The following is a 56,862-nucleotide window of genomic DNA, read 5'->3' as shown; positions in this document are numbered from 1 at the left end:
AGCGGTATGCCCACCTTGAGGAAGTCGGTGAAGCGATAGCCGCCGGCGTTGTAGACGAAGGTGTTGGTCTGATAGCCGATCGGCGTGGCAAAGCTGGCGCTGGCGGCGAACATCACGGCGACCACGAACGGGCGTGGGTCGACCCCCAGGTGCTGGGCTAGGCCAATGGCGATCGGAGTGATCAGTACGGCCACCGCGTTGTTCGACAGTATCTCGGTGAGGATCGAGGTCAGCAGGTAGATGAACGAAAGCATGAACAGTGGGCCGGCCCAGGGGGTAATGGCCGTCACGTTCTGCACGACCAGCTGCACCAGCCCCACCTTGTCCATGGCGATGCTGATCGCCAGCATGCCGAAGATCAGGCTGAGGATCTTCCAGTCGACTGCTTTGTAGGCGTCCTCGACATCCAGGCAGCGCGTCGCCAGCACTGCGGCTGCACCGATGATCGCCAGGCCTTCGATCGGCATCACGCCAAAGGCCGCCAACACCATGACCGAGAGTGTGGCGATGATCGCGATCGGCGCCTTGTCGCGGCGGAACGCACGTTCCTGCACCGCGTTGAGGCTGATCAGCTCGCCGTTGTCGGCGAAGCGCTTGATCTGCGCCGGCGTGCCCTCGACCAGCATCACATCACCGAACTGCAGCTGGAAATCGTCGAAGTTGCCCTGGATGTTCTCGTCTTGGCGGTGCACGGCCAGCACACTGATGCCATAGCGTGCGGACAGGTCGAGGTCGCGCATCGGGCGGTGGCTGTAGCGCGAGCCGCGGCCGACGATGGCTTCGGCGAGAATCACATCTTCACTGCTGATGGTCTCGAAGGCGTCGCCACGGTTGAAGGTCAGGTGGCCGCTTTCGCGCAGCTCGACCACGTCCTTGACTTGGCCGTGGATCATCAGCAGATCGCCGGCGTTCAGCGTGAAGTCGTGCTCCGGGCGGCTGAAAAGCTGGCTGTCGCGATTCACCTGCAGCACCTGCAAGCCGCTGCCGCCATTGAGGTTGGCCTCGGCGATGGTCTTGCCGATCACCGGCGAACTCAGCGGAACGCGCAGCTCGGTCATGAAGTTGCGGTCCAGGCGTGGGCCGAGCAGCTTGGACAGTGTGTCGCGTTCCGGCAACAGGTGCTTGCCGATGGTCAGCAGATAGACCATGCCGGCGGCGGCCATGATCAGCCCCGCTGCGGTGATCTCGAACATGCCGAAAGGGGCGAGGCCGGCTTTGCGCGCCACGCCGTCGACGAGGATGTTGGTCGAGGTGCCGATCATCGTCAGCGTGCCACCGAGGATCGTCGCGTACGACAGAGGAATCAGCAGTTTCGAGGGTGTGGTGCCGGCACGCTTGGCCAAGGAAATCGCCACGGGCGTGAGGATCGCCACCACCGGCGTGTTGTTAAGGCCGGCGGAAATGACCAGCGCGGTGATCGTCAGGCCGAATAGGACCCGTGTAGGGCTGGTGCCCACCAGATTGCCGAGCCAGTTGCCCAGCGCATCGATGCATCCGGTGCGCTCCAGCGCCGCCGAGATGATGAACATGCAAGCGATGGTGACCGGCGCCGAGTTGGACAGCACGCCGAGCACCTCGCCGGGCGTCAGCAGCTGCGTCGCCAGTAGCACCGCCACGGCAATCGCCACGACGATGTCGGGGCTCCAGCTCTCCCTCACGAACGCCACCAATACCCAGATCAGCAAGGCGCAGACGAACAACAGCGGCAGCGATTCTGGAAGCATGGACGTCCTTAAGGATGGCGACTGAGGCGCGTCGAAACAACGGGCCCGCGGCGCAAGATAGAGACGTCAGCTTAGAGAGTCCAGAAACCTTTCCTGCTGTTTATATGCGATCTGGTTATTAACGGAGAATGGGCGCGGCTGGCGAGCGCGGGGCCGGAAATGGCGGCGTCGCTGAGTCGTCCGTCGACAGCGGATAAACGAAAAAGCCGCGCAATGCGCGGCTTTGAAGGTGGTGGGCCCACACGGACTCGAACCGTGGACCAAAGGATTATGAGTCCTCTGCTCTAACCAACTGAGCTATAGGCCCCCAGAAGGCCGGCGGATTATACCGGCGGTATGGCGGCTGCGCCAATCGAAGCTAGCTGCTCCGAGGCATACGGCTGAAAAAACAACCCCCGGCATGCCGGGGGTTCTGGTCTTACTCGTCGAGGAAGGAGCGCAGATGCTCGCTTCGCGTCGGGTGGCGCAGCTTGCGCAGCGCCTTGGCTTCGATCTGACGAATGCGCTCGCGGGTGACATCGAACTGCTTGCCGACTTCCTCGAGGGTGTGGTCGGTATTCATGTCGATGCCGAAGCGCATGCGCAGCACTTTGGCTTCACGGGCGGTGAGGCCGGAGAGCACTTCGCGGGTGGCCTCCTTGAGGCTTTCCACGGTAGCGACGTCGATCGGCGACTGCATGGCCGAGTCCTCGATAAAATCGCCCAGGTGCGAGTCTTCGTCGTCACCGATCGGCGTTTCCATGGAGATCGGCTCCTTGGCGATCTTCAGTACCTTGCGGATCTTGTCCTCGGGCATTTCCATGCGCTCGCCAAGCTCCTCGGGCGTGGGCTCGCGGCCCATTTCCTGCAGCATCTGGCGGGAGATGCGGTTGAGCTTGTTGATCGTCTCGATCATGTGCACCGGGATGCGGATGGTCCGCGCCTGGTCGGCAATGGAGCGAGTGATCGCCTGGCGAATCCACCAGGTGGCGTAGGTCGAGAACTTGTAGCCGCGGCGGTATTCGAACTTGTCCACCGCCTTCATCAGGCCGATGTTGCCTTCCTGGATCAGGTCGAGGAATTGCAGGCCGCGGTTGGTGTACTTCTTGGCGATGGAGATCACCAGGCGCAGGTTGGCCTCGACCATCTCCTTCTTCGCCCGACGGGCCTTGGCCTCGCCAATGGACATGCGACGGTTGATGTCCTTGATGTCGGCGATGGCGAGCTCGCACTGCTGTTCCAGCTCGATCAGCTTCTGCTGGCAGCGCTGGATGTCTTCCTTGCGGTTGCCGATGGCCTCGGCGTACTTGCTCTTGCCGGCAGCCAGTTGCTCGGCCCAGTCGAGATTGGTCTCGTTGTTCGGGAACTGGCGCAGGAAGTCGGCGCGTGGCATGCGGGCATCACGCACGCACAGCTGCATGATGGCTCGCTCCTGGGCGCGGATCTGGCTCAGTGCGTCACGCACGCGCTCGACCAGGGCATCGTACTGCTTGGGCACGAGCTTGATCGGCATGAACAGGATGGCGAGGGCTTCGAGTTCCTCGGTAGCCTGCTGGCTGGCGCGGCCATGCTTCTTGAGGGCCTTGTTGGCTTTTTCAAGCTGTTCGGCGACCGCGCCGAAGCGTAGGCGCGCGACTTCCGGATCGGGCCCGCCGTCGCCTTCTTCTTCTTCGCTCTCGGACTCTTCTTCGTCCTCGTCGTCCTTGTCATCGTCCACCGGCTTGCTGGTGGACTGCGGCGTCTGCGGCTCGACTTCCTGAGGCGCGGCGGCGCCGTCGTCGTCGGGGTCGATGTAGCCGCTGAGGATGTCGGACAGGCGGCCGCCTTCGTTCGTCACGCGCTCGTAGTCAGCGAGAATGCTGTCGACGGTGCCGGGGAAGTGGGCGATCGCGCTCATGACTTCGCGAATGCCTTCCTCGATGCGTTTGGCGATTTCGATCTCGCCTTCGCGGGTCAGCAGTTCGACGGTGCCCATTTCGCGCATGTACATGCGCACCGGGTCGGTGGTGCGGCCGATGTCGGTCTCGACCGCGGCGAGTGCAGCGGCGGCCTCTTCGGCGGCAGCTTCATCGGTATCGGCTTCGGCCAACAACAGGGCATCGGCATCCGGAGCGGTCTCGAATACGTTGATGCCCATGTCGTTGATCATGCGAATGATGTCTTCCACCTGTTCCGGATCGGAAATATCCTCCGGCAGGTGGTCGTTGACCTCGGCGTAAGTCAGGTAACCCTGCTCACGGCCACGCTGGATCAACTCTTTGAGGCGGGACTGCTGTTGCGCTTTTCCGGACATATAACCCTATCCACTGAAGGTTCTGGCGGGCTGAAAACAAGCTGAGCATTATAGCCGAGCTAGGACCTCACGCGCCAGTTGAGGTCGGTGTAGTGGGTATTGCGTTGCGGCTCAATAGGTTACGCAGTTGGTCTTTTTCCTCTGCGCTGAGTTCACCTTGGCGAGCCTTGCGCAGCAGGTTTTCGAGGCGCCGTTCCCGCTGTCTGGCGGCAAGGCTATTAATGGTGTCGAAAAACTGCTGTTCAAGGTTATCGGCAGAGATCAGCCATTCTTTCTCTGCCAGTGCGCGTAAAAGTCGACCCTGATCCGTGCCGTGCCAGCGGGCGATCAACTGCAGGCTGCGCAGCCTTGGGTTTTTCTGCAGGGTGCCGAGCAGCGCCACTAGCAATTGGGCGTAGGTATCGTCTTCTGCGGCGAAATGACTGACATCTTCCACCTTCTGCGCCAGCTCCGGATGGTGCAGCAGGGTGCGCAGGGTGGTCAGTGCCGGGGGCTCGACCGTGGCGGGCGTGCGCGGCCCGCGTGGCATTAAGTCTGGACCCTGGCCGTTTTTTTTCCAGTCCTTTTTCCACTCTTTCTTGCCGGGCTTGCCGCTGCGCGGTTGCGGCTGCACGGGTTCCGGTGGCTCGAAGTGGTCGGGCTCGCCGTAGGCCGGGCTGGCGTCGTAGTAGGTGTAGTCGTCGTAGGTCGGCGTGCTGCTGGGTGCGGCTACGGGCGCAGCGGCCATGTGCTGCAGTGCTTCGCCGTTCAGTCCGGTGATCTCGGCGAGGCGCTGGCGCATCAGCGCGCGCAAGTTGTTGCCTGGAATCTTTTCGATGAGCGGTGCGGCGAGCGTGGCCAGGTGAGCCTTGCCTTCCAGGGAGCGTGGATCGGCTTCTTCGCTCAGTTGCTGGAAGAAGTAGTCGGCCAGTGGCTGCGAGTGCTGCTGGATGCGGGCGCGAAAGGCGTCGGTGCCCTCGGCGCGGACCAGGGTGTCCGGATCTTCGCCGTCCGGCAGGAACAGGAAGCGTGCGCGGCGCCCGTCCTGCAGGTTCGGCAATGTTGCCTCCAGTGCGCGCCAGGCGGCCTTGCGACCGGCGGCGTCGCCGTCGAAGCAGAACAGCACGCTGGGAACGATGCGAAACAGGCGCTTGAGGTGTTCCTCGCTGGTGGCGGTGCCCAGAGTGGCGACGGCGTTGCGCAGACCTTGCTGGGCCAGAGCGATGACGTCCATGTAGCCCTCGACCACCATGATCTCGTCGAGGTCGCGGTTTGCCTGGCGCGCTTCGTAGAGGCCGTAGAGCTCCTGGCCCTTGTGGAAGACCGGCGTTTCAGGCGAGTTCAGGTACTTGGGTTTGTCGTCGCCCAGTACCCGGCCGCCAAAGGCGATCACCCGGCCGCGACTGTCGCGGATGGGGAACATCACGCGGTCGCGAAAGCGGTCGTAGCGCTTGCCGTTCTCGGCGTTCTCGATCAGCAGGCCGGCATCGATCAGCGCCTTCTGCTGCAGGGTATCGCCGCCGAGATGCTTCATCAGGTTGTCCCAGCCCGGCGGTGCGAAGCCCAGGCCGAAGTCCCGGGCGATGACACCGGACAGTCCGCGGCCCTTGAGATATTCCACCGCGGCCTTGCGCGTCGGGTGACTCTTCAGCGCCTGGCGGTAATAGTCGGCGGCGGCAGCGAGCAGCGGATAGAGCGGCGAATCGACCGGCTGGCGGGGCTTGTGCTTGCGCCCGCTGTCCTCGCGTGGGACTTCCATGCCGGCGCGCTTTGCCAGCTCCTCGACCGCCTGGGGGAAGTCCAGCTGGTCGTGGTCCATGACGAAGCCGAGAGCGTTGCCGCCGGCGCCGCAGCCAAAGCAGTAGTAGAACTGTTTGTCCGGGCTGACGCTGAAGGACGGCGTCTTTTCCTTGTGGAAAGGGCAGAGGGCGCTGTAGTTCTTGCCGGTCTTCTTCAGCTGGATGCGCGAACCGACCACCTCGACGATGTCGGAGCGGTTGAGCAGGTCATCGATGAAGGATTGGGGGATCAGTCCGGCCATAGGGGTATCAGATTACGCTCGCAAAGCATGCGCCGGAAATGAAAAAACTCCGGCCTTTCGCCGGCTGGCGAAGCGGAGTCTGCATGCAATGCAAAACCCGGCCGAAGCCGGGTTTGATGCGACGTCAGCTGTACTGGATCAGTACAGGCGGACGCTACGGCGCTGCTCGCGCTGCACTTTCTTGGCGTGACGCTTGACTGCGGCAGCAGCCTTGCGCTTGCGCTCGGCAGTCGGCTTCTCGTAGAACTCGCGCGAACGGACTTCGGCCAGAACGCCGGCTTTTTCGCAGGAGCGCTTGAAGCGACGCAGTGCTACGTCGAAGGGTTCATTCTCTTTAACTTTGACAGCGGGCATCCAGGACTTACCTTCACTTGATTACCGGTGGCAACGCGCTTCGGCAATGACTCGCAAGCACGCTGGTTTTAAGGGTTGCGGATGTTACCCGCTCCAATGGTGGAATGCAAAGCCCCTGATCGAAAAGCGCTGGTCGGTCGACCGGCCCGACGATTAATATGCACGGCTTCATTCGCCTTCCGGAAGATTGAACCCATGCTGGTGCTGGGGTTGGAAACGTCCTGCGACGAAACGGGTGTCGCGCTTTACGACAGCGAACAGGGCCTGCTGGCCGACGCGCTATTCAGCCAGATCGACCTGCATCGCGTCTATGGCGGCGTGGTGCCGGAGCTGGCTTCCCGTGATCACGTGAAACGCATGCTGCCGCTGATCCGTCAGGTACTGGCCGAGGCCGGCCGCGAGGCAGGGCAGATCGACGCGGTGGCCTATACGGCCGGCCCGGGTCTGGTCGGTGCCCTGCTGGTCGGTGCGTCCTGTGCTCAGGCGCTGGCGCTGGCCTGGGGGGTGCCGGCGGTCGGCGTGCACCATATGGAAGGCCATCTATTGGCGCCGATGCTCGAAGCGCAGCCTCCGGCGTTTCCGTTCGTCGCCTTGCTGGTGTCTGGCGGGCATACGCAGCTGGTGCGTGTGGATGGCATCGGCTGCTACGAGCTGCTCGGCGAGTCGGTGGACGATGCTGCGGGCGAGGCGTTCGACAAGACCGCCAAGCTGATGGGCCTGCGCTACCCGGGCGGGCCGGAGATCGCACGGCTGGCCGAGCAGGGCACACCGGGGCGCTTCGTCTTTCCGCGCCCGATGACTGATCGGCCGGGGCTGGATTTCAGCTTCAGCGGGTTGAAGACCTTCACACTCAATACCTGGCAGCAGTGCCGCGATGCCGGTGACGACAGCGAGCAGACCCGCTGCGACATCGCGCTGGCCTTCCAGCAGGCGGTGGTGGAGACGCTGACCATCAAATGCCGGCGGGCCCTGAAGCAGACCGGGCTGAAATCGCTGGTCATCGCCGGAGGGGTCAGTGCCAACCAGTCGCTGCGCCAGGCGCTGGAAGCGATGCTTGCCGAACTCAAGGGGCAGGTGTTCTATGCGCGGCCACGTTTCTGTACCGACAACGGCGCGATGATCGCCTACGCTGGCTGTCAACGCCTGCTGGCGGGCCAGCATGATGGGCCGGCGATCGCCGTGCAGCCACGCTGGTCGATGGAGACGCTGCCGGCGATCTGAACCGCATCGACCTAGAAGTGCCTTTCCCGGCCAGCGAACAGATCGCGCACATTGCTGCGGTGACGCCAGACAATCAGCGTTGCCAGCAGGCTCATCGGCAGCAACGCACCGGGCTGTTGCCAAGCCAGCAGCGGCAGGCAGAGCGGCAGGGCGATCAGGGCTGCCAGCGAGCTGGTGCGGGTCAGGCGGAATACCAGCAGCCAGGCGCCGATGGCCAGCAATGCGGCCGGTGGGTAGAGCGCAAGCAGGGCGCCAGCGGCGGTCGCTACGCCCTTGCCGCCGCGAAAACGGAAGTACAACGGATAGAGATGGCCGCATACCGCCGCCAGACCGATCCAGGCCTGCTGCTGAACGCTCATGTCCAGCGAGGCGGCCAGTAGGACGGGCAGCAGGCCTTTGAGCAGATCGCCGAACAGCGTGCAGATCGCCAGGCGCTTGCCGGCCAGACGAAGCATATTGGTAGCGCCGGGGTTGCCGGAGCCACCGGCGCGCGGGTCGGGTATCCCGGCCAGGCGGCTGAGCAGTATGGCGAATGACAGCGAACCGATCAGGTACGCGAGCAAGGTCAGCAGCCAGAACATGGAATCCATCCGGGGCAGGGAGTCCCTGAGTCTAACGGCGCGTTTCGAGCTTGTCGTGCCGCAGGAGAACGTTGCGTGGATACAGTTTTCATCGAAGGCCTGGAAGTGGATACGGTGATCGGCGCCTATGATTGGGAGCGCGGCATACGGCAGTGCCTGCAGTTGGACCTGACGCTGGGCTGGGACATCCGTCCGTCGGCGCAGAACGATGAGCTGGACAAGGCCCTGGACTACGCCAAGGTCGCTGCGGCCATCGACCTGTTCGCTGCCGAGGCGCGCTTCGAGTTGGTAGAGACCTTCGCCGAGCGCCTGGCGCAGCGTCTGATGAGCGAGTTCGGCATTCTCTGGCTGCGCCTGCGGGTCACCAAGCCCGGCGTCAATGCGCGCGCCCGTGCGCTGGGCGTGGAGATCGAACGCGGATGTCGCTAACTCCGGTGCTGCTCGGCCTGGGCAGCAATGTCCAGCGTGAGCCCCATCTGCATGCCGGCCTCGATGCGCTGGCCGAGCTGCTGGTGAACATGCGTTGTTCGCCGGTGTTCGAGAGCCTGGCGGTGGGCTACAAGGGCGACAACTTCTACAACCTCGTGGTCGCCGGCGATACCGAGCTGCCGCTGACCGAACTGGACCGGCGGCTCAAGTTCATCGAGGCGGACAACGGGCGTTACGCGCCGGATCGCAAGGGGTTGCCGCTGGACATCGACGTGCTGCTCTATGGCGAGCTGGTCGGCAATTTCCACGGTTTGCTGCTGCCGCGTGCTGAGATTCTCAAGAACGCCTTCGTGCTCTGGCCGCTGGCGCTGCTGGCCCCGACCGTACGGCACCCGGCCGCGGATGCCAGCTTTGCCGAGCTGTGGGCGCAATCGACCATCGACCAACAGCTCTGGCCGGTGCCCTTCCAGTGGCGCGGCGCGGAGCTCACCCCGCCCGAGCTGATCCGCGCCCACCCGCCGCGTTGTGCCTGACTAGCCGTTATTCGCATTCTGCTGGCAATGCCGCCGCAGCGCCTCGAGTCGGGCAGCGGCGAGTGCCTTGCCCAGCTCGGCGCCCTGGTGGCCTTGTTCCAGCAGCGGTTTGATCGCGACGTCACGAGCTGTTTTCGCCGCCGCCCGCAGGTAGTCAACCTGGGGTAAGGGTTGCGCGGCGCGGTCTGCCGGGGCGGTCATTTCGCAGGCCGCGATGAAGTGCTCGAAGCGCTCCGGACGGCGATAGATATCGAAGTGCTGCAGCATGTCGAGCAAGGCATCGGCGGGCAGGGCCCGCGCATCGAGCGCGTCCTGATGGTAGCGGCCGAGCAGCATCGCCAGTTCCTGGCAATCCCGCGGCGCCTTGCAGCGCTGGTTCAGCGTGGCGATGGCGTGGAGACGCTCCTCCTGGCTAGCGGTTGGGCCTGCGCAGCCGAGCAGCAGGCAGGCCCAGCGTACCGGCAATGGCTGGGCGTGCTTCGCACAGCGCCGCAGTGCGCCGAGCAGACTTTCGCCATGTGCGCCTTGCTCCTCGAAACTGGCAGCCAGTTCGGGGAACAGCTCCGGCAGGGCGTGACAGGCCTTAAGTACCTGAATGAAGACATCCGGGCGCGGCTCCATCAATGCGCGGGAAATCTCCTTCCAGCTGCGTTCGGCGGTGAGTGCCGACAGCTCGCCGGAGCGCGCCAGCTGACGCATCAGCTCAAGGGTTTCGTCGGCGATACGGAAGCCGAGCTCGGCGTAACGCGCGGCGAAGCGCGCCACGCGCAGAACGCGCAGCGGGTCTTCGGCGAAGGCCGGCGACACGTGGCGCAACAGTCGGACCTGCAGATCGCGCTGGCCACCGTAGGGGTCGATCAATCGCCCCTGCTCGTCTTCGGCAATGGCATTGATGGTGAGGTCGCGTCGCTGCAGATCCTCCTCGAGGGTGACCTCAGGGCTGGCATGGAAGGTAAAGCCGCCATAACCGCGGCCGCTCTTGCGCTCGGTACGCGCCAGGGCGTACTCCTCGCCGCTCTGCGGATGCAGGAACACCGGAAAGTCCGCGCCCACCGGGCGGAAGCCCTGGGCCTGCATTTCCTCTGGAGTGGCGCCGACCACCACCCAGTCCACTTCACTGACCGCACGCCCCAGCAGGCGATCACGCACCGCGCCGCCGACTTTGTAGATATGCATAACCACCTCCGTAGGCGCGGAGGATAAAGGATATCGGTCGTACGGCCACAGATTGGTGCCGAGGAAGGCGCCGCGGGCACTGCCCGCGGTGTCGGTCAGGCGAAGTTCATGCCGGGGAAGCGGCTGTCGGTTTCCGTCTCGTTGCTGGCGCGCGGCGGCATGTGATGGGTGTTGACCAGCTTGTCGTCCTGCATCGATTGCAGATGCACGTCGAACCCCCACAGCCGGTGCAGATGCTTGAGTACCTCGTCGGTGGATGCGCCCAGCGGCTTGCGGTCATGCTGCATGTGACGCAGGGTGAGCGAGCGGTCGCCACGGCGATCGACATTCCACACCTGCACGTTGGGCTCACGGTTGCCGAGGTTGTACTGCGCCGCGAGCAGTTCGCGAATGATGTGGTAGCCACTTTCGTCGTGGATGGCCGGGACCAGCAGCTCGTCCTTGCGGTCGTCGTCGAGAATGCTGAACAGCTTCAGGTCGCGGATTACCTTGGGCGAGAGGAACTGCAGGATGAAGCTCTCGTCCTTGAAGTTGTTCATGGCGAATTTCACAGTGGTCAGCCAGTCGCTGCCAGCGATGTCCGGGAACCAGCGCTTGTCCTCCTCGGTCGGGTTCTCGCAGATCCGGCGGATGTCCTGATACATGGCGAAGCCCAGGGTGTAAGGGTTGATGCCGCTGTAGTAGGGGCTGTCGAAGCCGGGCTGGTAGATGACGCTGGTGTGCGACTGCAGGAACTCCATCATGAAGCCGTCGGTGACCAGTCCTTCATCGTAGAGGTCATTGAGCAGGGTGTAGTGCCAGAAGGTGGCCCAGCCTTCGTTCATCACCTGGGTCTGGCGCTGCGGGTAGAAGTACTGTGCGATCTTGCGAACGATGCGTACGATCTCCCGCTGCCAGGGTTCCAGCAGCGGCGCGTGCTTCTCGATGAAGTAGAGAATGTTCTCCTGCGGCTCGGCCGGGAAGCGCTGGTTCCCGGCCTGCCCGTCGCCCTTGTCGGCGCCCTTGGGAATGGTCCGCCAGAGATCGTTGATCTGCCGCTGCAGATGTTCCTCGCGGTCCTTCTGCCGCCGCCGTTCTTCCTCTGCCGAGATGGGGTAGGGGCGCTTGTAGCGGTCGACGCCGTAGTTCATCAGCGCGTGGCAAGAGTCGAGCAGGTCTTCCACCGCATCGATGCCGTGGCGTTCCTCGCATTGCATGATGTACTGCTTGGCGAAGACCAGGTAGTCGATGATCGAGCTGGCGTCGGTCCAGGTGCGGAACAGGTAGTTGCCCTTGAAGAAGCTGTTATGGCCGTAGCTCGCATGGGCGATCACCAGCGCCTGCATGCACATGGTGTTCTCTTCCATGAGGTAGGCGATGCAGGGGTCGGAGTTGATCACGATCTCGTAGGCAAGGCCCATCTGACCACGCTTGTAGTGCTTTTCGGTATGCAGGAACTGCTTGCCGTAGGACCAGTGGTGATAGCCCAGCGGCATGCCCACCGAGGCATAGGCGTCCATCATCTGCTCGGCGGTGATCACCTCGATCTGGTTCGGATAGGTGTCCAGCGCGTAGCGCTCGGCAATGCGGCCGATCTCGCGGTCGTATTGGCGAATCAGGTCGAAGGTCCATTCCGAGCCGGTGGAAATGGGCTGTCGCTTCATGCTGCACACCTCAGCTGGTCATGCGCCGCTGGAAGAGTTCGCGGAACACTGGGTAGATGTCTCCGGCGCTGACCAACTGCTGTTGGGCGAACGCGTCGGAAAAGGCTTCTGCCACCTGGTTGTACTCGTACCAGAGCGCCTGGTGTTCGCGCGGGGTGATTTCGACGTAGGTGAAGTACTGTACGAACGGCATGATCTGGTTGATCAGAATGTCACGGCACAGCGGCGAATCGTCGTTCCAGTTGTCGCCGTCGGAGGCCTGTGCGGCATAGATGTTCCACTCGTTGGCCGGATAACGCTCGGCCATGATCTCCTGCATCATCTTCAGCGCGCTGGAAACGATGGTGCCGCCGGTTTCGCGCGAGTAGAAGAACTCTTCCTCGTCCACTTCCTTGGCGCTGGTGTGGTGGCGGATGAACACCACGTCGATCTTGTCGTAGTTCCGCTTGAGGAACAGGTACAGCAGGATAAAGAAACGCTTGGCGATGTCCTTGGTGGACTGGGTCATCGACCCGGAAACGTCCATCAGGCAGAACATCACCGCCTTGGAGCTGGGGTTGGGATGCTTGACCAGCAGGTTGTACTTGAGGTCGAAGGTGTCCAGGAACGGCACGCGGTTGATGCGCGCCTTGAGCCGCTCGATCTCTTCTTCGGCTGCCTTGATGTCGCCGAAATTGTGCGGCTCCTCCAGGCGCAGCCGCTCCAGCTCGGCCTTCCGGGCCCTGAGCTGGGCACGGCTGCTGCCCGACAGCGCGATGCGGCGGGCGTGCGCCGAGCGCAGGGTGCGGACGATGTTGATGCGCGAGGGGTTGCCCTCGTTGGCGATGCCGGCGCGCACCGTCTTGAAGGTATCCGTACCGGTGAGGTGACGCTTGACCAGGTTGGGCAGCTCAAGATCCTCGAACATGAAGTCGAGAAACTCCTCCTGGGTGATCTGGAAGACGAAGTCGTCCATGCCTTCGCCGCTGTTGCTGGCCTGGCCAGCGCCTTGTCCACCACCGCCGCCCTGCGGGCGCGGGATGCGTTCGCCGGCGACGAACTCCTTGTTGCCGGGGTGGACGATGGTCTGGCGTCCGCCGCGGCCGTGGTGAAGCACCGGCTCGTCGATGTCGCGTCCGGGAATGCTGATCTGTTCGCCATGTTCCATGTCGGTGATGGAACGGCGGCCAACGGCTTCCTCTACCGCTTTCTTGATATGCCCACGGTACCGCTGCAGGAAGCGCTGGCGGTTCACCGTGCTCTTGTTCTTGCCATTCAGGCGACGGTCGATCACGTAGCTCATAGGCCCTCCGGGCTAGGCTGAAAAGCATAGACCCGAAGCCGAAAGCGGAGCGTTCCGTTCCCGGCTTCAGGCTTCCAGCCGCTTACTGCGATTTACGCACCCGCAGATACCACTCGGAGAGCAGGCGAACCTGCTTCTCGGTATAGCCGCGCTCGACCATGCGCACGACGAAATCGTTGTGCTTCTTCTGGTCTTCCTTGCTGGCCTTGGCGTTGAAGCTGATGACTGGCAGCAAATCCTCGGTGTTGGAGAACATCTTTTTCTCGATCACCACGCGCAGCTTCTCGTAGGACAGCCACGACGGATTCTTGCCGTTGTTGTTGGCGCGGGCGCGCAGCACGAAGTTGACGATCTCGTTGCGGAAATCCTTCGGGTTGCTGATGCCGGCCGGCTTCTCAATCTTCTCCAGCTCCTCGTTGAGCGCCACGCGGTTGAGGATTTCGCCGGTTTCCGGGTCGCGGTATTCCTGATCCTGGATCCAGAAGTCGGCGTAGAGCACGTAGCGATCGAAGATGTTCTGCCCGTACTCGCTGTAGGACTCGAGGTAGGCGGTCTGGATCTCCTTGCCGATGAACTCGATGTAGCGCGGCGCCAGGTATTCCTTGATGAAGCGCAGGTAGCGCTCGCGCACCTCGGCGGGGAACTGTTCCTGCTCGATCTGCTGCTCCAGCACGTAGAGCAGGTGCACCGGGTTGGCGGCGATTTCGTGCGGGTCGAAGTTGAACACCTTGGAAAGAATCTTGAAGGCGAAGCGGGTGGAAAGCCCGTTCATGCCCTCATCGACGCCGGCGGTGTCGCGGTATTCCTGGATCGACTTGGCCTTGGGATCGGTGTCCTTGAGGTTCTCGCCGTCATAGACGCGCATCTTTGAATAGATGTTGGAGTTCTCTGGCTCCTTCAGGCGCGACAGCACCGAGAACTGCGCCAGCATCTTCAGCGTGTCTGGCGCGCAATGAGCCCTGGACAGCGAGCTGTTGGCCAGCAGCTTGTCGTAGATCTTGATTTCATCCGACACGCGCAGGCAGTACGGCACCTTGACGATGTAGATGCGGTCGATGAAGGCCTCGTTGTTCTTGTTGTTGCGGAAGCTGTGCCACTCCGACTCGTTCGAGTGCGCCAGCAGGATGCCGCTGTAGGGAATCGCGCCCAGGCCCTCGGTGCTGTTGTAGTTGCCTTCCTGAGTCGCAGTCAGCAGCGGGTGCAAAACCTTGATCGGCGCCTTGAACATCTCGACGAATTCCATCAGGCCCTGGTTGGCCCGGCACAACGCGCCCGAGTAGCTGTAGGCGTCGGCATCGTTCTGCGGGAATTCCTCGAGCTTGCGGATATCAACCTTGCCCACCAGCGAGGAAATGTCCTGGTTGTTCTCGTCACCCGGCTCGGTCTTGGCCACGGCGATCTGGTTGAGGATCGACGGATAGAGCTTGACCACGCGGAACTTGGAAATGTCGCCGCCGAATTCCTGCAGGCGCTTGGTGGCCCAGGGTGACATGATCGAGTTCAGGTAGCGTGGCGGAATACCGTAGTCCTCTTCGAGGATCTGCGCGTCCTCCACCGGGTTGAACAGCCCCAGCGGCGACTCGAAGACCGGCGAGCCCTTGATCGCGTAGAAGGGCACCCGCTCCATCAGCTGCTTGAGCTTCTCGGCCAGCGACGACTTGCCGCCGCCCACCGGGCCGAGGAGATAGAGGATCTGCTTCTTCTCCTCCAGGCCCTGTGCGGCGTGGCGGAAGTAGGACACGATCTGGTCGATGCATTCCTCCATGCCATGGAAATCCTCGAAGGCCGGATAACGGCGGATCACCTTGTTGGAGAAGATGCGCGACAGTCGGGGATCGGTCGACGTGTCCACCAGCTCGGGCTCGCCGATCGCCATCAGCAGACGCTCGGCTGCACTGGCATAGGTCCTTGGATCCGCCTTACAGAGATCAAGGTACTCCTGGAGCGAATATTCTTCCTGGCGGGTCGCTTCGAAACGTTGTTGGAAGTGGCTGAAAATGCTCATGACTTCACCTCGATCGATGCACGAATAGGCGCGTCATCAGGCACTCTGGAGCCCGGCCGAAGTGGCGGCCAGTGGAGTTCCCCCGAACACCTAATGGTCGAAACCCTGAATTCCGTCAGCCGTTTCCCGGCTTCGTTTATTTGGATGGCCTGAACTCAAGGATAGTTCGGATTCGGCAAGATCAAGGGCGGAGAGGGGATTTCCGCGCTGCCGTTCGGCTGTTGATAGCGCCTAGCCCGCGGATGGCGGGCGATCGGAGGGAAATAAATTTTTACGCTTGTTCGTCGCGCGCGACATCGGCCGGGTAGGTATGCCGCCAGAGTTCGAAACCGCCGTCGAGGCTGTAGACGTCAGAAAAACCCTGATTGACCAGATAGGCCGCGGCGCTCTGGCTGGAATGGCCGTGATAGCAGGTGACTATCAGCGGGTGATCGAGATCGGCTGCGGCGATGAAGTCCGGCAGCGAATGGTTGTCCAGATGCAGTGAGCCACTGATGTGACCATTGGCATAGCTCTGCGGGTCGCGAATATCCACGATCACCGCGCCATTGCTGCGCATGGTCTGGGCTTGTTCCGGCGGGATGCGTTTGAAGTCTGTCATGCGGGCTTACCGTGTTCACATTCGCAGCGATGTATTTCGCCACTGTCGAGGTTCATCAGCGTCATGGCGTTGCCCCAGACGCAGCCAGTATCCAGCGCGAAAACGTTCGGCTCGTCGCACTGGCCTTCCAGCGCCGCCCAGTGGCCGAAGATCAGCTTGACGTTGCGGGTCTTGCGGTTGCTGTGGCTGAACCAGGGCGCGTAGCCGGCGGGTGCGCTGTCGGCGCCTTCCTTGGCGTCCAGTTCAAGGGTGCCGTCCGCCTTGCAGAAGCGCATGCGGGTGAAGTAATTGGTGATCAGGCGCAGGCGCGGGACGCCGTGCAGCTCCTTGTTCCACTTCGCCGGCTGGTTACCGTACATGCCATCGAGAAAGGGCAGCAGCAGGGCATCGTCCTGCAGCGCCTGCTCAACCTCGGCGGCGCGACGCAGGGCCTTTTCCAGCGACCATTGCGGCGGGATGCCGGCGTGCACCATGGCGGTGTGCCGCTCGGCATCATAATGAATGAGCTTCTGCTGGCGCAGCCAGTCGATCAGGTCTGCGCGATCCGGTGCGTCGAGGATCGCCTGCAAGGTATCGGACTTGCGCATGCGCTCGATGTTATGCGCCACCGCCAGCAGATGCAGGTCGTGGTTGCCCAGCACGGTGATCGCCGAAGACTCGAGATCGCGCACGAAGCGCAGTGCTTCCAGCGATTGCGGGCCGCGGTTGACCAGATCACCGGCCAGCCACAGGCAGTCGCGCGAGGGGCTGAAGTCGACGCGCTCCAGCAGGCACTTCAGGGGCTCCAGGCAACCTTGCAGGTCACCAACGGCATAGGTCGTCAATGCAATGCTCCGGGTACGGCCAGGCGGAACGGTGCAATGACGGCATCGAAGCTGTGCCCGTCCTCGGCCACCATCCGATAACTGCCCTGCATGCTGCCGACACAGGTCGGCAACAGCGTTCCACTGGTGTAGACGTGGTGCTCGCCAGGCGCAATCAGTGGCTGCTCGCCGACGACGCCGGCGCCACGCACTTCCTGCACCTGGCCGTCGCCGTCGGTGATGATCCAGTGTCGCGACAGCAGCTGCGCCGCCACCTCGCCTTTATTCTCGATAGTTACGGTGTAGGCAAAGGCGTAGCGGTTTTGTTCCGGCTCGGATTGCTCGGCCAGATAGCGGGGCGTGACGCTGACGTCGATGCGGTAGCGTTGTTCTTCGGGCATGGACGGCTCGCTGGTCGGCAGAGGGGGCTGACCCCTAGCTGCGCTCGGTCAGTTGATCGGAAAGGCGGACAAAGGCCGCCAGGTCCAGTTGCTCGGGTCGCAGACTGCCGTCCACGCCCGCGGCCTCGATGGCCTCGGCATCCAGAAGGCCCTTCAAGGTGTTGCGCAGGGTCTTGCGTCGCTGATTGAACGCCTCGCGCACGACGCGCTCCAGCTGGCGGTGATCGCGCGCCGGATGCGGCAGGGTTTCGTGTGGTACTAGGCGCACGATCGCCGAGTCGACTTTCGGCGCCGGGTTGAAAGCTCCCGGGCCGACATTGAACAGGTGCTCCACCCGGCAGTGGTATTGCACCATGATTGACAGCCGACCCCAGTCACCGCCGCCGGGCTGCGCGGCCAGCCGCTCGACCACTTCCTTCTGCAGCATGAAATGCATGTCACGGATCAGCTGGGCGTGCTCGAGCAGGTGGAAGATCAGCGGGGTCGAGATGTTGTAGGGCAGGTTGCCGACGATGCGCAGGCTCGCCGGCTCCTGGCTGAGACGGCTGAAGTCGAACTTCAGGGCATCGCCCTGATTCAGGTTGAAGTTCTCGCGCCCGGCGAACTTGGCTTGCAGGATGGGAATCAGGTCGAGGTCGAGCTCGACTACATCCAGATGTGCACCGCTGTCGAGCAGTCCTTCGGTGAGCGCTCCCTGCCCGGGGCCGATCTCCACCAACCGTTCACCGGGCTTGGCGTGGATCGCCCGCAGAATGCGGTGGATCACCCCCGCGTCGTGCAGGAAGTTCTGGCCGAAGCGTTTGCGCGCGCGGTGTTGGTAATCGGACATGAAGGCAGCTCCAGGCTTCAAGCCGCAAGCGTCAAGCAAGAGCGTAAAGCGAAAAATGAAAGGTGCGAAGCTTACCAGCTGAGTCGCCGGGCCGGCACCCATTGCGAAACGGATGCCGGGGCGGACCGGCTTCCTAAGCGGTGCCTGACATCTGATAGGCCGTTTCCAGGGCGACCTGCAGGCTGCCGATGTCGACACGGCCGGTTCCGGCCAGGTCCAGCGCGGTGCCGTGGTCCACGGAAGTGCGTACGATCGGCAGGCCGAGGGTAACGTTGACCGCTGCCCCGAAACCCTTGTACTTGAGCACCGGCAGGCCCTGATCGTGATACATCGCCAGCACCGCATCGCAGTGTTCGAGGTGCTTGGGGGTGAACAGCGTGTCGGCGGGCAGTGGGCCGATCAGCTCGATGCCCTCCTCGCGCAGACCCGCCAGCGTCGGCTCGATGACTTCGATTTCCTCGCGCCCCAGGTGGCCGCCTTCCCCGGCATGGGGATTCAGGCCACAGACCAGAATGCGTGGGCGGGCGATACCGAACTTGCTCACCAGGTCCGCGTGCAGGATGCGCGTGACCCGCTGCAGACGCTCGGCGGTGATCGCATCGGCGACATCCCTGAGCGGCAGGTGGGTGGTTACCAGCGCCACACGCAGGCCGCGCGTGGCAAGCATCATCACCACCTGTTCGGTGTGGGTCAGCTCGGCGAGAAATTCGGTGTGTCCCGAGAAGGGAATGCCGGCTTCGTTGATCACGCCCTTATGCACCGGGGCGGTAATCATGCCCGCGAAACTGCCGTCCAGGCAGCCGCGTCCGGCGCGGGTCAACGTCTCCAGCACATAGTGGGCATTGCGCGGGTCGAGCTGGCCGGCCGTCACCGTGGCGGCGAGCGGTGTGTCCCAGACGTACAGACAGTTGGCAGGCGCTGGCTCGCCGGGCCAGTTCTGCGGTCCGGCATCGCGCAGTTCGATGTGCAGTCCCAGCTGTACAGCGCGCTCGGCCAGCAGCGCGCGGCTGGCGATGGCCGCCAGTGGCTGCGGTTGCGCCTGGCGTGCCAGCAACAGGCACAGATCCGGGCCGATGCCGGCCGGTTCGCCGGGCGTCAGAACGAAGGGGCGGGACGTGGACATCGAATTTCTCCGCTAGGCATCTGACGGTGATCCGCCGGAAATGAAAACGGGGTGGCGACCCTTCGGTCATCACCCCGCCTTCCTGTTGCTCTTAGGTGCAGCGTGCAGCTTAGAGCTTGATCTCGACGTAGGCCTCGTCGCGGATCTGGCGCAGCCAGGCCTGCAGCTCTTCATCGTACTTGCGGTTGCGCAGCAAGCTCAGCGCCTGTTGCTCGCGGAACTGCTCGCTGGTGTCGGTCGCGCGGCGGCCGAGCACTTCCAAGACGTGCCAGCCATAGGGCGACTTGAACACCGGGGACAGTTCGCCGCTCGCCGTATTGGCCATGACTTCACGGAACTCGGGCACCAGAGAAGCCGGGTCGATCCAGTTCAGGTCGCCGCCGTTGAGCGCCGAGCCCGGGTCTTCGGAGAAGCTCTTGGCCAGCTCGGCGAAATCCTCGCCAGCCTCGATGCGATCACGCAGGCGCTGTACCAGCAGGCGTGCTTCTTCTTCGCTACGGATCGCGCTCGGCTTGATCAGGATGTGGCGGACATGCACTTCGTCGCGTACCTGGGTTTCGCCACCACGCTTGTCCAGCAGCTTGACCATGATGAAGCCTGGCGGCGTGCGCACCGGTTGGGTCACTTCGCCGACCGCCAGCTCCTGAACCGCAGTATCGAACGGCGGTGGCAGCTGAGCCGCTTTGCGCCAGCCCATGTCGCCGCCCTCGAGAGCGTTCTCGCTGGCCGAGCGGGATACGGCCAGGCGAGCGAAGTCGGCGCCCTGCTGCAGCTGCTGATAGGTATCCATTGCAGTGCGTTCGGCTGCCTGGATGGTGGCAGCATCAGCAGATTCCGGAACCGGAATCAAGATGTTGGCGAGGTGGTATTCCTCGGACAGCTGCAGCTTGCCGAGGTCCGAGGCGAGGAAGTTCTGCACTTCCTGGTTGGACACCTGGATGCGTTCGGCGACGCGGCGCTGGCGCACGCGGCTGATGATCATCTCGCGGCGGATCTGCTCGCGGGCGGTTTCCAGGCTCAGGCCATCACGGGTCAGGGCCTCGCGGAACTGCTCCAGTGACATGTTGTTGCGCTGGGCGATGGTGCCCATGGCCTGGTTGAGTTCTTCGTCGGAGATGCGGATGCCGGAGCGCTCGCCGATCTGCAGCTGCAGGTTCTCGGTGATCAGGCGCTCAAGCACCTGCTGTTGCAGGACGTCGGTCGGCGGCGCATCGGCGCCGCGCTTCTCGATGGTCTGCTGGACTTCGCGCATACGCTGGTCCAGTTGGCTTTGCATGATGACGTCGTTATCGACGATCGCCACCACGCGATCCAGTGGTTGAACCTGGGCGAGGGCCGCAGGCGCGAGGGTCGCACCGCTCAGCAGCAGTGCGCCGAGCGCGAGCGGGCGCAGTACTTCAGAAAGCTTGGTCTTCACGTTCACGGTAGCCTTGGATGCCTTCGTCGAGGAAAGTTTCGGTCGCATTGCCGACTACGCCGCCGAGTCCCTTGAGGACGATCTGCAGGAAAATGCCGCGGTCGGGCTCGTCGTTGCGTTCGGGGTTGAGGCTGGTCTCGTCGTAGTCGATCCAGTAGCGATTGATCAGGCGCAGCTTCCAGCAGCAGCTGTCGTACTCGAAGCCACCGAAGGCTTCCAGTGTGCGGCTGCGGCTGTAGTCATGCTGCCAGCGGGCAATGACGCTCCATTGCGGGACCACCGGCCAGATGACCGAGAAGTCGTGCTGGTTGATCTTGTAGTAGTCCTTGATGCAGGTGTCCGGATTGGTATCGCAATTCCCATAATCACCGCTGTACGTCCAGCGGCCGGTGGCCTGATCAAAGCGCATTGCATCGTTGCGATAGCGATAGCCTAGGTTGACGATCTTGCCAGGGTTGTCAGCCGGCTGGTAATGCCACATGGCACTGCCGGAACGGGTGCTGTGGCTGTCCGGATCCCAGTTGAAGGTCGAGGTGAAGCGCCAGTCGCGGTTGTAGCGGTACATGTACTCCAGCGCGTACGGCGATACGTCGGAGGTGGCACTGGAGCGCGTGCGGTAATCGATGCCGCGCAGTTGAACCTTGCGGTCTTCGAAGTAGAACGCCTGGCCAATGCTGAAGCGCTGGCGCTCGAAGCCATTGGGCTCTACCCAGCGGCTGGTGACGCCGAGCGAAACCTGATTGGCGTCGCCGATGCGATCCTTGCCGGAGAAGCGATTCTCGCGCCACAGAGAGGAGTAACTGAAGCTGCTCTCGCCGGTATCGAAGATCGGGATATCGTCCTGATCTTCCTCCGGTACGTAAAGATAGAACAGGCGCGGCTCGAGGGTCTGGCGATAGTCTTTGCCGAACCACTGGGTGTCGCGGTCGAAGTACAGGCCGCTGTCGACACTCAGGATCGGCACGCTGCGGTCGGGTGTGTCGTTAAAGTTCGCTCCAACGCCGCCAACACCAAACTTACCCTTGTTGTCGAGCGTCACGTCGTACTTGGTATATGCGTATTTCAGCGAAGGCTTGATGAAGCCCCACGACCAGTTCAGGGGTAAGCTCACTCCGGGCTCTAAGTGAAGGCGTTCGCCTTCCGCGCGGTTGAGACCTCTTAGGTTCTCGTCGTACCAAGTTTCTTCGCCCCCATCCTCATTGATGTAGTTGCCGCTGCGCAGGCTGCGTTGGAAGCTGACGAACTCGGTCTTGTAGGCGAAGTTCAAGCCGCCCGGCTGGAAGGGCAGGCGTCCGTCCAGGGTCAGCTGCGGCAGGCGCTCGTACGGCGTGATGTCGGCCACCGTGGCACGCTCATAGGCGTGCATGTTCAAACGCGCGGTATAGGTGTCGCCGCGGTAGGAGAGTGTGCCGCGCTGATCGAGATGATCAGGTTGGTCGATGTTGAGGTTGGTATCCAGATCCTGGAAGTAGTAAGGATCGCTGATATCGGTGTAGTCCACCTCGGCGAGCCAGCGCGAATCCAGACCAGTACGGTTCTGCCAGCTGTACATCCAGCGCTGGTCCTCGTACTCGGACTGCAGCTTGCGATCGTCGTTGCTGTCGTCCAGGTAGGCGGCGCCGAACTGTCCCTCGCTGCTGCGCGTCAGGTAGCGGAACTCGCCTTCCATCAGCAGGCCGCGGTCGGTCATCAAGTGCGGATACAGCGTGGCGTCGAAATTCGGCGCCAGGTTGAAGTAATAGGGCGTCTGCAGCGAGAAGCCGTTGTCGCTGGACGAGCCGATGCTCGGTGCGAGGAAGCCGGACTGGCGACGATCATCGATGGGGAAGTGGATATAAGGGGTGTAGAACACCGGAATATCCTTGACCCGCAGCGTCACGTTGGTCGCCGAACCGAAGCCGGTGGCCGGGTTCAAGGTGACGTTGTTGCCCTTCAGGTGCCAGCTGTTCTCGCCCGGCTCGCAGCTGGTGTAGGTGCCGTCCTTCAGGCGGATGATTGCGGTTTCCTCGCGCTTGGCGTACTGCGCGCTGCCGCGGACCTTGCCGGAATGCACGACGTACTCAGCGTTCTCCACCTTGGCTTCGCCGCTGTCGAGGAAGATCTCGGCGCGGTCGCCGACCAGCAGTGCGTCGCGGTCGCGAAAGCGCACGTTGCCGGTCAGCTCGCCGCGGTTCTCCAACTGGTGCAGGCTGGCTTCGTCCGCCTCGACCTGAATGCTGCCCTGGCGCAGGACCACATCGCCAGCGAGGGTGGCGATCTCCTGCTCCTGCTCGTAGCGGGTGGCCTTGGCCGACACGTAGGTGGGCGCTTCGCTCATCGGCGTGGTGTCGAATTTGCCTGGGCGGTCCGGCTCGACATAGGTGCCTGCGCAGTACGGACCGGTTTCGGCGAGCTGAGCAGGCGTCAGCTGATCGCGTGGCACCCAGTCCAGATGGCTATAGTCTGCGCTGCGCGAGGCCAGCGCGCGGCCCTTGCTCTCGGTGACCAGCTTGGTTGTGGCGGTCGGCTCTTGCGTCTTGGCAGTGGCTGACTTGGCTGTCCCCGTCGTGCTCACGGCGCTGCCGCTATGGCTCGGGCGCGGTGGCAGTGCGGGGCTTGCTGCGTTGGAGGCACAGTTCCAGCCACCGGATGCGTCCGGCTGGCAGGCGAACTGTTCGGCGGCGATGACAAAAGGAACAGCTACCGGTTGCAATGCGAGCAGACCGCCAGTAACCAATAGAGGGAATTTTTTACGAAACGCGGGGTATTTGACTGCCATCTTGTTTTTTGGTCCGTGCTTGCGGCGAGCCATCGGCCGGCTGGGCCGCACGCCTCTCGATGGGCTGAGAAAGATGCAGGATAATAAAGCATGACCCGCCTATCGGCTAGCGCCGTGGAGACCCCCTGGATGCCGCATCAAGATCAACGTCTGCTGGACCTCAGCGCCTGGCTGGACCAGCAACTACCGGAACTCTTTGCCCGTTGCGGCTGGGGCGAAGTACCGACCGCGGAGCTCACCGCGGCGAGCAGCGATGCCAGTTTTCGTCGTTACTTCCGATGGCAAGGCGGCGAGCGCAGCCTGATCGTGATGGACGCGCCGCCACCCCAGGAAGACTGCCGTCCCTTCGTCAAGGTGGCGCAGATGCTGGACGAAGCCGGTGTGCATGTACCGCAGGTGCTGGCGGCCGATCTGGATCGCGGCTTTCTGCTGCTGACCGACCTCGGACGCCAGACCTATCTGGACGTGATCGACGCGGGTAACGCCGATCAGCTGTTCGACGATGCCATCGAGGCGCTGCTCAAGTTCCAGCTGCAGCCGGTCGCGCAGTCGATGCCGGCCTACGACGAGGCCTTGTTGCGGCGTGAGCTGCAGCTGTTCCCCGAATGGTACGTGCAGCGCCACCTGGGCCATGCGCTCAGCGAAGCGCAACAGGGCGCGTGGGAGCGCATCTGCCGGCTGCTGATCGACTCGGCCCTGGCGCAGCCACGGGTTCTGGTGCATCGCGACTACATGCCGCGCAACCTGATGATCAGCGAGCCCAACCCTGGCGTCCTGGACTTTCAGGATGCGGTGCTCGGTCCGGTCAGCTACGACATCACCTCGCTGTTCAAAGACGCCTTCCTCAGCTGGCCCGAGCCGCAGGTACGGGCGTGGCTGGAAGCCTATTGGGGCCGGGCCCGTGCGGCGGGCGTGGCGCTGCCCGAGTCGTTCGAGGAATTCCTGCGCGCCAGCGATCTGATGGGGGTGCAACGTCACCTCAAAGTAATCGGCATCTTCGCGCGAATCTGCCATCGCGACGGCAAGCCTCGTTATCTCGCCGACGTGCCGCGTTTCTTCGCTTATATCGAGGCCGTGCTGGCGCGGCGGCCGGAGCTGGGCGAGTTGCGGCAGCTGATCGCCGAGCTGCCAAAGGCGCCGCAGGCATGAAGGCCATGATCCTCGCCGCGGGCAAGGGCGAGCGCCTGCGTCCCTTGACCCTGCACACGCCCAAGCCGCTGGTGCGCGCCGCCGGCGTGCCGCTGATCGAGTATCACGTTCGCGCGCTGGCGGCTGCCGGCTTCGCCGAGCTGGTCGTCAACCATGCCTGGCTCGGCCAGCAGATCGAGGACTATCTCGGCGATGGCAGCCGCTTCGGCGTGGCGATCCGCTATTCGGCCGAAGGCGAGCCGCTGGAGACCGGTGGCGGAATCCACCGGGCTCTGGGCCTGCTTGGCGATGAGCCATTCCTGGTGGTCAATGGCGATATCTGGACCGACTACGATTTCGCCCGGCTTCGCAAACCGCTCGATGGGCTGGCCCACCTGGTGCTGGTCGACAATCCGCCGCACAACCCCGGCGGCGATTTCCGCCTGGCCGCCGAGAGTGTCGCGACAGCCGAAGGGGAGGGCGAGGCGCTGACCTACAGCGGCATCTCGGTGCTGCATCCGGCCTTGTTCGAGGGCTGTCAGGCGGGTGCGTTCAAGCTCGCGCCCCTGCTGCGGCGTGCCATGGTTGCTGAGCGAGTGAGCGGCGAGCGTTTCGGTGGATCCTGGGTGGACGTGGGTACGCACGAGCGGCTGGCGGATGTCGAGCGGATACTCGAGGCTCGGCGCTGAGATGTTCTGGCCCATCACCCTGTTGGGGCTGTTGATCGGCTGGTTGCTCGCCAGCATCCCTGGTGCGCTGCTCGGTGGTCTGCTGGGGCAGGTAGTCGATCGTCGCCTGGGCCTAGATTCATGGGCCAGCTTGCGTGAGCGCCTGGCTGGCAAATCGGCGCTGAAGGGCAATGAGCTGCTGTTCTTTCTGCTCGGGCGCCTGGCCAAAAGCGGTGGGCGCGTCAGTCCTGCGCATATCCAGGCGGCACGCGAAGAGATGCGCCGCCAGGGCCTCGATGCGTCGGGGCAGCAGCGGGCCATCGCCGCGTTCAATCGCGGCAAGGCCAGCGGCGATGGGTTGCGCGTGACCCTGCAGCGGCTACGTGGGCAGCGTGAGGAGGGGCGGCGCCTGATTCAGGCCTGTTGGCGCATGGCCCGAGCCCAGGGAAGCATGGGCGCACGTGAGCATGAACTGGTGCTGCTCTGGGGCAAGTGGCTGGGTTGGAATGCTGCCGAAGTGGCGGCGCTCGATCAGGGCGCGGCGCGGCGCAACGAGGCGCCGGCCGGGCGCGGCGGAGCCTACGAGAAGGCCTTGCAGCTACTGGGTGTGCGCCAAGACAGCGACCCGCAGCTGATCAAACGGGCCTATCGCCGCCTGCTGAGCAAGCATCACCCGGACAAGCAGGCTGGCGCGGGAGCGAGCCCGGCGCAAGTTCGCGAAGCGACCGAGCGCACCCGCGAGCTGCACAGCGCCTATGCGTTGATTCGCGAGCGCCGCGGTTTTCGCTGAGCCGGTCAGCGCACCGGCTTGCGCTCGAGCCAGCCGCGCACCCGGCGCACCAGCTGCTCCTGATCGGCGTCGCGACCGCCACCCAGGTTCGGCAGGGCGACCTGTCGATAATCCGGATGCCCGGCACGACGCGCCGCATTACGTCGTTGCAGCGCCTGCTGTTTCGCCGCTGCACGGGTACCGGTATAGAAGTCGCCGATGCCCACTGGCAACGCCGCGACAAGGCTCTCCAGCGGCTGTTCCGCCTGCAGCGGCGCGCGCGGATCGATCACCACGATTTGCCCGACATCCTTTGGCTGACGCTGCGCCAGGTACTGGCTCGCCCAGTAGGCACCGGTGCCATGGCCGAGCAGAACGATCATGGGCGCCTGCAGTGTGCGCGCATGCTCGATGGCAGCATGCAGGCGCGCCAGCATGCGCTCGGCATCCGTTGGCGGCGGGGTGTCCTGCTCGGCTTGTGGCGGCGTCGAGTCGTCGTTGTCCGTGGCTGCCGTCTGCTCGGGCAAGTAGCCTGCCGAAGTCGTTTGTGCCGCGGCTTGGGCATCGCTGGCGTCAGGCTCGGCGCCTTTCTCCGTGTCGGACTTTTCTTCCGCAGTCGGGGCTTCGGTCACTGGCGGGCGCGGGCCAGGGCTCAACGTCGAGTCCGTGGGCGTCAGGCTCAGGGTGTGCCAGCCGTGCTCGGGAAGGCCGCGTCGTAGCGGTCCGACTGCGCGTGGCCAATCGGCGGTTTCGCCTTCGCTTGGCACGATGATGAGCACGCCACGGGCCTTTGGAGTGTTGGCCGGCTGCCAGAGCGCGAGGAACTTGTCCTCGTCGCCCAGCTGCAGCTGGGCTGCGGCTTCGAGCTGTCGTTGCAGCCCTTCGGCCAGCGCCTCGCCGCGTGTTTGTGGTGATGGACGTGGCGTTGCGGCTGGCTCGTCCGCCGGTGCTTCCTGCGGCGTCTCTGGTTCCTGCGCCGCGGCCATGTACGGCACGCCGCCGCCAAGCGCGACGCCGAACAAAAGCACTAGAGCAGGCAAGCGACGCATGGTTTGTCTCCGCTATGGGTGTCGGCACCACGCTGGCGCCGGCAGGGGTTATGCATTACAACAGCGTGTCGGCACGCCCATCAATTGCGTGAATATATGCTCGCCTTAACCCTGCGTTTCCTTCTTCTTATTGGACTGGTGCTGTCTTTTACCGCCGGTGCCGTGACGCTTGAGGACGACAGTCGTGCCTGGCTGGAGCGGCATCCGGAGTGGCGCGTCGGGGTAGTGATGGGCGCGCCCTACGCCGAGTATGACCAGCGCCAGCGGCGCCTGTCAGGCTTTCATGTGCAGCTGATGGAGCATCTGGCGGACGACCTCGGCGTGCGCCTGCACTGGCGCCGCTTCGCTGATGAAGACGCGCTGGAAAAGGCCGCGCGCGAAGGCCTCATCGATGTGGCTCCGGGCCTGCGCCAGACGCCGGCTGGCCTGCGCCTATGGCGTTACAGCGACCCCTTCCTGCGCATTCCGCGCTTGCTCGTCGGTGACCGTGGCGGTCCGCGTGCCATCGATCTGGAGTACCTGCACCCTCGCGAACTGGTTGCCGCCGTCGGGCCGGGCCCGATCACCGAGTTCCTCGCCAGCAACTATCCCAATATTACCGTGCTGACCGCGACCAGCCAGGCCGATGCGCTGCGTCAGGTGCTGGAAGCCAAGGCCAGTTATGCCGTCATCGACGAGCCGGTGTTCGGCCGCCTGTCGCAGCAGGTGGAGTACGACTCGCTGGCGGTGGTTGGTGATCTGGGCAACCCGCAGCTGCTGCGTATCGCCTCGCGGCGTGACAGCCCCGAACTCGCTGCCGTGCTTGAGGCGGCGATACGGCAGTTTCCCGCGCGAGAATTCAGTCAGCTGCAGGAGCAGTGGCTCAAGACCCGCAGCATCGACCTCGGTCGCGAGGTCAGCTACTGGCGCAGTCTCAGCCTGCTGCTCGGCGTCCTGCTGTTGGCCTGCCTGCTGATGCTGGCCTGGCAGCGCCGCCAGCACGGCCTGCTGGAAAGTCGATTGAAGACCGCTCGCCGTGACATCGAGCTGCGCGAGGCGGCCGAGGAAGCGCAGCGGCTGACGCAGTTCTGTCTCGATCACAGCACTGTTGGCATCCTCTGGCTCAACTGGGACAGCCGCGTGCGCTACGCCAATCAGGCCGCCGAACTGCTGCTCGGGCATGCCTCCGGTGGATTGCTTGACCTGCCGCTGGAAACCTTCGACCCGGCGCTGGGCATGGATGCCTGGCTGGCGCGCTGGCGCGCCGCACGCACCGGCGAAGACGACCGCCAGGTGCATGAATGCGAGTGGCAGCGCGCCGACGGCCAGCGCTTTCCGGCGGCGGTTACTTACAGCTTTCTGCGCTTCGGCAGCCGCGAGTATCTGGTGGTCTTTCTCGCCGACATCACCGAGCGCCGCCGCGCCAGCGCCCAGCTGCAGGAGAGCGAAGCGCGGCTCAAGGCCATGGCCGGTAACGTGCCGGGATTGGTGTTTCGCCTGGAGCGCGACGGGCCGCAGGCGCCGGTACGGGTCGCCTATATCAGTGAAGCCAGCCAGCGCCTGGTGGGCTACTCCGCCGAGCGCCTGTTGCAGCCGGGGCAGGGCATCCGCAGCCTGGTGCACGCCGATGACGAGGCCGGTTACTGGGCCAGCCAGCAGCTGGCGCTTGAGAAAAGCCAGGACTGGCGCTGGCAAGGGCGCATTCTCAATCGCGATGGCGACGTGCGCTGGGCCGATATCCGCGCCTCCGTGCGTGGCCAGCCGGATGGTCGCCAAGTGTGGGACGGTATCGTCTGGGACATCACCGACAACAAGCGCATCGAATTGGAGCTGGATGCGTCGCGCGCGCAGTTGCGCGAGTTGGCCGCGCATCTGGAGACGGTGCGCGAGGAGGAGAAGGCGCATATCGCCCGCGAGGTGCACGACGAGCTGGGCCAGGTGCTGACCGTGCTGAAGTTCGAGACCTCGATGTGCGAGCTGGGCTTCGCCGAGCTCGATCCGGCGCTGGCGCAGCGCCTGGACAGCATGAAGCGGCTGATCGCCCAGCTGTTCCAGCGGGTGCGCGACGTGGCCACGGCGCTACGCCCGCCGATCCTCGACGCCGGCATCGCTTCGGCGGTGGAGTGGCAGGCGCGGCGCTTCGAGGAACGCAGCGGCGTGGCCTGCCTGGTCGAGGTGCCCGAGTGCCCGCCCGCGCTGGGCAATGCCAAGGCCATCGGCCTGTTCCGCATCCTTCAGGAGTCGTTGACCAACGTGATGCGCCATGCCCGCGCACAAACGGTCAGCGTGCAGCTGCAGCTCGAGGGCGACATGCTCTGCCTGCGCGTCAGCGATGACGGCTGTGGCTTCGCCGACGCGGCGCGTAGCGCGGGCAGCTCGTTCGGCCTGGTGGGCATGCGCGAGCGAATCCAGATGCTCGGCGGCCAGCTCTGCATCGACAGTCAGCCCGGCGAGGGCACTACCATCACGGCACGGGTCCCGCTGGACCCGCTGCCACTTCCTTCACCTGCAAGCACGGGAGCACTGCCGTCATGATCAGGGTCATGGTCGCCGAGGATCACACCATCGTCCGTGAGGGCATCAAACAGTTGATCGGTATGGCGCGCGACATGCAGGTGGTCGGCGAGGCCGCCAACGGCCAGCAGTTGCTCGACCAGCTGCGCCAGGTCAGCTGCGATGTGGTGCTGCTGGACCTTTCCATGCCCGGCGTCAACGGCCTCGAGGCGATCCCACGGATTCGCGCGCTGAGCCAGCCGCCGGCGGTGCTGGTGCTGTCGATGCACGACGAAGCGCAGATGGCGGCGCGGGCACTGAAGATAGGTGCCGCCGGCTACGCGACCAAGGACAGCGAGCCGGCGCTGCTGCTGACTGCCTTGCGCAAGGTGGCCGGTGGCGGGCGCTACATCGATCCGGCACTGGCTGACCGCATGGTCTTCGAGGTCGGTCTGACCGATTCGCGGCCGCCCCATGCATTGCTTTCCGAGCGCGAGTACTCGGTGTTCGAACGCCTGGTGCAGGGCGATTCGGTAAACGACATCGCCGGCAAGCTGGCCCTGAGCAGCAAGACCATCAGCACCCACAAGGCCCGCCTGATGCAGAAGCTGGCCGCGCATTCCGTGGCCGACCTGGTGCGCTATGCCATGGAACACAAGCTGGTCTGAGCTCCCGCCCGCCGACCCGTCTGTAGGGCGTTCCCTACACGCGACTCTCCTGCACGCCTAGGGCAATCGCTCCGCTGCACCGATTTTTCCGCCGCCGCTGCGCTTCTACGCTGTGGCCACGGTTCAACGGTTAGGCAGGTGCAGCAGCATGGTCGAGTCAACGACGAACGATATCCTGGTGAGCTTTCGCGGCGTCCAGAAGAGTTATGACGGCGAGTCGCTGATCGTCAGGGATCTGAACCTGGATATCCGCCGCGGCGAATTCCTCACCCTGCTCGGGCCGTCCGGCTCGGGCAAGACCACCAGCCTGATGATGCTGGCCGGTTTCGAGACGCCCACCGCGGGGGAGATTCTCCTCAATGGCCGGGCGATCAACAACGTGCCGCCGCACAAGCGCGACATGGGCATGGTGTTTCAGAACTACGCGCTGTTCCCCCACATGACCGTGTCGGAAAACCTGGCGTTCCCCCTCAGCGTGCGCGGCATGGCCAAGCCCGACATCAAGCAGCGGGTCAAGCGCGCGCTGGCGATGGTCCAGCTGGAGGGCTTTCGCAACCGCTATCCGGCGCAGCTTTCCGGTGGCCAACAGCAGCGCGTGGCGCTGGCCCGCGCGCTGGTGTTCGAGCCGCAGCTGGTGCTGATGGACGAACCGCTGGGCGCACTGGACAAGCAGCTGCGCGAGCAGATGCAGATGGAGATCAAGCACCTGCACGAGCGCCTCGGCGTCACCGTCGTGTACGTCACCCACGACCAGGGTGAGGCTCTGACCATGTCCGATCGGGTGGCGGTGTTCCATCAGGGCCAGATCCAGCAGATCGAAGACCCGCGCACCCTGTACGAAAAGCCGTTGAACACCTTCGTCGCCAACTTTCTCGGCGAAAACAACCGCCTGCCGGCGCACCTGCTGGAGCGGCGTGGCGAGAGCTGCACGGTCAAGCTCGGCCGCGGCGAAACCGTCGAGGCGCTGGCGGTCAATGTCGGTGCGACGGGGTCGCCGGTCAGCCTGTCGATCCGTCCGGAGCGGGTGCTGCTCAACGGTGCCAGTGCCAGCTGCCCGAACCGCTTCACCGGGCGCGTTGCCGAGTTCATCTACCTGGGCGACCACATCCGCATCCGTCTCGAGGTCTGCGGCGTCAGCGATTTCTTCGTCAAGCAGCCGATCGCCGAGTTCGACCAAGCCCTGCGCGTGGGCGACGTGGTGCCGATCGGCTGGCACGTCGAGCACGTCCGCGCGCTCGACCCGCTGCAGGCGGCCTGAGCCACTCCCGCAGCACCCCCAAACAACTGCATCAAGGAGCGAACTGTCATGAGCAACTACCTGAAACTGTCCGCGCTGGCGCTCGGGCTCGTCTGTGCCGGGCACGCGGTTGCCGAGAACCTCACTGCGGTGAGCTTCGGCGGCGCCAACAAGCAGGCCCAGGTGAAGGCCTTCTATCAGCCGTGGGAAGCCGCCGGTCACGGCCGCATCGTCGCCGGCGAATACAACGGCGAAATGGCCAAGGTCAAGGCGATGGTCGACACCAACAGTGTGTCGTGGAACCTGGTGGAGGTGGAGTCGCCTGAGCTGGCGCGCGGTTGTGACGAGGGGCTGTTCGAGGAGCTCGATCCGGGCGTCGTCGGCAATCCGGACGATTTCGTCGAGGGTGCGATACAGCCCTGCGGCGTTGGCTTCTTCGTCTGGTCGACGGTACTCGCCTATAACGCCGACAAGCTTAAGAGCGCGCCGTCCGGCTGGGCGGACTTCTGGGATATCGAGAAATTCCCCGGCAAGCGCGGCCTGCGCAAGGGTGCCAAGTACACCCTGGAATTTGCGCTGATGGCCGATGGTGTGCCGGCCAAGGAGGTCTATCAGGTGCTGGCCACCAAAGACGGCCAGAACCGCGCCTTCAGGAAGCTCGATCAGCTCAAGCCGCATATCCAGTGGTGGGAAGCCGGCGCGCAGCCGCCGCAGTTCCTCGCCTCCGGCGACGTGGTGATGAGCAGCGCCTACAACGGCCGCATCGCTGCCGTGCAGAACGAGAGCAACTTGCAGATCGTCTGGAACGGCGGCATCTACGACTTCGATTCCTGGGCCATCCCCAAGGGTGCCAAGAGTCAGGAGCAGGCACGCAAGTTCATCGCCTTCACCGTCGAGCCGCAGCAGCAGAAGGCCTATGCCGAGGCCATCGCCTATGGCCCGGCGAACACTCAGGCCGTGTCGCTGCTGGATGAAAAGCGCCTGGCGCAGATGCCCACCGCGCCGGAGAACATTGCCGACCAGGTGGCGATGGACGTGACCTTCTGGGCCGACTACGGCGAACAGCTCGAACAGCGTTTCAACGCCTGGGCAGCACGCTGACCCTGGAGCCCCGCCGCACTGGCGGGGCCGGTCCCAGCCATCGGAACGAATCGCGGAGTCTTCATGGCCACAGCAATATCCCTGCCGGCGAAGCAGATCGCCGAGCCCAATCTGAAACAGCGACTGGCACGGGCCGAACGGGTGAACAAGCTCAAGTCGCAGGCGCTGATTCTGCCGCTGCTGCTGTTCGTGTTGCTGACCTTCCTGGTTCCCATCGCCTCGCTGCTCTGGCGCAGTGTCGAGAATCCGGAGGTGGTGAACACGTTGCCGCGCACGCTGGAGGCGCTGGCCGCATGGGATGGTCGCGGACTGCCGGCGGAACCCGCCTACCAGGCGTTGGCCGAGGACCTCTATCAGGCGCGTCGCGAGCAAACCCTGGGCGATCTGTCCAAGCGGCTGAACATGGAGCTGGCCGGCTACCGCAGCCTGCTGACCAAGACCGCGCGAGCGCTGCCGTTCCGCGAGACGCCCGCGTCGTATCAGGAGGCGCTGGAGTCGCTCGACGAGCGCTGGGGCGATCCGGCGTTCTGGCAGATCATCCAGCGTAACGACAGTGCGGTGACCGGTTATTACCTGCTGGCGGCGCTGGATCATCGCATCGACGAGCTGGGTGAACTGGCCAAGGTCTCGCCGGATCAGGCGGTGTATCTGGACATCTTTGCCCGCACGTTCTGGATGGGGCTGGTGATCACGGTGATCTGTCTGCTGCTGGCCTATCCGCTGGCCTATCTGTTGGCCAACCTGCCGGCGCGGCAGAGCAACCTGCTGATGATCCTGGTGCTGCTGCCGTTCTGGACCTCGATTCTGGTGCGCGTCGCCGCGTGGATCGTGCTGCTGCAGTCGGGCGGGCTGATCAACGGCGCGCTGCTCAAGATGGGCCTGATCGACGAGCCGCTGCAGCTGGTGTTCAACCGCACCGGTGTGTACATCGCCATGGTGCACATCCTGCTGCCGTTCATGATCCTGCCGATCTACAGCGTGATGAAGAACATCTCGCCGAGCTACATGCGTGCGGCGGTCTCGCTGGGCTGTCATCCGTTCGCCAGCTTCTGGCGGGTGTACTTCCCGCAGACGCTGGCCGGGGTCGGTGCCGGCAGCCTGCTGGTGTTCATCATCGCCATCGGCTACTACATCACCCCGGCGCTGCTCGGCAGCCCGAACGACCAGATGGTCAGCTATTTCGTCGCCTTCTACACCAACACCACCATCAACTGGGGCATGGCCACGGCGCTGGGCGGCCTGCTGCTGCTCGCCACCATGCTGCTGTACGTCATCTACAGCTGGCTGGTCGGTGCCAGCCGTCTGCGGCTGGGTTGAGATGAGCCACGTCGCGGCGCGGCCGCCTTTTCAGAGTCTTCATGCCGGGCAGGAGAACCGTTCATGCTGAGCCCCTACATGTCGCCCGTCGAACGGGCCTGGTACTACGCGCTGCGCATCCTCTGCGCGCTGGTGCTGCTGTTTCTGATCGTGCCGGTGCTGGTCATCGTGCCGCTGTCGTTCAACTCCGGCTCATTCCTGGTCTATCCGCTGCAGGGGTTCTCGTTGCGCTGGTACGAGGCGCTGTTCACCTCGGCGGACTGGATGCGCTCGCTGAAGAACAGTCTGCTCATCGCCCCGGCTGCGACCTTGCTCGCCGTGGTCCTTGGCACCCTGGCGGCGGTCGGCCTGACCCGCGCGGAGTTCCGCGGCAAGGCGCTGCTGATGACGGTGCTGATCTCGCCGATGGTGGTGCCGGTGGTGATCATCGGTGTCGCCAGCTACTTGTTCTTCGCCCCGCTGGGCATGGGCAACAGCTACCTGTCGCTGATTCTGGTGCACGCGGTGCTCGGCGTGCCCTTCGTGATCATCACGGTGTCGGCGACGCTGCAGGGCTTCAACTACAACCTGGTGCGCGCCGCGGCCAGCCTTGGCGCCTCGCCGCTGACCGCGTTCTTCCGGGTAACCCTGCCGCTGATCGCACCGGGGGTTATTTCCGGCGCGCTGTTCGCCTTCGCCACCTCGTTCGATGAAGTGGTGGTAACGCTGTTCCTCGCCGGCCCCGAGCAGATCACCCTGCCACGGCAGATGTTCAGCGGAATCCGCGAGAACCTCAGCCCGACCATCGCCGCCGCGGCGACCTTGCTGATCGGCTTCTCCATCGCTCTGTTGCTGACCCTGGAGTGGCTGCGAGGCCGCGCCGAGAAGCTGCGCACCCAACAACCTGCCTGACGGAATACGCACATGACTCTGCAACTTGGGCAACCCGATCTGTTGCGCCAAACGGCCTATCTCAACGGTGAATGGCGCGAGGCCGACAGTGGCGCGCGCACCGAGATCTTCAATCCGGCCACCGGCGAGCTGATCGGCGCCGTGCCGAACATGGGCCGTGGTGAGACCCGCCGCGCCATCGAAGCCGCGCAGGCAGCCCAGCCGGCCTGGCGCGCGCTGACCGCGAAGGAGCGTGCCGCGCGCCTGCGGCGCTGGTACGAACTGATGCTGGAGAATCAGGAAGACCTGGCGCGGATCATGACCGCCGAACAGGGCAAGCCGCTGGCCGAGGCGCGGGGTGAGGTGGCCTACGCCGCATCCTTCCTCGAATGGTTCGCCGAGGAAGGCAAGCGCCTGTACGGCGACGTGATCCCGGCCCACGCGGGCGACAAGCGCATCCTGGTGCAGAAGGAGCCGGTCGGTGTCACCGCGGCAATCACGCCGTGGAATTTCCCCAGCGCGATGATCACCCGCAAGGCCGGCCCGGCCCTCGCCGCGGGCTGCGCCATGGTGCTCAAGCCGGCACCGCAGACACCATTCTCGGCGCTGGCACTGGCCGCACTGGCCGAGCGCGCGGGCATCACGGCGGGGCTGTTCAGCGTGATCACCGCCGATGCCGCCATGTCCCGCGAAGTGGGCGCCGAGCTCTGTGAACACCCGGTGGTGCGCAAGCTCTCGTTCACCGGCTCGACGGCGGTGGGCATCAAGCTGATGCAGCAGTGCGCGCCGACGCTCAAGAAGCTCTCGCTGGAGCTTGGCGGCAACGCACCCTTTATCGTCTTCGACGACGCCGATCTGGACGCGGCGGTGGAAGGCGCGATGATTTCCAAGTACCGCAACGCCGGGCAGACCTGCGTCTGTGCCAACCGCATCTACGTGCAGGACGGCATCTACGACGCCTTCGTCGACAGATTCTCCGCGGCGGTCGCGCGGCTGAAGGTCGGCAACGGAGCGGAGGAGGGCGTGACCACCGGTCCGCTGATCGACGCCGCAGCCGTGGCCAAGGTGCAGCGCCATCTGCAGGACGCGCTGGACAAGGGTGCCACCCTGCTGGTCGGTGGCAAACCCCATGCCTCGGGCGGCAACTTCTTCGAGCCGACGCTGGTGGGCGGCGTCACTGCCGAGATGGCCGTGGCGCGCGAGGAAACCTTCGGCCCGCTGGCGCCGCTGTTCCGCTTCCGCGATGAGGCCGAGGTGATCCGCCAGGCCAACGACACCGAGTTCGGCCTCGCCGTCTACTTCTATGCACGCGACCTGAGTCGGGTGTTCCGTGTCGCCGAGGCGCTGGAGTACGGCATGGTGGGCATCAACACCGGGGTGATCTCCACCGAGGTGGCGCCGTTCGGTGGCATGAAGGCATCGGGCCTCGGACGTGAAGGCTCGAAGTACGGCCTGGATGAATACGTGGAAATCAAATACCTGTGCCTGGGCGGCATCTGACCAAGCGGCTCAAATCAGGCGTGCAAAATAATGCACGGAGTTTTACTGTAATCCGAACGCTCCGGAGGGTGCGGCAGTCGATCATCGTATGCTGCCGCGCCCGCTTCCTGGCGTTCTTTCCGACCCGTGCCGACGATGAGCGGCTACCGAGGAGCTTATGAGCAAGACCAACGAATCCCTGATGCAACGCCGTGTCGCCGCCGTTCCCCGTGGCGTCGGCCAGATCCATCCGATCTTTGCCGACCACGCGAAGAACAGCAGCGTGGTGGATGTGGAGGGCCGCGAGTTCATCGATTTCGCCGGCGGCATCGCCGTGCTGAATACCGGCCACCTGCATCCGAAGATCGTCAAGGCGGTGGAAGACCAGCTGCACAAACTCACCCACACCTGCTTCCAGGTGCTGGCCTACGAGCCGTACGTCGAGCTGTGCGAGAAGATCAACGCGCGGGTGCCGGGTGATTTCGCCAAGAAGACCCTGCTGGTCACCACCGGCTCCGAGGCCGTGGAGAACGCGGTGAAGATCGCCCGCGCCGCCACCGGCCGTGCCGGCGTGATTGCCTTCACCGGCGCCTATCACGGCCGCACCATGATGACCCTCGGCCTGACCGGCAAGGTCGCCCCGTACTCCGCCGGCATGGGCCTGATGCCCGGCGGGATCTTCCGTGCGCAGTATCCCTGCGCGATCCATGGTGTCAGCGTCGATGACTCGATCGCGAGCATCGAGCGCATCTTCAAGAACGATGCCGAGCCGCGCGACATCGCCGCGATCATCGTCGAACCGGTGCAGGGCGAGGGCGGCTTCAATGTCGCGCCGAAGGATTTCATGGCCCGCCTGCGCGCGCTCTGCGACGAGCACGGCATCCTGCTGATCGCCGACGAGGTGCAGACCGGCGCCGGGCGCACCGGCACCTTCTTCGCCATGGAGCAGATGGGCGTGGTCGCCGACCTGACCACCTTCGCCAAGTCGGTCGGCGGCGGCTTCCCGATCGCCGGCGTGTGCGGCAAGGCCGAGATCATGGATGCCATCGCGCCCGGCGGGCTGGGCGGCACCTATGCCGGCAACCCGCTGTCCTGCGCGGCGGCGCTGGCGGTCATGGAAATCTTCGAGGAGGAGCATTTGCTCGACCGCTGCAAGGCGGTGGCGGAGAAGCTCACCGCCGGCCTCAAGGCGATCCAGGCCAAGCACAAGGAGATCGGCGAGGTGCGCGGCCTCGGCGCGATGATCGCCATCGAGCTGTTCGAGGATGGCGACCTGGCGCGACCGGCCGCGGCGCTGACGTCGCAGATCGTCGCCCGGGCGCGGGAGAAGGGCTTGATCCTGCTGTCCTGCGGTACCTACTACAACGTGCTGCGCGTGCTGGTGCCGCTGACCGTCGAGGACGAGCTGCTCGAGCGCGGCCTGGCCATCCTCGGCGAGTGTTTCGACGAGCTGACCTGATCCGACCTGGCGCGCCGGCATTCGTGAGCGGATGTCAGGCGCGCCGCAACCCTGACCCCTCGGGTACAATGCGCGGCATCTTGCCGTGCAACCCGAGGTCGTCATGCAGCCGTTCGCCATCGCCCCTTCGATTCTTTCCGCCAATTTCGCCCGCCTGGGCGAGGAAGTGGACAACGTGCTGGCCGCCGGCGCCGACATCGTCCATTTCGACGTGATGGACAACCACTACGTGCCCAACCTGACCATCGGCCCGATGGTCTGCTCGGCGCTGCGCAAGCATGGCGTCACCGCGCCCATCGACGTGCACCTGATGGTCAAGCCGGTGGATCGCATGATCGGCGACTTCCTCGAGGCCGGCGCGACTTACATCACCTTCCATCCGGAAGCCTCGGAGCACATCGACCGTTCGCTGCAGCTGATCAAGGACGGCGGTGCCAAGGCCGGTCTGGTGTTCAACCCGGCGACGCCGTTGGACGTGCTCAAGTACGTCATGGACAAGGTCGACATGGTCCTGCTGATGAGCGTCAACCCCGGCTTCGGCGGGCAGAAGTTCATTCCCGGCACGCTGGACAAGCTGCGCGAGGCGCGCGCCCTGATCGACGCCAGCGGCCGTGAGATTCGCCTGGAGATCGATGGCGGCGTCAATCCGAAGAACATCCGCGAGATCGCCGCAGCAGGCGCCGACACCTTCGTCGCCGGCTCGGCCATCTTCAACCAGCCGGACTACAAGGCGGTGATCGACCAGATGCGCGCCGAGCTGGCGCTGGCCCGCCCATGACTCGCCTGGAGCAACTGTTCGACGGCACGCTGCCGCGGCTGGTGATGTTCGATCTGGACGGTACCCTGATGGACTCGGTACCGGATCTGGCCGCCGCAGTGGACAAGATGCTGATGCTGCTCGGCCGCCCACCGGCCGGTGTGGCCCGCGTGCGCGACTGGGTCGGCAACGGTTCGCGGGTGCTGGTGCGTCGCGCCTTGGCCGGTAGCTACGAGCATGCCGGTGTCGATGAAGACGAGGCCGATGCCGCGTTGGCGCTGTTCATGCAGGCTTATGCCGGCAGCCATGCCTTGACCACCGTCTACCCTGGCGTGCGTGAGTGCCTGGATTGGCTGGCCGCGCACGAGGTGGCACTGGCGGTCATCACCAACAAGCCGGCGCAGTTCGTCGCGCCGCTGCTGGAGGAGAAGGGTCTGGGTGGTTACTTCGGCTGGCTGGTTGGAGGCGATACGCTGCCGCAGCAGAAGCCAGATCCGGCAGCGCTCTTCTGGGTGATGGACAAGGTCGGCGCGACGCCCGCCGAGTCGCTGTTCATCGGTGATTCACGCAATGACGTGCGGGCCGCGCAAGCCGCCGGTGTGCCCTGCGTCGGGCTGAGCTACGGCTACAACCACGGCCGGCCTATCGAGGAGGAGCGCCCGGATCTGGTGCTCGACGACCTGCGCCTGCTGGTTGCTTCGAATTCGGGGCTGCGCTAGTGTGGCCCGACTCTTTTTTGCCCCGCCTCAAGAGAAAAACTCGTGGTGATTAGCCGCAAACAATGGACGAACGTCATCAAGGCCCTGGCCCGTTGGCGCTGGCGCGCCTGACTCTTCCTGCCGGCCCGGCCGGTGCGTTTGCCGTTGTTCGATCGAATCCTCCTCAGACCACGAGGCTGACATGACCCGCGAAGAATTCCTGCGTTTGGCCGACGAAGGCCACAACCGCATCCCCCTGTCGTTCGAGACGCTCGCCGACTTCGACACCCCGCTGTCGCTCTACCTGAAACTGGCCGATGCGCCGAACTCCTATCTGCTCGAATCCGTCCAGGGCGGTGAGAAGTGGGGGCGATACTCGATCATCGGACTGCCTTGCCGCACCGTGCTGCGCGTTCACGGCTATCAGGTACGGGTGACCGTCGATGGGATCGAGACGGAAAGCCTGGAGGTCGAGGACCCGCTGGCCTTCGTCGAGGCCTTCAAGCAGCGCTACCGGGTTGCGCCGGTCGAAGGGCTGCCGCGCTTCAATGGCGGACTGGTGGGCTATTTCGGCTACGACAGCGTGCGCTACGTCGAGCGTAAGCTCGGCAACTGTCCCAACCCTGACCCGTTGGGTACGCCGGATATCCTGCTGATGGTCTCCGACGCGGTGGTGGTATTCGACAACCTCGCCGGCAAGCTGCACTGCATCGTGCTCGCCGACCCGGCCGCCGAGGACGCCTACGCGCAGGGCCAGGCCTACTTGGCACAGCTGCGCCAGCGCTTGCGCCAGCCGGTCGTGCCGCGCCTGGGGCTGGACTTCGAGGCCGGGCCCGGCGCGGAGCCGGCATTCCGCTCAAGCTTCAGCCGCGAGGATTTCGAGCAGGCGGTTTGCCGCATCAAGGATTACATCCTGGCCGGTGATTGCATGCAGGTGGTGATTTCCCAGCGCATGTCGATCCCGTTCAGGGCGGCGCCGATCGATCTCTACCGCGCGTTGCGCTGCTTCAACCCGACGCCCTATATGTACTTCTTCAACTTCGGCGACTTCCATGTGGTCGGCTCGTCGCCGGAAGTGCTGGTGCGCGTCGAGGACGGCCTGGTTACCGTGCGGCCGATCGCCGGCACCCGTCCGCGCGGCGCCAGCGAGGAGGCCGACCTGGCGCTGGAGCAGGACCTGCTGTCCGACACCAAGGAACTGGCCGAGCACCTGATGCTGATCGACCTGGGTCGCAACGATGTCGGGCGGGTCGCCGAAACCGGCTCGGTGAAAGTCACCGAGAAGATGGTCATCGAGCGCTACTCCAACGTCATGCACATCGTTTCCAACGTTACCGGCCAGCTCAAGGCGCCGCTGTCGGCGATGGATGCGCTGCGCGCGATCCTGCCGGCGGGCACGCTCTCCGGCGCACCGAAGATCCGTGCCATGGAGATCATCGACGAGCTGGAGCCGGTCAAACGTGGCGTCTATGGCGGCGCGGTGGGCTACCTGGCGTGGAACGGCAACATGGACACCGCCATCGCCATCCGCACCGCTGTGATCAAGGACGGCGAGCTGCATGTACAGGCCGGTGCCGGCATCGTCGCCGACTCGCAGCCGGCGCTGGAGTGGGAAGAGACGCTGAACAAGCGACGCGCCATGTTCCGCGCAGTGGCGTTGGCAGAGAAGGGCAGCGACTGACCCGGACGCGGCGCGATTCACTTATCCGGTGAAATGCGACTAAAGTCCGCGTGCTTCGTATGGTAATGGCAGTTGGCTATGCCTATAGTCGGTGAACGCCGGGCTAGAGCGCCTGGCTGCCAACTTCCACCATCTTCGACCTGCCGATGCCCCTGACTCCCAGCTCCGGTTCTGCCAATTCACCGCGTCAGTTATGGGCTTCAGTGCTGACCGTCGCGCTCACCGGACTGCTGGTGCTGGTCTACCTGCTCTCGAGCCTGCTGGATTTCAGAGGTAGTCCGGTTTGGTTTCCGTTGCCCCTGCACATCGTCATGGAAACCTTCGCCATCACCGTGGCGATTCTGGTGTTTGCCGTGGCTTGGCACAGTCAGCAACCGGTGCATCTGTCCAACCCACTGCTGGCCTGTTCGTTTCTCGCCATCGCGCTGCTCGATATGGCGCACACGCTTTCCTACCAAGGCATGCCTCTCTGGGTGACGCCTGCGTCACCGGAGAAGGCGATCGCGTTCTGGCTGGTGTCCCGCTTCGTGCTCGCGCTGACGCTCTTGATCATAGCCTGCCGCCTGTGCGTGACCCTGCCACGCTATGTGCTGCTCGTATCGGCACTGGGCCTGGTGGCCCTAGTGGGCTATCTGCAGCTTTTCCAGCCGCAGCTGTGGCCGCGTACCTTCATCGAAGGTCAGGGGTTGACCGCTTTCAAGGTCAGCATGGAATGGCTGTTGATCGCGTTGTTCGCGCTGGCCGCCTGGCTGTTCTGGCGTAACCGTGCAGAAAGCGACGCAGCCTATTTCGACGGTTTGCTGGCCGCGACGCTGATCTCGATCCTCGCCGAGCTGTGTTTCACCGCCTACACCAGCGTGAACAGCTTCTACAGTCTGCTCGGACATGCTTACAAGATCGTGTCCTACTGCTTCATCTACCAGGTGGTGTTCGTTTCCAGCGTGCGCGCCCCGTACCAGCGTCTGGCCATTGAAATGAACGAGCGGGTGGCGGCACAGCAGCGTGCCGATTACGTCACCTATTTCGACAGCCTGACGGGACTGCCCAACCTCAGTCTGCTGGAAGAGCGTACACGCCAGGCGATCGCAGCGGCCCATAGCCTGAAGGGGGCCGTGGCGGTGCTCTACATCGACATCGACCACTTCAAGATGGTGAACGACTCCTTTGGACGCGCGTTTGGCGATGAGTTGCTGTGTGTCACCGGCTCCCGACTGCGGGCGGTACTGCCCGACAGTGCCGTGTTAGCTCGTGCAGGTGGCGATGAGTTCGTCGTGCTGCTGGCGGACCCGAGAGATGCCGATGGCGCTTCCGCAGTGGTTCAGCATGTGCTGGAGAGGTTGGGCGAACCCTTCATGATCCAGAAGCAGCAGATGGTGGTCTCGATCTCGGTCGGGGTCGCGGTCGGGCCTGACGACGGAATGGATTTCACCTGCCTGCTGCGCAATGCGGAAATGGCCATGTACAAGGCCAAGGAAGCCGGCCGTCGCACCTGGTGTTACTACAATCCTGAACTCGATACGGAGGTGCGCGGCCGGCTCTTGCTGATCAACGGGCTGCGCTTGGCGATCGAGCGGCAGGAGTTGCTACTTGAGTATCAGCTGCAGCTCGATCTCGGCAGCGGCAAGGTGGTCGGTGCGGAGGCGCTGGTTCGCTGGCAGCACCCGCAGTGGGGGCTACTGTCGCCGGGGCGGTTCATCCCGGCGGCGGAGCAGAGCGGCCTGATCGTCGATCTCGGCAAGTGGATCATTCTGGAAGTCTGTCTGCAGGCTGCCCGCTGGCGTGCCGAAGGGCTCGATGTTCCGCAGGTCGCAGTGAATGTCGCGGCGGTCCAGCTGCACCAGGGATCGCTGGTGGACACCGTAGCCGCTGCGCTGGAGCAGAGCGGCCTGCCTGCGGCGGCCCTCGAGCTGGAGCTGACCGAATCCAGCCTGGTCGAAAATACCGAGCAGGTGATGGTTACCTTGGCAGGGCTCAAGGGCCTGGGTGTGAAGCTAGCAATCGATGACTTCGGCACCGGCTATTCCTGCCTGGCGTACCTTCGCCGCCTGTCGGTGGACACGCTGAAAATCGATCGCTCCTTCGTCAATGACCTGGCGAACGAGGATGGCCATGCCATTGTCGCCGCGATTATCCAGATGTCCGAGTCGCTGGGGCTCAATACGCTGGCCGAAGGGGTGGAAAATGCGGAAACTGCGGCCGAGTTGCGCCGGCTCGGCTGCCGCCAGGCCCAGGGATTCCTGTATGCGCGGCCGGTTCGCGCAGCGCAGCTGCCTGACGCGATTGCCTCCCTGAGTAGCTAGGTTCGCCATCGCTTGTCGATGGCTGTCGGGTATCGCTCTGGTATAGTCCGTTGAAATCGTGGCCTGGCATGGGCTACTTTGCGCTGACCGCCCTGCGAGGCCTTTCCGTGATATTCAGCAGTATTCTCCTGATGCGCCTGTTCAAGGCCAATGCCCGGTGGCGTTGGCGCGCCTGATCCCCATCGTTGGCTCCGTGCCGAAATAGCCATTCACGCCTGCCCTTCGAGCGCTTCCCGCGTCGCTACCGCGACGTCCGAAGCTCGCGGCGGGCGCTGGATCAGCCTCAAGCCTTTAGGGTGACGCAAATGCTGCTAATGCTGGATAACTACGATTCCTTTACCTACAACGTCGTGCAATACCTGGGCGAGCTAGGCGCCGAGGTGAAGGTGGTACGCAACGACGAACTTAGCGTGGCCGAGATCGAAGCCTTGAAGCCCGAGCGCATCGTCGTATCGCCGGGCCCCTGTACACCGAATGAGGCCGGCGTATCGCTGGAACTGATCCGCCACTTTGCCGGTAAGTTGCCGATTCTCGGGGTCTGTCTTGGACACCAGAGCATCGGTCAGGCGTTCGGTGGCGATGTGATTCGCGCTCGCCAGGCCATGCATGGCAAGACCAGCCCGGTGTTCCATCATGACCAGGGCGTCTTCGCCGGCCTGAACAACCCACTCAACGTCACCCGCTATCACTCGCTGGTGGTCAAGCGTGAAACCCTTCCGGACTGCCTGGAAGTCACCGCATGGACACAGCTGGACGATGGGGCGGTGGACGAGATCATGGGGCTGCGGCATCGGACGATGAACGTCGAAGGTGTGCAGTTCCATCCGGAGTCGATCCTCACTGAACAGGGGCATGAACTGTTCGCCAACTTTCTGAAGCAGACCGGAGGCATGCGCTGATGGATATCAAGGAAGCCCTCAACCGCATCGTCGGTCAGCTGGACCTGACCACTGAGGAAATGCAGGCAGTGATGCGCCAGATCATGACGGGGCAGTGCACTGACGCACAGATCGGCGCCTTCCTCATGGGCATGCGCATGAAGAGCGAGACTATCGACGAGATTGTCGGTGCGGTGCAGGTGATGCGCGAGCTGGCCGAGCCGGTGCGTTTCGCGACGGAAAAGCTGGTCGACACCTGCGGCACCGGCGGGGATGGGATGAATATCTTCAACGTCTCGACGGCGGCTTCCTTCGTTGTCGCTGCAGCGGGCGGCAAGGTGGCCAAGCACGGCAACCGCGCCGTATCCGGCAAGAGTGGCAGCGCCGATCTGCTCGAGGCGGCTGGGGTATATCTCGACCTCACCCCGGAGCAAGTGGCACGCAGCGTCGATACAGTCGGTGTCGGCTTCATGTTTGCGCCGGCCCACCATGGCGCCATGAAGCACGCCGCTGGGCCGCGGCGCGAGCTGGGTTTGCGTACCCTGTTCAATATCCTCGGGCCAATGGCCAATCCAGCCGGTGTGCGCCATCAGGTACTCGGGGTGTTCAGCAAGGCGCTGTGCCGACCGATGGCCGAGGTGCTGCTGCGCTTGGGCAGCAAGCATGTCCTGGTCGTCCATGCGCAGGACGGCCTGGACGAGATCAGCCTGGCTGCGCCCACTCATGTGGCCGAACTGAAGGATGGTCAGATTCACGAGTACGACGTTCAGCCGGAGGATTTCGGCATCAAGAGCCAGAGCCTCATCGGCCTCAACGTCGAAGACGCCCAGGGCTCGCTGACCTTGATCCGCGATGCGCTGGGACGCCGGCAGAGCGAGAACGGGCAGAAGGCCGCCGACATGATCGTGCTGAACGCTGGCGCCGCACTCTATGCCGCAGATCTGGCAACCAGCCTCAAGCAAGGCGTGGAGATGGCGCACGATGCGCTTAGTACCGGGCTGGCGCGCGACAAGCTGGAGGAGCTGGTGTCCTTCACCGCAGTGTTCAAGCAGGAGAACAAGAAATGAGCGTGCCGACCGTGCTGGAAAAGATCATTGCGCGGAAGTTCGAGGAGGTTGCTGAACGCAGTCGACAGGTTGGACTGAGCGATCTCGAGCAGCGTGCGAGGTTGGCCGATCCGGTGCGCGGGTTTGCCGCAGCGTTGGAGCAGCGTGTTCGCAGCAAGGAGGCGGCGGTGATCGCCGAAGTGAAAAAGGCGTCACCGAGCAAGGGCGTGATTCGAGAGCCATTCCTGCCGGCCGACATCGCCACTAGCTATGAGGCAGGCGGTGCCACCTGCCTTTCCGTGCTGACCGACGTCGATTTCTTTCAGGGCGCAGACAGTTATCTGCAGCAGGCTCGCGCGGCCTGTTCGCTGCCGGTGATCCGCAAGGACTTCATGGTCGACCCCTATCAGGTGGTCGAGGCGCGCGCACTCGGGGCCGACTGCATCCTGTTGATCGTTGCGGCATTGGACGACGCACGCATGCATGAGCTGGCGGCGGTCGCCAAGGAGCAGGGGCTGGATGTGCTGGTGGAGGTGCACGACGGCGATGAGCTGGAGCGAGCGTTGCACCTGGATACTCCGCTGGTGGGCATCAACAACCGAAACCTGCATACCTTCGAGGTCAGCCTTGAAACCACGCTGGACCTGCTGCCGCGGGTACCGAAGGACCGCCTGGTGATTACCGAGAGCGGCATTCTCAATCGTGCGGATGTCGAGCTGATGGAAATCAATCAGGTCTACGCGTTTCTGGTCGGTGAGGCCTTCATGCGTGCCGAACAACCTGGGAGCGAACTGCAGCGCCTGTTCTTCCCTGATCGCGTGCGGGCGCGTGCCGCACCTGCCGATCCGGAATGACGCCTGCCTGCGTTGCGCAGGCAGGCGCTGTGGCCTCGGTCAGCGGGTGCCGAACACCACCATGGTCTTGCCTTTCACATAGACAAGACCTTGCGACTCCAGACTCTTGAGCACTCGCCCGACCATTTCCCGGGAACAACCAACGATTCGGCCGATTTCCTGGCGGGTAATCTTGATCTGCATGCCGTCGGGATGAGTCATCGCATCCGGCTGTTTGCACAGATCGAGTAGCGTGCGCGCGACACGGCCGGTGACATCGAGAAACGCCAAATCGCCCACCTTGCGCGTGGTATTGCGTAGACGCTCGGCCATCTGGCTGCCGAGTGCGTAGAGGATATCCGGGTCTTGCTGGGTCAGCTCGCGGAACTTTGCATAGCTCAGTTCAGCCACTTCGCATTCGGTCTTCGCGCGAACCCAGGCGCTGCGTTCTTTTTCTGCACCTTCTTTCTCGAAAAGCCCCATCTCTCCGAAGAAATCGCCAGCGTTCAGGTACGCGATGATCATCTCGCGGCCGTCATCGTCCTCGATGAGAATGGTGACCGAGCCTTTGACGATGAAAAATAGCGACTCGCAACGGTCGCCAGCATAGATGATGGTGCTTTTTGCCGTGTACCGCCGTCTATGGCAGTGCGCGAGCAACTTGTCGATATTCTTTATCTTGGGCGTAAGAGTGATAGCTACCATGCTGTGGGTCCCGGATAAGTACTTAATAAAGGCTGATTATTGTTATATGTCGCTGTCATTCAGCTATCGCCAGCTTAACAGACGCAGGTGCGCCGGCAACAAGTTGCGACAATCGAAACGAGAGGGTCAACGCACCTTTAGTCGCGTGCCCCGTCGCGGCCGATCCTGAGGGCCATGGTAAGCTATTTGCCCTGTTTTTTATGGAGCTGACGATGAAAGCGCGCATTCAATGGGTCGATGGCGCCATGTTTCTCGGTGAGTCTGGCAGCGGCCATGTCGTCGTGATGGACGGACCGCCCGAGAGCGGTGGTCGCAATCTCGGGGTGCGACCGATGGAGATGTTGCTGCTGGGCCTTGGCGGTTGCAGCAACTTCGATGTGGTCAGCATCCTCAAGAAGTCCCGCCAGGCGGTGGAAAGTTGTGAAGCCTTCGTGGAAGCCGAGCGGGCGTCGGAGGATCCGAAGGTATTCACGCGCATCCATTTGCGCTTCGTCGTCAAGGGACGCGGCTTGAAGGAGGCGCACGTCAAGCGGGCGGTTGAGCTATCGGCCGAGAAATACTGCTCGGCATCCATCATGCTCGGTCGCGCAGGTGTGGAGATCAGCCACTCATACGAAATCGTCGAGCTGGGATGAGCCGTTTGCACCGGCCCGTTCGGTTGGCTGTATTGCCGAGCCAGGTCTCGTGAGTTCCATGAACCTGGCTGGTCCGGTTAGATTCGATAAGTGGCTTTGGTCATGACCTTGGACATCAGGCTCATGCCGAACTTGATCGGGGCTGGAAACCGCAGGCCGCCAGCCTCGATGGCTGCCGTCGAGTGCTGCGCTTCGTCCTCGCGCATCTGTTCGAGAATGGCCCGCGACTTGTCGTCCCCCGCCGGCAGCTGGCCAAGGTGCTCGTCCAGATGCTTGCAGACCTGATCTTCGGTGGCGGCGACGAAGCCGAGGCTGATGCGATCGCTGATCAGCCCGGCGGATGCGCCGATCCCGAAGGACAGCCCGTAGAACAGCGGGTTGAGCACGCTGGTATGACTGCCCAGTTGTCGTATCCGTTGTTCACACCAGGCCAGGTGATCGATTTCTTCGTCCGCGGCCTGTTCCATTGCCTGACGTACCTGCGGCAACCGCGCCGTCAGCGCCTGTCCCTGATACAGCGCCTGGGCGCAGACTTCGCCGGTATGGTTGATGCGCATCAGTCCGGCGACGTGCCGTGTTTCGCTCTCGGTGAGTTCGCTATCGTTCTTCAGCACGGCCGGAGAAGGCCTCGATGGCTGCCCGCTAAACGGTAGCAAGGTACGGAGCGCGGCGTCGGCCTGCATCAAGAGACGGTCGGCTGGGGAGTAGTGACGTTGGCTGGACATGGTTCCTCCTGGAGAGGTGAGGCCGATAACGAGGTTATGGATAACTTTATCAGTGCGGCCGTCAGCCGGGCGGCCAATGCATCTGACGTTTTCCCAACACGTGCATATGGATGTGATGGACCGTCTGGCCACCCAAGTCGTTGCAATTGACGACCACCCGAAAGCCGTCCTGACACCCTTGCTCACTGGCCAGTCGTTGGGCGGTGAAAAGCATATGCCCTGCCAGCGCGTTGTCCGTCTCCGCGTCTAGGTCGTGCAGCGTGGCGATGTGCTTCTTCGGAATCAGCAGAAAGTGTACTGGTGCCTGAGCGGCGATATCGTGGAAGGCGATAATCTGATCGTCTTCATAGAGCTTGCGCGCGGGAATTTCCCCGACCACGATCTTGCAAAAAAGACAATCCATGACGGTTCTCCGTGGGAGATCGGTCGCACAGTGTATCAGGGCATCCAGGCCGGAGTGAGCCTGCACAGGGAGATGGCGTGAGAAACGATATTCATGATCTGGGCCTGGTCCTGGAGTCGCGGGTCAAGCTGGTGCTGGTCGAGTCGTGGGATGAGCGGAGAGTGCTCGAGACGTTGACCGGGCTTGCCGTTCGGCGCGGTGTGGGCCTGTATGTCTGGGCTGCCACCGAAGGACTGCGGCACCTGGCGTTTGGTGGGGAGCTGCACGGCGGAGAAGACAGCCGCAAGCCCGCAAGCGCACTGGAACTGGTGAAGCATGATCCACTCGCCAATCTTTACGTGTTCTGCGATCTGCACCCCTATCTCGATGATCCTGTCCTGGTCCGCCTGCTCAAGGACATCGCGATGAAGGAGTCGTCCTCGGCGCCTACGGTCGTGCTGGTATCCCATGCGCTCAAGCTTCCGCCGGAGGTACAGCGTTACTCGTCTCGCTTCAGCCTGTCCCTGCCTGTCGAGGAGGAGCTGCTGGCCATCGTCCGCGAGGAAGCGACCCGCTGGAGCGAACGCAACCGTGGCGCGCGGGTGCGTACGGATAACCGTACGTTGCAGCAGGTCGTGAAGAACCTACGAGGTCTGAGCCATGCCGAGGCGCGCGCACTGGCGCGGAACCTGATCTGCGATGACGGCGCCATTACTCAGGAAGATCTTCCGGAGCTCAATCGCAGCAAGTTCCAGTTGCTGGATCTGGACGGTGTGCTGGGCTTCGAACACGAGACGGCCCGCTTCGCGGAAGTCGGCGGTCTGGGGAACTTCAAGCGCTGGCTGGCGGCGCGCCAGGCGGCGTTCTTGTCCGAGACCGACGACCGGCCGCGCGGCGTCATGCTCGTCGGCGTCCAGGGTGGCGGCAAGAGTCTGGCCGCCAAGGCCGTAGCGGGGCTGTGGGGGCTGCCACTGCTGCGCCTGGATTTTGCCTGCCTGTACAACAAGTATTTCGGGGAAACCGAGCGCAATTTGCGGGAAGCACTTGCGCTGGCCGAACAGATGGCGCCGTGCGTGCTATGGATGGATGAGATCGAAAAAGGGTTGGCAGTCGGAGATATGGATGGCGGGGTTAGCCAGCGAGTGCTGGGCACGCTGTTGACCTGGATGGCTGAGCGCGCTGCGCCGGTCTTTCTGGTCGCCACTGCCAATGCGATCAAGCGGCTGCCCCCCGAACTGCTGCGAAAGGGGCGTTTCGACGAACTATTCTTCGTCGACTTGCCGGATGCGGCCACACGCATCGACATATTTCGCATCCATCTCGAACGGCGAGAGCTGGCACCCGACACATTGGCGCTTGCATCGCTGGCCGAAGCCAGCGATGGTTTCTCTGGTGCCGAGATCGAGCAGGTGGTCGTGAGTGCGGTCTACGCGGCGCAGGCACAACAGCGACAGGTCGATCAGGCCATGTTGCTCGATTGCATCCGCACCACCTCGCCGCTATCGGTTGTCATGGCCGAAGAGCTCGCGGCGCTACGCCAGTGGGCGAGCGGGCGGACAGTGTGCGCCGACTAAGCTACGTGGGCCTTCATCAGCCTATTTCGCGGGACAGGCTCAGCAGCGTCGGTACCGCTGCCACACCGACAAGGATCAGTACCAGCCACAGCGCGGCGAGTAACTTCACGGCGCGACTGTTAGGGGGAGGCGGCGACCCATATCGATTGGCTTCCTTGGTGCCTGGCACCAGTAGCATGGCGAAGGGAAAGAGGCTGCCTATGACAGGCACCAGGTTCAGCAGAATCAACCAGCCGGACCAGCCAAAATCATGCAGACGCTGTACGCCGATCAGCACGCTGACGACCGCGATCGCAACGCCTGCCAGAGCCATGCAAACCAGGCCGGCGGTAGGTGACATGGCCATGATGATGGCCGCGAGCCCGAACAGCCCAGCTCCGGCGAACATGATGGCCATCGACCACGCGAGATAGCGCAGGCGTCCGATCCGCCCTGACACCGAAAGGGGTTTGAGTTCGCCGTGCAGCGGCAGGGTTTCATCAACGTCGGCAGCTGGCGGCGCATAGGGCGAGTTCGGGGGCGCGGCAGTAGAGGGCATGTTCTGCTGTAGTAACGACTGGCGAGCCAGATACTTATCGAAAACAATGCCGCACGCCTGGCAGATGGAGGCTCGCTCCTGCACATGGCCGCACTTCGGGCATTCCATGGTCCCGACTACGGCCTGGTCAGTCGGGTTAGCGGTATCCTCGTGCATCTGCACCAGGCTGAGCTCTCGGGCGGGCTGCTCCTGAGCCTTGTGGGCCTTTGCCCCGGCACGCTGCAGTGCGGCAAGGTACTTATCCGCCTCCGTCCTGGTGAGTCGGCGCTTGAGGACCGTGGCCTCCCCGCCGAAAAGCTTGTCGATCTTGCCGGTGTCGGTTTTGAACAACGCCGCCAGGTTTTCCTTGACGGTCTGCTGATTCATCCCGGATTCAAGCTCGCCTTTGAAGACGATTCTGTACTGAGCTTCTTGCATGCGGCATCCATGTCACGACGTTGTTGGGCGAGAACAGTAGAGCGCTGTTCTCGCCTGGGCAAGGTGGCTCAATCAGGACTCTGCGCCGGATAACAGATTCTCTTCGGGAGATCAGAACGGCCTGACTACGACCAGAATGACGATGGCGACAAGGAACAGGACTGGCACTTCGTTGAACCAGCGATAGAACACATGGCCGCGCATGTTCTCGTCACGGGCGAAGCGCTTGAGTTGGGCGCCGCAGATGTGGTGATAGCCGATCAGGAGCGCCACCAATGCTAGTTTTGCATGCAGCCAGCCGCCGGTACTGAACAGACTAGGGTTGAGCACGATCATCCATATCCCTAAACCAAGGGTCGCGATCATCGATGGCAGCATGATGCCGCGATACAGCTTGCGTTCCATCACCTTGAAACGCTCCCGACTAGGCTGGTCTTCGCTCATTGCGTGATAGACGAATAGCCGGGGCAGGTAGAATAAGCCGGCGAACCAACAGACCACCGCAACGATGTGCAGCGCTTTGAGCCAGAGGTAAAGCATCGATTGAATCCTTCAAGGACAGGTGCGTCGATATTAGAGGCTGGGGAAAGGCCCGTCATCCCGGCGGTTGGCCCGAAACCAAAGCAGCTTTATCATCGCGTTCTTTCTGGATCCAGTTGAGGGCAGGGCATGATCAAGGTCGGTATCGTTGGCGGCACAGGCTATACGGGCGTGGAGTTGCTTCGCCTGCTCGCCCAGCATCCGCAGGCCGAAGTGGCAGTCATCACTTCTCGCTCAGAGAATGGCGTCAAGGTGACTGACATGTATCCGAACCTGCGAGGCCACTATGATGGCCTTGCTTTCAGCGTTCCCGACACGACCACGCTGGGCGACTGTGATGTGGTGTTTTTCGCTACGCCGCATGGTGTGGCGCACGCGCTTGCCGGTGAGCTTCTAGCAGCCGGTACCCGTGTCATTGACCTCTCTGCTGATTTCCGATTGCAGGATGCAGACGAATGGGCCAAATGGTACGGCCAGCCTCACGGGGCGCCCGAGCTGCTACCTGAGGCGGTGTACGGTTTGCCGGAGGTCAACCGGGAGCAGATAAAGACCGCACGGCTCATTGCCGTTCCTGGTTGTTATCCCACGGCTACGCAACTTGGTTTCATTCCTCTGCTCGAGCAAGGGCTGGCCGACGCGTCGCGTTTGATTGCAGACTGTAAGTCGGGTGTCAGCGGTGCCGGCCGTGCGGCGAAGATCGGCTCCTTGTTCGCCGAGGCAGGCGAAAGCATGATGGCCTATGGGGTGAAAGGTCACCGGCACCTTCCCGAGATCAGCCAAGGCCTGCGCCGGGCCGCCAATGCTGATGTCGGACTCACCTTTGTCCCGCATCTGACACCGATGATTCGCGGTATTCACGCCACGCTATACGCAACGGTGACTGACGCATCGGTCGATCTGCAGAAGCTGTATGAGCAGCGTTATGCCAATGAACCGTTTGTCGACGTAATGCCTGCCGGGAGCCACCCCGAGACGCGCAGTGTGCGTGGGGCGAATGTTTGCAGGATTGCTGTTCATCGCCCTCAGGACGGCGACTTGGCGGTTGTGCTGTCGGTGATCGACAATCTGGTGAAGGGCGCTTCGGGTCAGGCCGTGCAGAACATGAATATCCTGTTTGGCCTGGACGAGCGTACAGGCCTTGGCAATGTAGCCTTGTTACCCTGATGACGTGTCGTGCCCGACCGACTGGGCATGTCGAATAGTTGACCGGTTTTGTCGGGAAAGCCGATAATGCACCGTCAACGCAGTAGGGCGTTTTACGCCAGGAGAACCCAATGAGTGTCGAATCCTTCACGCCCACCGCCATCCAGTTCAGTCAGGGGGCTGCGAGCAAGGTGAAGAGCCTCGTCGACGAGGAAGGCAATCCGCGCTTGAAGCTGCGTGTCTTCGTTACCGGAGGGGGCTGCTCGGGTTTCCAGTACGGCTTCACGTTTGACGAGGACATCGCCGATGACGACACCGTGATCGAGCGAGAGGGCGTGAGTTTGGTGGTAGATCCCATGAGCTACCAATACCTGGCTGGTGCGGAAGTCGATTACCAGGAGGGGTTGGAAGGTTCTCGTTTCGTTATAAAGAATCCGAACGCGACTACTACCTGCGGATGTGGCCAGTCCTTCTCGATCTGAGTGCTGGTGCCGCAAGGAAAACGCCGTGCTATGCACGGCGTTTTCGTTTGGGCTCAAGCCGGGTAGATCGCGCCGAGGATCCGGTTTCCGCGTGCACCGGTAACTCGCGGGCGATTTGCAGGTATTCCTTCCAAACAACAATGGGCCAGCCAGGCGAAAGCCATCGCTTCCACCCAGTCCGGCGGAACGCCGTGGCTTTGTGTGCTGAGCACTTGGCTGCGCGGGAGCAGCGCTTCCAAGCGATGCATCAATGCTTGGTTGTGCGCGCCCCCGCCGCAAACCAGTAGTTCTTCCGTGTCGGGTTGTGCTGCCATAAGTGAATCGCAGATGCTACTGGCCGTGAGCTCCAGCAAGGTTGCCTGGACGTCTTCAGGGCGCATGGCTTCATAACGGGCGAGGTGTTCATCAAGCCAGGCAGGATTGAATAGTTCGCGTCCGGTGCTCTTGGGGCCCTTCGTCGTGAAGAACTCTTCAGCGAGCATGGCGTCGAGCAATGGTTGCACCACCGTACCCTGCGCCGCCCAGTCGCCATTACGATCGAACGGTTGCGCCATGTGGCGCCATACCCAGGCGTCCATCAAGACATTTCCGGGGCCGCAATCGAAACCGTAAGAGGGTTGGCCCGGGGACAAAAGGCTTAGGTTGCAAAAGCCACCTATGTTCAGCACTGCGCGAGCCTTGCTGCTGTCTCCGAAGACGGCCTCATGAAAGGCTGGCACCAGAGGTGCGCCCTGGCCGCCAGCAGCAACATCACGCCGGCGAAAGTCGGCAACGACATTGATGCCGGTCAGCTCAGCCAGTAGCGCAGGATTGCCAATCTGTATCGTGAAACCTCGATGCGGCTCGTGCCTAACGGTCTGTCCGTGGCTCCCGATGGCGCGTATCGCTTGCGGTGATAACCGCTGTTCGCCCAGCAAATAGAGAATTGCTTCTGCTGCCAGCTGCACCCAATGCTGCTCGGCGATGGCGCAGCGCGCCAATTCGTCTTGCCCAGGCGAGCACAGAGCAAGAAGATCCTGGCGAAGCGATGCTGGCATGGGCACGAAGTGTGTGGCGAGCAGTCGCGTGCAGCTGCTTTGCTCGACAAGTGCGACATCCAGCCCATCCAGGCTGGTACCAGACATCACGCCCAGATACAGGGGCATGTTTACTCCTGGTTAAGGGCCAGCATGGTTGCCTTCTCTTCGTCCATGCGAGCCATGAGTGGCTGGCTCAGCTGCATGAAACGCTGCTTTTCATTCTTGGCGATTGGGTCAGCCATGGGCAGCTTCAGGCCCAGCGGATCTACATGGACGCCGTCCACCTGAAACTCGTAATGCAGGTGCGGACCGGTAGAAAGACCGGTAGTGCCGATGTAGCCGATGATCTGCCCCTGCTTGACGCTTGATCCATTGCGCACGCCCTTGGCGAATCCTTGCATGTGAGCGTAGAGCGTACGATAGCGTTGGCCGTGCTGAATGATCACCGTGTTTCCGTATCCCCCTTTGCGTCCAGCAAGCAGTACCTTGCCATCGCCGGCGCTCTTGATCGGGGTTCCGCGTGGTGCGGCGTAATCGACGCCTTTGTGGGCGCGGATTTTGTTCAGAATCGGATGCTTGCGGCCATTGGAGAATCGGGAGCTGATCCTGGCGAAGTCGACCGGAGTTCGAATGAACGCCTTTCGCATGCTGGTCCCGTCAGCATTGTAATAACTGGTCGCGCCGTCCTTGTTGGTATAACGGACCGCCGAGTAGGTTTTGCCTCGGTTGGTGAAGCGCGCGGCAAGAATATTGCCCGTTCCGACGCGTTCACCGCCCACGGTTTTCTCTTCGTAAAGCACTTCGAAACTGTCACCCTTGCGAATGTCGAGTGCGAAGTCGATGTCGTAGCCGAACACGTTGGCCAGATCCATGGTCAGATTGTGGCTCAGACCGGCACGCCTCGCCGCTAGGAACAGGCTGCTATCAATCTCGCCGCGAGCATAGACCGTACCGACTTCAGGCTTTATCTGCTCCTTCTTGAAGGCATACCCGTCGGCACGTTTCTCTAGGGCAAGGGTCTCCAGGCTGTTGAGCTTGCTTCGCAGGCTCGCAAGGTCGCCTTGCTCTGTCAGCTTGAACTCAAGCGTCTGGCCGATTCTCAGTCGGGAAAACTGCTTGGCTTCCTGGCTGCTTGAGAGCACGGCATGCATAGTTGCTGGCGATAGGCCAACTTTTGCGAATACCGTCGATAGCGTATCCCCGTTGGCTACCACGACGGTTTTTTCGAGAGGATCCACTAGGGGTTCAACGACTTGAGCGTTCAGTTCGCCTGGCTCGCCGCCTTGCTTGGATTCGTGTGACGGCCCTTGCGCCGGTGGTTGTGCGAAAGGGGAATGGTCCGTGTTCGGGAGATTCGTTTCTTGCTCCCCGATGGAATGATCTAAAGAAGATTCCAGTTTCAGGTCGATGAAGGTCTTCTTCGCTTCTACCTCGCGTGAAGGGAACACGAGCAGAGCCAGGCTCAACAACGCAGCTACACCACTGGCAGCCAGAAGATGGCTCTTGGGGTAGTTAGGAGCTTTCGATTTGGAAGGCATCATTCGGCGTCTGGCATTTTGAACGGGAAATAACTGTCTAAAATATAAGCAAAGCCCTGATGAAGCAACCCTTGCGGCGGGTGAGCTGTCGGTCGGTTCGGGCCCGTGGTTTGTAAACGGCCTGCGATATTGTAAGGTTGTCGCCCTTTAATAAATGGTACGGGGCATTGCCATGAAGTCGGTTCAAGAGCAGCTATCGGTGATCAAGAGAGGCGCTGATGAGGTGCTCGTCGAGTCTGAGCTAATCGCTAAGCTCGAGCGAGGCGAGCCGCTGCGCGTCAAGGCTGGATTCGATCCGACGGCTCCCGATCTTCACCTCGGTCACACAGTACTGATCAACAAGATGCGTCAGCTCCAGGATTTGGGGCATCAGGTGGTCTTCCTTATAGGTGATTTCACCGGGATGATTGGTGACCCAAGTGGCAAAAGTGCCACGAGGCCGCCGCTGACGCGCGATCAGGTGCTGGAGAATGCCGAGACCTATAAGGCTCAAGTCTTCAAGATTCTGGATCCGGCAAGAACGGAAGTGGCTTTCAACTCTGCATGGATGGATAAGCTGTCGCCTGCGGACTTCATACGCCTGGCTTCGCAGTACACCGTCGCGCGCATGCTCGAGCGCGACGACTTCAGCAAGCGGTACTCGACCAATCAGCCGATTGCCATCCATGAGTTTCTCTATCCGCTGGTTCAGGGCTATGACTCAGTCGCGCTCAAAGCTGATATCGAGCTCGGCGGGACAGACCAGAAATTCAACCTGCTCATGGGGCGTGAGTTGCAGCGGGCGTACGGGCAGCCATCCCAGTGTGTAGTGACTATGCCGCTGTTGGAGGGTTTGGATGGCGTCAAGAAGATGTCCAAGTCGCTCGGGAATTACGTTGGGATTCAGGAGGCTCCCGGTGTGATGTATAGCAAGCTGGTGTCGATTCCTGATTCGCTCATGTGGCGGTATTTCGAATTGCTCAGCTTCCGCTCGGAGGAAGAGATCGCCGAGTTCCGCTCTGACGTTGAGCGTGGAGCCAATCCGCGTGACATCAAGATCAAGCTGGCGGAAGAGATTGTGGCGCGTTTTCATGGCGACGAAGCGGCTGCGACGGCTCATCGCTCGGCAGGTAATAGAATGAAGGATGGCGAGCTGCCAGAGGACTTGCCCGAGATTGAGTTGGTTTCGGAGATAGACATGCCGATTGCCGCTGTTCTTAATAAGGCTGGGCTTGTTAAGAACGCCGCCATGGCGCGCGATCTGCTCGGCTCTGGTGGGGTGCGCGTCGACGGGCAGGTCGTGGATCGTGATTTCATGTTCAGGCGTGGTGTGGCACATGTCTGCCAGGCTGGAAAGAAGTCCTTTGCTCGTGTTTCGCTGAAGTCCGAATAAAACGAAATAAACGGTTGACGGCTGTTTTCAGGTGCCTATAATGCGCACCACTTCCGGCGCAGTCCTCAAGCAAAACCTCTTGTAAATCAAAAGGTTAGCTAAAAAAGGGTTGCATCGGTGGCGGATTCGAGTAGAATGCGCCGCGCTGGCAGGGCGGTGGTTGAGCTTTGTTGGTGGCTTCGGTCGAGTCGATCGAAAGCGGTTGAAAGG

General features: G+C 63.0%; 49 protein-coding genes, 1 tRNA gene and 1 pseudogene (1 of these 51 only partly in view). 26 read left to right on the top strand and 25 right to left on the bottom strand.

From position 1 onward, the window contains the following. From NAO55_RS00255 to rpsU, 5 genes and pseudogenes are all read right to left on the bottom strand, one after another. Window positions 1–1,745 (bottom strand): annotated as a pseudogene (locus NAO55_RS00255) (SLC13 family permease); its annotated part reaches 67 nt to the left of the window's first position; the annotation flags it as partial. 209 nt (window positions 1,746–1,954) lie between these two features. Next, a tRNA-Ile gene (locus NAO55_RS00250) sits at window positions 1,955–2,031 on the bottom strand. Between the two features lie 111 nt (window positions 2,032–2,142). Beyond that, complete coding sequence (gene rpoD, locus NAO55_RS00245) at window positions 2,143–3,996, bottom strand: RNA polymerase sigma factor RpoD (protein ID WP_063539646.1); 1,854 nt, start codon at window positions 3,994–3,996, stop codon at window positions 2,143–2,145. 67 nt (window positions 3,997–4,063) lie between these two features. Next, window positions 4,064–6,016: a DNA primase gene (gene dnaG, locus NAO55_RS00240; RefSeq protein ID WP_102839612.1), complete on the bottom strand. Its 1,953-nt coding sequence runs from the start codon at window positions 6,014–6,016 to the stop codon at window positions 4,064–4,066. 138 nt (window positions 6,017–6,154) lie between these two features. Next, window positions 6,155–6,370 (bottom strand): 30S ribosomal protein S21, encoded by a 216-nt coding sequence (gene rpsU / locus NAO55_RS00235; RefSeq protein ID WP_003290642.1) that lies wholly within the window; start codon window positions 6,368–6,370, stop codon window positions 6,155–6,157. 195 nt (window positions 6,371–6,565) lie between these two features. Between rpsU and tsaD the strand changes: the two genes are divergently transcribed. Continuing rightward, window positions 6,566–7,591: a tRNA (adenosine(37)-N6)-threonylcarbamoyltransferase complex transferase subunit TsaD gene (gene tsaD / locus NAO55_RS00230; RefSeq protein ID WP_102839613.1), complete on the top strand. Its 1,026-nt coding sequence runs from the start codon at window positions 6,566–6,568 to the stop codon at window positions 7,589–7,591. 11 nt (window positions 7,592–7,602) lie between these two features. Here the strand turns inward: tsaD and plsY are convergent, their stop codons facing one another. After that, window positions 7,603–8,172: a glycerol-3-phosphate 1-O-acyltransferase PlsY gene (gene plsY, locus NAO55_RS00225; RefSeq protein WP_063539649.1), complete on the bottom strand. Its 570-nt coding sequence runs from the start codon at window positions 8,170–8,172 to the stop codon at window positions 7,603–7,605. A 75-nt stretch (window positions 8,173–8,247) separates the two neighbouring features. Here plsY and folB point away from each other — a divergent pair, with 75 nt between their 5' ends. Together folB and folK are read left to right on the top strand one after the other, a co-directional pair. Beyond that, window positions 8,248–8,601, top strand: coding sequence for a dihydroneopterin aldolase (gene folB, locus NAO55_RS00220; protein ID WP_063539650.1), 354 nt, complete (start codon window positions 8,248–8,250; stop codon window positions 8,599–8,601). Next, window positions 8,592–9,134: a 2-amino-4-hydroxy-6-hydroxymethyldihydropteridine diphosphokinase gene (folK, locus tag NAO55_RS00215; protein WP_063539651.1), complete on the top strand. Its 543-nt coding sequence runs from the start codon at window positions 8,592–8,594 to the stop codon at window positions 9,132–9,134. The genes folB and folK overlap by 10 nt, the downstream gene beginning before the upstream one ends. On the opposite strand, the gene NAO55_RS00210 is transcribed toward folK, so the two are convergent. From NAO55_RS00210 to NAO55_RS00160, 11 genes are all read right to left on the bottom strand, one after another. After that, window positions 9,135–10,310, bottom strand: coding sequence for a multifunctional CCA addition/repair protein (locus NAO55_RS00210; protein WP_102839614.1), 1,176 nt, complete (start codon window positions 10,308–10,310; stop codon window positions 9,135–9,137). Between the two features lie 95 nt (window positions 10,311–10,405). Beyond that, complete coding sequence (locus NAO55_RS00205; RefSeq protein WP_102839615.1) at window positions 10,406–11,953, bottom strand: SpoVR family protein; 1,548 nt, start codon at window positions 11,951–11,953, stop codon at window positions 10,406–10,408. A gap of 10 nt (window positions 11,954–11,963) precedes the next feature. Then, window positions 11,964–13,235, bottom strand: a complete 1,272-nt coding sequence (locus NAO55_RS00200; protein ID WP_102839616.1) for a YeaH/YhbH family protein — start codon at window positions 13,233–13,235, stop codon at window positions 11,964–11,966. Between the two features lie 82 nt (window positions 13,236–13,317). Further along, window positions 13,318–15,240, bottom strand: a complete 1,923-nt coding sequence (locus tag NAO55_RS00195) for a PrkA family serine protein kinase (RefSeq protein ID WP_102839617.1) — start codon at window positions 15,238–15,240, stop codon at window positions 13,318–13,320. A gap of 271 nt (window positions 15,241–15,511) precedes the next feature. Then, a complete protein-coding gene (gene glpE / locus NAO55_RS00190) occupies window positions 15,512–15,841 on the bottom strand; it encodes a thiosulfate sulfurtransferase GlpE (protein ID WP_102839618.1) in 330 nt (109 codons plus the stop codon). After that, window positions 15,838–16,665, bottom strand: coding sequence for a symmetrical bis(5'-nucleosyl)-tetraphosphatase (locus NAO55_RS00185; protein WP_063539656.1), 828 nt, complete (start codon window positions 16,663–16,665; stop codon window positions 15,838–15,840). The genes glpE and NAO55_RS00185 overlap by 4 nt, the downstream gene beginning before the upstream one ends. After that, on the bottom strand, window positions 16,662–17,045 hold the full coding sequence (gene apaG / locus NAO55_RS00180; protein WP_102839619.1) for a Co2+/Mg2+ efflux facilitator ApaG/CorD: 384 nt from the start codon (window positions 17,043–17,045) through the stop codon (window positions 16,662–16,664). Before apaG ends, NAO55_RS00185 begins: the two co-directional genes overlap by 4 nt. A 34-nt stretch (window positions 17,046–17,079) precedes the next feature. Continuing rightward, complete coding sequence (gene rsmA / locus NAO55_RS00175; RefSeq protein WP_102839620.1) at window positions 17,080–17,874, bottom strand: 16S rRNA (adenine(1518)-N(6)/adenine(1519)-N(6))-dimethyltransferase RsmA; 795 nt, start codon at window positions 17,872–17,874, stop codon at window positions 17,080–17,082. Between the two features lie 133 nt (window positions 17,875–18,007). Then, window positions 18,008–18,997, bottom strand: coding sequence for a 4-hydroxythreonine-4-phosphate dehydrogenase PdxA (pdxA, locus tag NAO55_RS00170; protein ID WP_102839621.1), 990 nt, complete (start codon window positions 18,995–18,997; stop codon window positions 18,008–18,010). A gap of 109 nt (window positions 18,998–19,106) precedes the next feature. Further along, on the bottom strand, window positions 19,107–20,414 hold the full coding sequence (locus tag NAO55_RS00165) for a peptidylprolyl isomerase (RefSeq protein WP_102839689.1): 1,308 nt from the start codon (window positions 20,412–20,414) through the stop codon (window positions 19,107–19,109). Continuing rightward, on the bottom strand, window positions 20,395–23,172 hold the full coding sequence (locus NAO55_RS00160) for an LPS-assembly protein LptD (RefSeq protein ID WP_102839690.1): 2,778 nt from the start codon (window positions 23,170–23,172) through the stop codon (window positions 20,395–20,397). The genes NAO55_RS00165 and NAO55_RS00160 overlap by 20 nt, the downstream gene beginning before the upstream one ends. A 129-nt stretch (window positions 23,173–23,301) precedes the next feature. Between NAO55_RS00160 and NAO55_RS00155 the strand changes: the two genes are divergently transcribed. Genes NAO55_RS00155 through NAO55_RS00145 form a run of 3 tightly spaced genes read left to right on the top strand, consistent with a single transcriptional unit; the run spans window position 23,302 to window position 25,758 of the window. Continuing rightward, the gene (locus NAO55_RS00155) at window positions 23,302–24,321 is read left to right on the top strand and encodes an aminoglycoside phosphotransferase family protein (protein WP_102839622.1); all 1,020 of its coding nucleotides are present in this window, start codon (window positions 23,302–23,304) and stop codon (window positions 24,319–24,321) included. Then, window positions 24,318–24,989, top strand: coding sequence for an N-acetylmuramate alpha-1-phosphate uridylyltransferase MurU (murU, locus tag NAO55_RS00150; RefSeq protein ID WP_102839623.1), 672 nt, complete (start codon window positions 24,318–24,320; stop codon window positions 24,987–24,989). The genes NAO55_RS00155 and murU overlap by 4 nt, the downstream gene beginning before the upstream one ends. A 1-nt stretch (window position 24,990) precedes the next feature. Further along, window positions 24,991–25,758 carry a TerB family tellurite resistance protein gene (locus NAO55_RS00145; protein ID WP_102839624.1) on the top strand — a complete coding sequence of 256 codons (768 nt, stop codon included), beginning with the start codon at window positions 24,991–24,993 and terminating at the stop codon, window positions 25,756–25,758. Between the two features lie 5 nt (window positions 25,759–25,763). On the opposite strand, the gene NAO55_RS00140 is transcribed toward NAO55_RS00145, so the two are convergent. Then, window positions 25,764–26,786: an alpha/beta hydrolase family protein gene (locus NAO55_RS00140; protein ID WP_102839625.1), complete on the bottom strand. Its 1,023-nt coding sequence runs from the start codon at window positions 26,784–26,786 to the stop codon at window positions 25,764–25,766. Window positions 26,787–26,882: 96 nt separating this feature from the next. Between NAO55_RS00140 and NAO55_RS00135 the strand changes: the two genes are divergently transcribed. From NAO55_RS00135 to trpC, 15 genes are all read left to right on the top strand, one after another. After that, window positions 26,883–29,300 carry a PAS domain-containing sensor histidine kinase gene (locus tag NAO55_RS00135; protein WP_102839626.1) on the top strand — a complete coding sequence of 806 codons (2,418 nt, stop codon included), beginning with the start codon at window positions 26,883–26,885 and terminating at the stop codon, window positions 29,298–29,300. Next, window positions 29,297–29,926, top strand: a complete 630-nt coding sequence (locus NAO55_RS00130; RefSeq protein ID WP_011911947.1) for a response regulator — start codon at window positions 29,297–29,299, stop codon at window positions 29,924–29,926. The genes NAO55_RS00135 and NAO55_RS00130 overlap by 4 nt, the downstream gene beginning before the upstream one ends. A gap of 148 nt (window positions 29,927–30,074) precedes the next feature. Continuing rightward, window positions 30,075–31,184: an ABC transporter ATP-binding protein gene (locus NAO55_RS00125; protein WP_102839627.1), complete on the top strand. Its 1,110-nt coding sequence runs from the start codon at window positions 30,075–30,077 to the stop codon at window positions 31,182–31,184. A 48-nt stretch (window positions 31,185–31,232) separates the two neighbouring features. Next, on the top strand, window positions 31,233–32,264 hold the full coding sequence (locus NAO55_RS00120) for an ABC transporter substrate-binding protein (RefSeq protein ID WP_102839628.1): 1,032 nt from the start codon (window positions 31,233–31,235) through the stop codon (window positions 32,262–32,264). Window positions 32,265–32,327: 63 nt separating this feature from the next. Next, window positions 32,328–33,581: an ABC transporter permease gene (locus tag NAO55_RS00115; RefSeq protein ID WP_102839629.1), complete on the top strand. Its 1,254-nt coding sequence runs from the start codon at window positions 32,328–32,330 to the stop codon at window positions 33,579–33,581. A gap of 63 nt (window positions 33,582–33,644) precedes the next feature. Next, window positions 33,645–34,472 (top strand): ABC transporter permease, encoded by an 828-nt coding sequence (locus NAO55_RS00110; RefSeq protein ID WP_011911951.1) that lies wholly within the window; start codon window positions 33,645–33,647, stop codon window positions 34,470–34,472. A gap of 12 nt (window positions 34,473–34,484) precedes the next feature. After that, window positions 34,485–35,951, top strand: coding sequence for an NADP-dependent succinate-semialdehyde dehydrogenase (gabD, locus tag NAO55_RS00105; protein WP_102839630.1), 1,467 nt, complete (start codon window positions 34,485–34,487; stop codon window positions 35,949–35,951). Window positions 35,952–36,108: 157 nt separating this feature from the next. Continuing rightward, complete coding sequence (gabT, locus tag NAO55_RS00100) at window positions 36,109–37,389, top strand: 4-aminobutyrate--2-oxoglutarate transaminase (RefSeq protein ID WP_063539667.1); 1,281 nt, start codon at window positions 36,109–36,111, stop codon at window positions 37,387–37,389. Window positions 37,390–37,492: 103 nt separating this feature from the next. Continuing rightward, a complete protein-coding gene (rpe, locus tag NAO55_RS00095) occupies window positions 37,493–38,167 on the top strand; it encodes a ribulose-phosphate 3-epimerase (RefSeq protein ID WP_013981691.1) in 675 nt (224 codons plus the stop codon). Further along, complete coding sequence (locus NAO55_RS00090) at window positions 38,164–38,865, top strand: phosphoglycolate phosphatase (RefSeq protein ID WP_102839631.1); 702 nt, start codon at window positions 38,164–38,166, stop codon at window positions 38,863–38,865. The genes rpe and NAO55_RS00090 overlap by 4 nt, the downstream gene beginning before the upstream one ends. Window positions 38,866–39,046: 181 nt before the next feature. Then, on the top strand, window positions 39,047–40,525 hold the full coding sequence (gene trpE / locus NAO55_RS00085; RefSeq protein WP_102839632.1) for an anthranilate synthase component I: 1,479 nt from the start codon (window positions 39,047–39,049) through the stop codon (window positions 40,523–40,525). 146 nt (window positions 40,526–40,671) lie between these two features. Continuing rightward, window positions 40,672–42,825: a putative bifunctional diguanylate cyclase/phosphodiesterase gene (locus NAO55_RS00080; RefSeq protein ID WP_102839633.1), complete on the top strand. Its 2,154-nt coding sequence runs from the start codon at window positions 40,672–40,674 to the stop codon at window positions 42,823–42,825. 305 nt (window positions 42,826–43,130) lie between these two features. Next, on the top strand, window positions 43,131–43,724 hold the full coding sequence (locus NAO55_RS00075; RefSeq protein WP_102839634.1) for an aminodeoxychorismate/anthranilate synthase component II: 594 nt from the start codon (window positions 43,131–43,133) through the stop codon (window positions 43,722–43,724). After that, window positions 43,724–44,770 carry an anthranilate phosphoribosyltransferase gene (trpD, locus tag NAO55_RS00070; RefSeq protein ID WP_063539672.1) on the top strand — a complete coding sequence of 349 codons (1,047 nt, stop codon included), beginning with the start codon at window positions 43,724–43,726 and terminating at the stop codon, window positions 44,768–44,770. The genes NAO55_RS00075 and trpD overlap by 1 nt, the downstream gene beginning before the upstream one ends. Next, window positions 44,767–45,603 (top strand): indole-3-glycerol phosphate synthase TrpC, encoded by an 837-nt coding sequence (gene trpC / locus NAO55_RS00065; protein ID WP_102839635.1) that lies wholly within the window; start codon window positions 44,767–44,769, stop codon window positions 45,601–45,603. Before trpD ends, trpC begins: the two co-directional genes overlap by 4 nt. Before the next feature lie 39 nt (window positions 45,604–45,642). Here the strand turns inward: trpC and crp are convergent, their stop codons facing one another. Beyond that, on the bottom strand, window positions 45,643–46,287 hold the full coding sequence (gene crp / locus NAO55_RS00060; protein ID WP_037037793.1) for a cAMP-activated global transcriptional regulator CRP: 645 nt from the start codon (window positions 46,285–46,287) through the stop codon (window positions 45,643–45,645). Window positions 46,288–46,499: 212 nt separating this feature from the next. On the opposite strand from crp, the gene NAO55_RS00055 reads away from it, so the two are divergent. Beyond that, window positions 46,500–46,922: an OsmC family protein gene (locus NAO55_RS00055; RefSeq protein ID WP_063539674.1), complete on the top strand. Its 423-nt coding sequence runs from the start codon at window positions 46,500–46,502 to the stop codon at window positions 46,920–46,922. A gap of 77 nt (window positions 46,923–46,999) precedes the next feature. On the opposite strand, the gene coq7 is transcribed toward NAO55_RS00055, so the two are convergent. After that, entirely contained in the window at window positions 47,000–47,647 is a 648-nt protein-coding gene (coq7, locus tag NAO55_RS00050; RefSeq protein WP_063539675.1) for a 2-polyprenyl-3-methyl-6-methoxy-1,4-benzoquinone monooxygenase, read from the bottom strand. Between the two features lie 61 nt (window positions 47,648–47,708). Continuing rightward, window positions 47,709–48,050 (bottom strand): histidine triad nucleotide-binding protein, encoded by a 342-nt coding sequence (locus NAO55_RS00045; RefSeq protein WP_063539676.1) that lies wholly within the window; start codon window positions 48,048–48,050, stop codon window positions 47,709–47,711. A gap of 77 nt (window positions 48,051–48,127) precedes the next feature. On the opposite strand from NAO55_RS00045, the gene NAO55_RS00040 reads away from it, so the two are divergent. Next, window positions 48,128–49,603, top strand: a complete 1,476-nt coding sequence (locus tag NAO55_RS00040) for a Ycf46 family AAA ATPase (protein ID WP_102839636.1) — start codon at window positions 48,128–48,130, stop codon at window positions 49,601–49,603. A gap of 16 nt (window positions 49,604–49,619) precedes the next feature. Here NAO55_RS00040 and NAO55_RS00035 read toward each other — a convergent pair whose 3' ends face one another. Then, a complete protein-coding gene (locus tag NAO55_RS00035) occupies window positions 49,620–50,558 on the bottom strand; it encodes a DUF805 domain-containing protein (protein ID WP_102839637.1) in 939 nt (312 codons plus the stop codon). Between the two features lie 111 nt (window positions 50,559–50,669). Continuing rightward, window positions 50,670–51,098, bottom strand: coding sequence for a protoporphyrinogen oxidase HemJ (gene hemJ, locus NAO55_RS00030; RefSeq protein WP_102839638.1), 429 nt, complete (start codon window positions 51,096–51,098; stop codon window positions 50,670–50,672). A 129-nt stretch (window positions 51,099–51,227) separates the two neighbouring features. Between hemJ and argC the strand changes: the two genes are divergently transcribed. Together argC and erpA are read left to right on the top strand one after the other, a co-directional pair. Continuing rightward, window positions 51,228–52,262 carry an N-acetyl-gamma-glutamyl-phosphate reductase gene (gene argC, locus NAO55_RS00025; RefSeq protein WP_102839639.1) on the top strand — a complete coding sequence of 345 codons (1,035 nt, stop codon included), beginning with the start codon at window positions 51,228–51,230 and terminating at the stop codon, window positions 52,260–52,262. Window positions 52,263–52,372: 110 nt separating this feature from the next. After that, a complete protein-coding gene (gene erpA, locus NAO55_RS00020) occupies window positions 52,373–52,723 on the top strand; it encodes an iron-sulfur cluster insertion protein ErpA (protein WP_003296689.1) in 351 nt (116 codons plus the stop codon). A gap of 53 nt (window positions 52,724–52,776) precedes the next feature. Here erpA and NAO55_RS00015 read toward each other — a convergent pair whose 3' ends face one another. Both NAO55_RS00015 and NAO55_RS00010 read right to left on the bottom strand, forming a co-directional pair. Continuing rightward, window positions 52,777–53,868: an anhydro-N-acetylmuramic acid kinase gene (locus NAO55_RS00015; protein WP_102839640.1), complete on the bottom strand. Its 1,092-nt coding sequence runs from the start codon at window positions 53,866–53,868 to the stop codon at window positions 52,777–52,779. Between the two features lie 2 nt (window positions 53,869–53,870). After that, window positions 53,871–55,283, bottom strand: coding sequence for a peptidoglycan DD-metalloendopeptidase family protein (locus tag NAO55_RS00010; protein WP_102839641.1), 1,413 nt, complete (start codon window positions 55,281–55,283; stop codon window positions 53,871–53,873). A 169-nt stretch (window positions 55,284–55,452) separates the two neighbouring features. Between NAO55_RS00010 and tyrS the strand changes: the two genes are divergently transcribed. Next, on the top strand, window positions 55,453–56,652 hold the full coding sequence (tyrS, locus tag NAO55_RS00005) for a tyrosine--tRNA ligase (RefSeq protein ID WP_102839642.1): 1,200 nt from the start codon (window positions 55,453–55,455) through the stop codon (window positions 56,650–56,652). Window positions 56,653–56,862: the final 210 nt, after the last annotated feature.

This window comes from Stutzerimonas frequens (genome assembly GCF_024448335.1).
In the GTDB taxonomy this organism is placed as follows: Bacteria; Pseudomonadota; Gammaproteobacteria; order Pseudomonadales; family Pseudomonadaceae; genus Stutzerimonas; species Stutzerimonas frequens.
The sequence above is the reverse complement of the archived record's forward strand: the minus strand, read 5'-3'. Positions and strand labels throughout refer to the sequence as shown.

Coding starts and splice junctions, on each gene's coding strand:
- rpoD (WP_063539646.1), bottom strand. CDS start 3,996: ATGTCCGGAAAAGCGCAACAGCAGTCCCGCCTCAAAGAGTTGATCCAG.
- dnaG (WP_102839612.1), bottom strand. CDS start 6,016: ATGGCCGGACTGATCCCCCAATCCTTCATCGATGACCTGCTCAACCGC.
- rpsU (WP_003290642.1), bottom strand. CDS start 6,370: ATGCCCGCTGTCAAAGTTAAAGAGAATGAACCCTTCGACGTAGCACTG.
- tsaD (WP_102839613.1), top strand. CDS start 6,566: ATGCTGGTGCTGGGGTTGGAAACGTCCTGCGACGAAACGGGTGTCGCG.
- plsY (WP_063539649.1), bottom strand. CDS start 8,172: ATGTTCTGGCTGCTGACCTTGCTCGCGTACCTGATCGGTTCGCTGTCA.
- folK (WP_063539651.1), top strand. CDS start 8,592: ATGTCGCTAACTCCGGTGCTGCTCGGCCTGGGCAGCAATGTCCAGCGT.
- NAO55_RS00210 (WP_102839614.1), bottom strand. CDS start 10,310: ATGCATATCTACAAAGTCGGCGGCGCGGTGCGTGATCGCCTGCTGGGG.
- NAO55_RS00205 (WP_102839615.1), bottom strand. CDS start 11,953: ATGAAGCGACAGCCCATTTCCACCGGCTCGGAATGGACCTTCGACCTG.
- NAO55_RS00200 (WP_102839616.1), bottom strand. CDS start 13,235: ATGAGCTACGTGATCGACCGTCGCCTGAATGGCAAGAACAAGAGCACG.
- NAO55_RS00195 (WP_102839617.1), bottom strand. CDS start 15,240: ATGAGCATTTTCAGCCACTTCCAACAACGTTTCGAAGCGACCCGCCAG.
- glpE (WP_102839618.1), bottom strand. CDS start 15,841: ATGACAGACTTCAAACGCATCCCGCCGGAACAAGCCCAGACCATGCGC.
- apaG (WP_102839619.1), bottom strand. CDS start 17,045: ATGCCCGAAGAACAACGCTACCGCATCGACGTCAGCGTCACGCCCCGC.
- rsmA (WP_102839620.1), bottom strand. CDS start 17,874: ATGTCCGATTACCAACACCGCGCGCGCAAACGCTTCGGCCAGAACTTC.
- pdxA (WP_102839621.1), bottom strand. CDS start 18,997: ATGTCCACGTCCCGCCCCTTCGTTCTGACGCCCGGCGAACCGGCCGGC.
- NAO55_RS00160 (WP_102839690.1), bottom strand. CDS start 23,172: ATGGCAGTCAAATACCCCGCGTTTCGTAAAAAATTCCCTCTATTGGTT.
- NAO55_RS00155 (WP_102839622.1), top strand. CDS start 23,302: ATGCCGCATCAAGATCAACGTCTGCTGGACCTCAGCGCCTGGCTGGAC.
- murU (WP_102839623.1), top strand. CDS start 24,318: ATGAAGGCCATGATCCTCGCCGCGGGCAAGGGCGAGCGCCTGCGTCCC.
- NAO55_RS00145 (WP_102839624.1), top strand. CDS start 24,991: ATGTTCTGGCCCATCACCCTGTTGGGGCTGTTGATCGGCTGGTTGCTC.
- NAO55_RS00140 (WP_102839625.1), bottom strand. CDS start 26,786: ATGCGTCGCTTGCCTGCTCTAGTGCTTTTGTTCGGCGTCGCGCTTGGC.
- NAO55_RS00135 (WP_102839626.1), top strand. CDS start 26,883: ATGCTCGCCTTAACCCTGCGTTTCCTTCTTCTTATTGGACTGGTGCTG.
- NAO55_RS00130 (WP_011911947.1), top strand. CDS start 29,297: ATGATCAGGGTCATGGTCGCCGAGGATCACACCATCGTCCGTGAGGGC.
- NAO55_RS00125 (WP_102839627.1), top strand. CDS start 30,075: ATGGTCGAGTCAACGACGAACGATATCCTGGTGAGCTTTCGCGGCGTC.
- NAO55_RS00120 (WP_102839628.1), top strand. CDS start 31,233: ATGAGCAACTACCTGAAACTGTCCGCGCTGGCGCTCGGGCTCGTCTGT.
- NAO55_RS00115 (WP_102839629.1), top strand. CDS start 32,328: ATGGCCACAGCAATATCCCTGCCGGCGAAGCAGATCGCCGAGCCCAAT.
- NAO55_RS00110 (WP_011911951.1), top strand. CDS start 33,645: ATGCTGAGCCCCTACATGTCGCCCGTCGAACGGGCCTGGTACTACGCG.
- gabD (WP_102839630.1), top strand. CDS start 34,485: ATGACTCTGCAACTTGGGCAACCCGATCTGTTGCGCCAAACGGCCTAT.
- gabT (WP_063539667.1), top strand. CDS start 36,109: ATGAGCAAGACCAACGAATCCCTGATGCAACGCCGTGTCGCCGCCGTT.
- rpe (WP_013981691.1), top strand. CDS start 37,493: ATGCAGCCGTTCGCCATCGCCCCTTCGATTCTTTCCGCCAATTTCGCC.
- NAO55_RS00090 (WP_102839631.1), top strand. CDS start 38,164: ATGACTCGCCTGGAGCAACTGTTCGACGGCACGCTGCCGCGGCTGGTG.
- trpE (WP_102839632.1), top strand. CDS start 39,047: ATGACCCGCGAAGAATTCCTGCGTTTGGCCGACGAAGGCCACAACCGC.
- NAO55_RS00080 (WP_102839633.1), top strand. CDS start 40,672: ATGCCCCTGACTCCCAGCTCCGGTTCTGCCAATTCACCGCGTCAGTTA.
- NAO55_RS00075 (WP_102839634.1), top strand. CDS start 43,131: ATGCTGCTAATGCTGGATAACTACGATTCCTTTACCTACAACGTCGTG.
- trpD (WP_063539672.1), top strand. CDS start 43,724: ATGGATATCAAGGAAGCCCTCAACCGCATCGTCGGTCAGCTGGACCTG.
- trpC (WP_102839635.1), top strand. CDS start 44,767: ATGAGCGTGCCGACCGTGCTGGAAAAGATCATTGCGCGGAAGTTCGAG.
- crp (WP_037037793.1), bottom strand. CDS start 46,287: ATGGTAGCTATCACTCTTACGCCCAAGATAAAGAATATCGACAAGTTG.
- NAO55_RS00055 (WP_063539674.1), top strand. CDS start 46,500: ATGAAAGCGCGCATTCAATGGGTCGATGGCGCCATGTTTCTCGGTGAG.
- coq7 (WP_063539675.1), bottom strand. CDS start 47,647: ATGTCCAGCCAACGTCACTACTCCCCAGCCGACCGTCTCTTGATGCAG.
- NAO55_RS00045 (WP_063539676.1), bottom strand. CDS start 48,050: ATGGATTGTCTTTTTTGCAAGATCGTGGTCGGGGAAATTCCCGCGCGC.
- NAO55_RS00035 (WP_102839637.1), bottom strand. CDS start 50,558: ATGCAAGAAGCTCAGTACAGAATCGTCTTCAAAGGCGAGCTTGAATCC.
- hemJ (WP_102839638.1), bottom strand. CDS start 51,098: ATGCTTTACCTCTGGCTCAAAGCGCTGCACATCGTTGCGGTGGTCTGT.
- argC (WP_102839639.1), top strand. CDS start 51,228: ATGATCAAGGTCGGTATCGTTGGCGGCACAGGCTATACGGGCGTGGAG.
- erpA (WP_003296689.1), top strand. CDS start 52,373: ATGAGTGTCGAATCCTTCACGCCCACCGCCATCCAGTTCAGTCAGGGG.
- NAO55_RS00015 (WP_102839640.1), bottom strand. CDS start 53,868: ATGCCCCTGTATCTGGGCGTGATGTCTGGTACCAGCCTGGATGGGCTG.
- NAO55_RS00010 (WP_102839641.1), bottom strand. CDS start 55,283: ATGATGCCTTCCAAATCGAAAGCTCCTAACTACCCCAAGAGCCATCTT.
- tyrS (WP_102839642.1), top strand. CDS start 55,453: ATGAAGTCGGTTCAAGAGCAGCTATCGGTGATCAAGAGAGGCGCTGAT.